This window comes from Vibrio mediterranei (assembly GCF_900088415.1).
Classification (GTDB): domain Bacteria; phylum Pseudomonadota; class Gammaproteobacteria; order Enterobacterales; family Vibrionaceae; genus Vibrio; species Vibrio mediterranei.
This window is the reverse complement of the sequence record NZ_FLLQ01000007.1, coordinates 230686-272148: the sequence shown is the minus strand read 5'-3', so window position 1 is coordinate 272148 and position 41463 is coordinate 230686. Positions and strand designations below refer to the sequence as shown.

34 protein-coding genes (1 of these 34 only partly in view) are annotated in these 41463 nt (G+C 43.8%); 15 read left to right on the top strand and 19 right to left on the bottom strand.

Annotated elements, in window-relative coordinates:
* Window positions 1-181: 181 nt before the first annotated feature.
* The 6 genes from VME0621_RS19910 to radD form a co-directional block, all read right to left on the bottom strand.
* A complete protein-coding gene (locus VME0621_RS19910; protein ID WP_062459357.1) occupies window positions 182-1054 on the bottom strand; it encodes a hypothetical protein in 873 nt (290 codons plus the stop codon).
* 445 nt (window positions 1055-1499) lie between these two features.
* Window positions 1500-1778, bottom strand: coding sequence for a 50S ribosomal protein L25 (rplY, locus tag VME0621_RS19905; RefSeq protein WP_006071740.1), 279 nt, complete (start codon window positions 1776-1778; stop codon window positions 1500-1502).
* A 167-nt stretch (window positions 1779-1945) separates the two neighbouring features.
* Window positions 1946-3307: an ATP-binding protein gene (locus tag VME0621_RS19900; protein WP_062459360.1), complete on the bottom strand. Its 1362-nt coding sequence runs from the start codon at window positions 3305-3307 to the stop codon at window positions 1946-1948.
* Entirely contained in the window at window positions 3300-3956 is a 657-nt protein-coding gene (locus VME0621_RS19895; RefSeq protein WP_062459364.1) for a response regulator transcription factor, read from the bottom strand. Before VME0621_RS19895 ends, VME0621_RS19900 begins: the two co-directional genes overlap by 8 nt.
* 14 nt (window positions 3957-3970) lie before the next feature.
* On the bottom strand, window positions 3971-4384 hold the full coding sequence (locus VME0621_RS19890) for a PepSY domain-containing protein (RefSeq protein WP_062459367.1): 414 nt from the start codon (window positions 4382-4384) through the stop codon (window positions 3971-3973).
* 70 nt (window positions 4385-4454) lie between these two features.
* The gene (gene radD, locus VME0621_RS19885) at window positions 4455-6191 is read right to left on the bottom strand and encodes a DNA repair helicase RadD (RefSeq protein WP_062459370.1); all 1737 of its coding nucleotides are present in this window, start codon (window positions 6189-6191) and stop codon (window positions 4455-4457) included.
* Between the two features lie 70 nt (window positions 6192-6261).
* On the opposite strand from radD, the gene rsuA reads away from it, so the two are divergent.
* The 3 genes from rsuA to VME0621_RS19870 all read left to right on the top strand — a co-directional run bounded on the left by rsuA (window position 6262) and on the right by VME0621_RS19870 (window position 9048).
* Window positions 6262-6960, top strand: a complete 699-nt coding sequence (gene rsuA / locus VME0621_RS19880; RefSeq protein WP_062459374.1) for a 16S rRNA pseudouridine(516) synthase RsuA — start codon at window positions 6262-6264, stop codon at window positions 6958-6960.
* 229 nt (window positions 6961-7189) lie between these two features.
* Window positions 7190-8395: a Bcr/CflA family multidrug efflux MFS transporter gene (locus VME0621_RS19875; RefSeq protein WP_062459378.1), complete on the top strand. Its 1206-nt coding sequence runs from the start codon at window positions 7190-7192 to the stop codon at window positions 8393-8395.
* Window positions 8395-9048, top strand: coding sequence for a DUF2913 family protein (locus VME0621_RS19870; RefSeq protein WP_062459382.1), 654 nt, complete (start codon window positions 8395-8397; stop codon window positions 9046-9048). The genes VME0621_RS19875 and VME0621_RS19870 overlap by 1 nt, the downstream gene beginning before the upstream one ends.
* Before the next feature lie 65 nt (window positions 9049-9113).
* Here VME0621_RS19870 and VME0621_RS19865 read toward each other — a convergent pair whose 3' ends face one another.
* Complete coding sequence (locus VME0621_RS19865) at window positions 9114-10535, bottom strand: DUF2867 domain-containing protein (RefSeq protein ID WP_062459385.1); 1422 nt, start codon at window positions 10533-10535, stop codon at window positions 9114-9116.
* A gap of 266 nt (window positions 10536-10801) precedes the next feature.
* On the opposite strand from VME0621_RS19865, the gene VME0621_RS19860 reads away from it, so the two are divergent.
* The 7 genes from VME0621_RS19860 to fabV all read left to right on the top strand — a co-directional run bounded on the left by VME0621_RS19860 (window position 10802) and on the right by fabV (window position 21281).
* On the top strand, window positions 10802-11473 hold the full coding sequence (locus tag VME0621_RS19860) for an ABC transporter ATP-binding protein (RefSeq protein WP_006074745.1): 672 nt from the start codon (window positions 10802-10804) through the stop codon (window positions 11471-11473).
* Complete coding sequence (locus VME0621_RS19855; RefSeq protein WP_038230215.1) at window positions 11454-13907, top strand: ABC transporter permease; 2454 nt, start codon at window positions 11454-11456, stop codon at window positions 13905-13907. The genes VME0621_RS19860 and VME0621_RS19855 overlap by 20 nt, the downstream gene beginning before the upstream one ends.
* A gap of 9 nt (window positions 13908-13916) precedes the next feature.
* Window positions 13917-15023, top strand: a complete 1107-nt coding sequence (locus VME0621_RS19850) for a lipocalin-like domain-containing protein (protein ID WP_231892974.1) — start codon at window positions 13917-13919, stop codon at window positions 15021-15023.
* A gap of 309 nt (window positions 15024-15332) precedes the next feature.
* Window positions 15333-16502, top strand: coding sequence for a Na+/H+ antiporter NhaA (nhaA, locus tag VME0621_RS19845; RefSeq protein ID WP_038230220.1), 1170 nt, complete (start codon window positions 15333-15335; stop codon window positions 16500-16502).
* A gap of 391 nt (window positions 16503-16893) precedes the next feature.
* Window positions 16894-17529, top strand: coding sequence for a TetR family transcriptional repressor PsrA (psrA, locus tag VME0621_RS19840; protein WP_081411584.1), 636 nt, complete (start codon window positions 16894-16896; stop codon window positions 17527-17529).
* A gap of 79 nt (window positions 17530-17608) precedes the next feature.
* Window positions 17609-19891: an acyl-CoA dehydrogenase gene (locus VME0621_RS19835; RefSeq protein ID WP_062459391.1), complete on the top strand. Its 2283-nt coding sequence runs from the start codon at window positions 17609-17611 to the stop codon at window positions 19889-19891.
* 187 nt (window positions 19892-20078) lie between these two features.
* Window positions 20079-21281: an enoyl-ACP reductase FabV gene (fabV, locus tag VME0621_RS19830; protein ID WP_006074739.1), complete on the top strand. Its 1203-nt coding sequence runs from the start codon at window positions 20079-20081 to the stop codon at window positions 21279-21281.
* 116 nt (window positions 21282-21397) lie between these two features.
* Here fabV and VME0621_RS19825 read toward each other — a convergent pair whose 3' ends face one another.
* Window positions 21398-23080 (bottom strand): aspartate:alanine antiporter, encoded by a 1683-nt coding sequence (locus VME0621_RS19825; protein WP_006074738.1) that lies wholly within the window; start codon window positions 23078-23080, stop codon window positions 21398-21400.
* Window positions 23081-23335: 255 nt separating this feature from the next.
* Window positions 23336-23602, bottom strand: coding sequence for a GrxA family glutaredoxin (locus VME0621_RS19820; protein WP_006074737.1), 267 nt, complete (start codon window positions 23600-23602; stop codon window positions 23336-23338).
* A gap of 409 nt (window positions 23603-24011) precedes the next feature.
* Between VME0621_RS19820 and VME0621_RS19815 the strand changes: the two genes are divergently transcribed.
* The gene (locus VME0621_RS19815; RefSeq protein ID WP_006074736.1) at window positions 24012-25238 is read left to right on the top strand and encodes an iron-containing alcohol dehydrogenase; all 1227 of its coding nucleotides are present in this window, start codon (window positions 24012-24014) and stop codon (window positions 25236-25238) included.
* 51 nt (window positions 25239-25289) lie between these two features.
* Here VME0621_RS19815 and VME0621_RS19810 read toward each other — a convergent pair whose 3' ends face one another.
* The 5 genes from VME0621_RS19810 to VME0621_RS19790 all read right to left on the bottom strand — a co-directional run bounded on the left by VME0621_RS19810 (window position 25290) and on the right by VME0621_RS19790 (window position 30848).
* Window positions 25290-26144 carry a MurR/RpiR family transcriptional regulator gene (locus VME0621_RS19810; RefSeq protein WP_006074735.1) on the bottom strand — a complete coding sequence of 285 codons (855 nt, stop codon included), beginning with the start codon at window positions 26142-26144 and terminating at the stop codon, window positions 25290-25292.
* 329 nt (window positions 26145-26473) lie between these two features.
* Window positions 26474-28132: a pyridoxal-dependent aspartate 1-decarboxylase PanP gene (gene panP, locus VME0621_RS19805; RefSeq protein ID WP_062459394.1), complete on the bottom strand. Its 1659-nt coding sequence runs from the start codon at window positions 28130-28132 to the stop codon at window positions 26474-26476.
* 185 nt (window positions 28133-28317) lie between these two features.
* Entirely contained in the window at window positions 28318-28830 is a 513-nt protein-coding gene (locus tag VME0621_RS19800) for a hypothetical protein (protein ID WP_006074733.1), read from the bottom strand.
* Window positions 28831-28928: 98 nt separating this feature from the next.
* Window positions 28929-29834 carry a LysO family transporter gene (locus VME0621_RS19795; protein WP_062459396.1) on the bottom strand — a complete coding sequence of 302 codons (906 nt, stop codon included), beginning with the start codon at window positions 29832-29834 and terminating at the stop codon, window positions 28929-28931.
* A gap of 90 nt (window positions 29835-29924) precedes the next feature.
* Window positions 29925-30848: an HDOD domain-containing protein gene (locus tag VME0621_RS19790; RefSeq protein WP_038230229.1), complete on the bottom strand. Its 924-nt coding sequence runs from the start codon at window positions 30846-30848 to the stop codon at window positions 29925-29927.
* A gap of 374 nt (window positions 30849-31222) precedes the next feature.
* Between VME0621_RS19790 and VME0621_RS19785 the strand changes: the two genes are divergently transcribed.
* Window positions 31223-31813, top strand: a complete 591-nt coding sequence (locus VME0621_RS19785) for a TfoX/Sxy family DNA transformation protein (RefSeq protein ID WP_038230231.1) — start codon at window positions 31223-31225, stop codon at window positions 31811-31813.
* 52 nt (window positions 31814-31865) lie between these two features.
* Here the strand turns inward: VME0621_RS19785 and VME0621_RS19780 are convergent, their stop codons facing one another.
* The 3 genes from VME0621_RS19780 to VME0621_RS19770 all read right to left on the bottom strand — a co-directional run bounded on the left by VME0621_RS19780 (window position 31866) and on the right by VME0621_RS19770 (window position 35183).
* Window positions 31866-32411, bottom strand: a complete 546-nt coding sequence (locus tag VME0621_RS19780) for a hypothetical protein (RefSeq protein WP_038230233.1) — start codon at window positions 32409-32411, stop codon at window positions 31866-31868.
* Between the two features lie 310 nt (window positions 32412-32721).
* Window positions 32722-33219 (bottom strand): response regulator, encoded by a 498-nt coding sequence (locus VME0621_RS19775; protein ID WP_062459398.1) that lies wholly within the window; start codon window positions 33217-33219, stop codon window positions 32722-32724.
* A gap of 11 nt (window positions 33220-33230) precedes the next feature.
* Window positions 33231-35183, bottom strand: coding sequence for an ATP-binding protein (locus VME0621_RS19770; protein WP_062459401.1), 1953 nt, complete (start codon window positions 35181-35183; stop codon window positions 33231-33233).
* 147 nt (window positions 35184-35330) lie between these two features.
* Here VME0621_RS19770 and VME0621_RS19765 point away from each other — a divergent pair, with 147 nt between their 5' ends.
* From VME0621_RS19765 to VME0621_RS19755, 3 genes are all read left to right on the top strand, one after another.
* A complete protein-coding gene (locus VME0621_RS19765) occupies window positions 35331-36611 on the top strand; it encodes a DUF945 family protein (protein WP_062459403.1) in 1281 nt (426 codons plus the stop codon).
* A gap of 131 nt (window positions 36612-36742) precedes the next feature.
* A complete protein-coding gene (serC, locus tag VME0621_RS19760; RefSeq protein WP_062459405.1) occupies window positions 36743-37837 on the top strand; it encodes a 3-phosphoserine/phosphohydroxythreonine transaminase in 1095 nt (364 codons plus the stop codon).
* Between the two features lie 202 nt (window positions 37838-38039).
* Window positions 38040-39335: a hemolysin family protein gene (locus VME0621_RS19755; RefSeq protein ID WP_062459406.1), complete on the top strand. Its 1296-nt coding sequence runs from the start codon at window positions 38040-38042 to the stop codon at window positions 39333-39335.
* Window positions 39336-39440: 105 nt separating this feature from the next.
* On the opposite strand, the gene cydC is transcribed toward VME0621_RS19755, so the two are convergent.
* Window positions 39441-41162: a heme ABC transporter ATP-binding protein/permease CydC gene (cydC, locus tag VME0621_RS19750; RefSeq protein ID WP_062459408.1), complete on the bottom strand. Its 1722-nt coding sequence runs from the start codon at window positions 41160-41162 to the stop codon at window positions 39441-39443.
* Window positions 41155-41463, bottom strand: partial view of a heme ABC transporter permease/ATP-binding protein CydD gene (cydD, locus tag VME0621_RS19745; protein WP_062459411.1) — the end only. 1479 nt of this gene lie beyond the right edge of the window; only the last 309 of its 1788 coding nucleotides appear in the window; its start codon lies beyond the right edge, outside the window; its stop codon occupies window positions 41155-41157. Before cydD ends, cydC begins: the two co-directional genes overlap by 8 nt.

The following is a 41463-nucleotide window of genomic DNA, read 5'->3' as shown; positions in this document are numbered from 1 at the left end:
GACTTACGCCATGATCAAAGCACTCAACAAGCTAACTGGGATAGGTATGCCCGAAACTCAGTATGTTGTTTAAAATGCGAGCTAATTAGCTAGCGTTCGCTCTTTAGCTGAATTCGGCAACAAAGCCTCCTCTAGCATGAAGATGCCTTGTATCATGTACCTAACGTTATTAGTAAGCATGTTATTTAATGCCTCTGTCGTCACATACAACGCCGAATCTGTTCATGTCTCGGCAGAATCGACCTTTTTCAGTATTGAAGGATGGCGAGGATTTTAAAGCAGAGAAATATTCGGAGACATCGAGGGGTTTACCAGCACTGTAGATATCTGCGCTGAGTTCTATTTGGCCATTACAGTCGGTAACCTCTCGGAACTTTTGTACATTGCCATTGATTGATGTGTACTGACAAGTAAAGGTTTGAGAGTTTTCATCAAAAAACTTGGATTTTAGCACGTCATTATCTCGTAGAACCACATAATGATCCGTAGAGTACGATAGAGCGGGGAAGTATTGCTCAAGGCTTGTGGTCGGAATGTTGTGCTTTGTTTTGTTATTTGCAATGGCTACTGGTGTCGCACCAGAAGGAGACCACTCTTTCCGTGTTACCCAGGCATTCCCGTCAACTTCTGTGCTCTTGGAAATGAATTCTTTTTGGTGACCATTACCTGAATTCTCAAATATACCTGTGATCGCTTCAAATCCGTTTGAAAAGCCGAAGTCTATCTTTTGGATATGCGTCCCATAACCTATAAGTGAATGATTATTCTGGCCAGAAAGGTGACCGTATTGATAAAACGCAAATGTTATAAGTCCATTGTCGTTAGAGTAGGTTGATGGTCCGCATTCGTTATGCTTGTAAAAGGAATTGTTGGCATCGAAGCCTATAACGGCACCTTGTTGATCATTAGTTAAATAGACAGTTGCGAGCTCTGATCTGCTAGTAACAGGTTTGGTCTGCGCATTGGTACAGGTGTAGATGGTGGGCTGTTCTTCGATGGTGCAAGCTGTTAAAGATAAGGTCAGTGATGCGATAGATGATAACTTAATATTCATTAGCGCTCCTTTCAGGTTTTGGTGTGTAGCCAAAACGTATCACTGTTGAAGAGTGGAGCAAGTTATTAAGACTGAATCTCGACTGGCTTTAGTTCTCAAGTGGGAGTTTCACAATGACATATTTGCCCTTACAAATCTCGGTTGAGGAGTTTACAGTTTTTACTTTGAAGCTGATTTACTGGAAGAATCAAAATACTGTATAACTACACACAAGCTACACACAAACTACACCCATAAAATATGTGGTTATTGCCTTTTGGTATTGAAGTTTTTTAAATCAATTAGTTAGATGGGTTTTGCGGATTTCAAATACCCCAGAAAAGGTGAAACCCCGATGTTGGTAGCATCGGGGTTTCGAATTTTTCAAGAATTCTTGGTTGGTAAAGCCGAGAATCTTTTTATGCAAAAGGTTTGGATTTGATCCGAATAATTCCTTGGTAGGGAATTAGATGCGGATGAAGTCCATGTGCTCAACTTTTGGCTTGAACGCGTGACGTTGAACGTCTTGTGGCTTAACCTTAACTTCTGCGCCGTCGATCACTAGAGTGATGCCTTCGTAGAATGCTGGCTTGTCCATTTGGTTGATCACGTCATCGTGGTTTAGAGCGATAGAAACAGGTGCTGCTTCACCACCGTAAACGATTGCTGGGAATTGGCCAGCGTGACGTAGGCGGCGGCTCGCACCCTTACCTAGTTCAGTACGTACTACTGCTTCGAATTTCATAGTATTTACTCTCAAAATAGTAAAATTAAAGTAACTGTTTTGACGTAGCGACCTAGTCAAAACTATAGCCGTTCCGAAGTATCGAATCGATACATTCAAAACGAGCGCGGATACTAACATTCAAATCTAGGCGGAGCAATAGCAAATCGCTTATAACGTTACAATTTTTACTCTTTTGCACGTTGCAGTTTAAGGACTGCTCGTAAACCGCCCAATTTGCTCGATTCCAAAGCTAAATCACCTCGATAGCTATGCGCCATCTCATTGACTATATTAAGCCCTAAACCGGTGCCGGGTATCGTTTCATCTAGGCGAACTCCACGTTTCAGCACTTCTTTTAGCTTCTCTTGAGGTATGCCGGGGCCATCATCTTCGACGATGATAGCGATCTCGTGATTATCGAGCAGTTCGGAATATACGCGGATGAAGCTGTTACCCCATTTGTAGGCATTTTCTAGTAGGTTGCCAAGCATCTCGTCGAGGTCCGCTTTTTCTACTGCTACGTATTGATCGGTATCCAGTTCGCTCACCAAAGCGATATCGCGCTGAGCGTAAACCTTATCGAAAGCCAATGAAATCGCATCGACGCGTTCACTCGGTGATGACTTAACAGAGAGAATATTCATTGCGCCTGCCATTCGAGTTCGACCCAAATGGTAATCGATATGTGCTTGAATCTGCTCTATCGAGGGTTGTAGCCTCTGTCGGTCTTGTTCTGAAAGTTGGTGTAACTCATTCTTTAACACCGAGAGCGGTGTTTTGAGTGCGTGCGAGAGGTTACCTGCGTGATTACGTGCGCGCGCTAATAACTCTTGATAGTGGAACAATAGGGCATTGAGGTCGCTTACGAGTGGGGCAATTTCTTTTGGATACTGTTCGTCCAGTGTTTGTTGCTCACCTGTTTTTAATAGTTTCAGTTCTTTCTGCATCTTCCCTAAAGGTCTGAGTGACCAGCTGACTTGAACCACCACTAAAGTCAGAATACCAATGGAAAGAACGCCTAAGATCAACCAAAGTTGGCCTGTCAGCAAATTTAGGGTGTCATCGATACGATCTTCATCTTGGCCAATAATTATTGTGACGCCGTCACTTATGTCAGGTAAGAAGACTGTTCGCTTTATGGCAATAAGTTTCTCGTCTTTGGCACCGAAGTAAGTCGCTTTGTGTTTCTCATTCTTTATTCGAATGGTGCGGTCCCATAAGGAGCGAGAGCGTAGTTTGTCTGAACCACTGTCGACGCTCCAGTACAGACCACTGTATGGCTGATTAAAGCGTGGGTCTGAAAGACGAGTTTGTAGAACCAGTTGTCCTTGTTTATTCACTTCTAGATTCGCGGCGATTTCATCCATAGTCAGTCCAAGTTTAGTTTCTAAGTCTTGACTAAGGTAATCACGGACTAGACCGGGAATGAGAATACCGGCGGCGATCATCATGGCTGACAACCACAAGGTGGCTGCCAGCAATAATCGCGTTTTTAGACTGAGTCGTTTGAACTCTGTTTTGAGCCGAGTCGCGCTAATATCAGGCATTAAGTTGATACCCTAAGCCACGTACGGTTTTGATAATTTTAGGAGCGATTTTTTTACGGATTCTACCGATGAACACTTCAATTGTGTTGGAGTCTCTATCAAAGTCTTGTTTGTAGATATGCTCGACTAACTCAGTACGAGAAATGACCTTGTCGGCATTATGCATAAAGTAAGCAACGACCTTATATTCCAGTGCGGTTAAGCTTACTGCGTTACCTTGCCACATGACTTTTGAAGTTCGTGTGTCTAGGCTTAAGTCACCGACTTGCATCAACGGAGAGGCGTTGCCAGAAGCGCGTCGTAGCTGCGCTCGGATACGTGCAATAAGCTCAATCATTTCAAATGGCTTGGTAAGGTAATCATCGGCACCAGCATTTAGGCCCTCAACGCGCTGACTTAAGGCGTCACGTGCGCTGAGAATGACGACTGGTGTGTTAATGTTTTCGTCTCGAATGCCTTTAAGTACCGTCAAACCATCAATCTTAGGAAGTCCTAAGTCCAAAACAATGGCATCCCACTCTTCTGAGGTAGCGCGGTAAAGCGCATCGATACCGTCTTGGGCAAGTTCTGGCACCCAACCTGCGCTTTCTAGAGTTTCTAATATTTGTTCACCCAGTCTTGGGTCATCTTCCACGACAAGAATTTTCATTATTGTTCTCTATTTTATTTTCTTATGACTCTTTGAAGATTATGGCCTTTGATTTCCATCATCTCCAGTGTGGTGGCGTTATATTCGACTTTAATAACATCTTGTTCATGAAGCAATTTTAGCTCGTAAATCCACTCATCGTCGTCTTCTTCTAGTTCGACTTTGATCACTCGACCATTGAGGTCGCGTTCTACCGTCGCAAACAGCTCAGAAAACGGTTTGATAAGCCCTTGCTGTACAGCGTCATAGACCTCGTCTTGGTCCTCTTCAAACTCAATGCGAGCACCATCCGGTTGCACATCCTGCACTAGGTCGTGACCACTTGGCTTGCTTGAGTCAGAGAAAAATTCGGCATGGGCGCTAAGCGGTACTGCCAATAATAGGGAGAGCGAGATGATAGATATTGTCTGTTTGGTTTTATTAAGCATGGCGGAGACCCAATATTTTCAACATAGTTAAAATATACATTTGTAAACATGAATGAAAGCTGAACAGTGATTAGTTCAGTTCGTCGTCAAAAACTTTGTCTCTCATTTTCCAAAATCGACCACTTTTTCTGGCTATGACGAACGCGGGCAATCGGAAACGATGTTGATTGTTCACGACTTTTGTTGGCGAAGTGGCATCAAACTCACGATGCTTGTCGGCCAAATGTGGGCGTACAAACTTAGCGAGAAACGATTCTTTCTGCTTTTTGGTATTTAATGACCAAAACTCGCTGACTTGGGCATCGTTTTCTCCAATATAGTTAACTCTTAGACTGTTTTTACCTTTTTCATCTTTATGAACGACAAGGTTCATGTCGGTGCATTCGAAGACGAGCGCATCTTTGAGATTAAGGGCTTCTTTGAGCTTTTTATCTGGGTCTACCAAAGTGGCGTCACATTCATGGCAGATTCGCGCGGCGATATCGTTATCCGCGCCACATTCAGAGCAGTACTTGGCTCTAAAGCGATAATCACAGTGTTCACGTTCTCCGGTTTCTTCGTCGGTGAAATAGCCCTGACATTTGCGACCAAAGTGCTCAATTAAAAAACCATTGGCATCGAGTTTGCCCCAGAAGTCATTATTGAACCCGCACGCAGGGCACGGGATGGTGATAATTTCGGAATCGGAATCAGGTTTAGGGTTACCGACTTCAGGTTGATACAAATCGTACGTGTTGCCCGCATAGTCTAAAACGAGACACTCTGACTTGCCCTCTGACAATCGTAAACCACGGCCAACGATTTGCTGATATAAACTGACGGATTCGGTTGGGCGAAGAATTGCAATCAGATCAACATGGGGCGCATCGAATCCAGTAGTTAAAACCGAAACGTTAACCAAGAACTTGATCTTACGGTTTTTGAAATCACTGATGATAGCGTCGCGTTCAGGTGTTGGTGTATCACCAATGACAATTTGGCTGTTTTCACTCGGTAGCAGCGACAGTATTTCCTGCGCGTGGCGAACCGTCGCAGCGAAAATCATGACACCTTGTTTGTCTTCACTATAGCGCTTGATTTGCTCCACAATTTGCGGTGTTGCACGTTTTGATTGCTCAATAACAAGATCCATTTCAGATTCTTTGTATTTACCCATACTGGTAGGTTTGAGCTGAGAAAAGTCGTAGCTAAGGACCGGAGCGTCGATCAGTTTCGCAGGTGTTAAAAAGCCCTCATCGAGTAAGTATTGGATAGGAAGCTCGAAGATACAATCTTTAAAGAAACGAGCTTCGTCGCTGCGAACCAGTCCTTTGGTGTGATATTGATAGATCCAGCCAACACCAAGACGATAGGGAGTTGCGGTTAAACCAAGGATCTTAATTCCAGGATTAATCTCGCATAGGTGGCTGATCACTTTTTGGTAGCTTGATGTTTTGGTCTCTGGTACGCGGTGACATTCGTCGATAACAAGCAGTGAAAATTGATTGGCAAATGCATCCAAGTTTCTCACTACTGATTGAACGGAGGCGAACACCACTTGCTCGGATGTCTCTTTTCTACCTAAGCCGGCAGAGAAAATAGAGCCTTTGAGTCCATAGCCTTCGTATTTTGCGTGATTTTGTTCTACGAGCTCTTTAACGTGCGCTAGAACCAAAACACGACCTCGCGCTAGCCTTGCAAGTTCGGCAATAACTAAGCTTTTTCCAGCCCCAGTGGGCAATACGATCACCGCTGGGGTGTCGTTTTTGCGGAAATAGTGGATAACAGCTTTAACAGAATCGGCTTGGTAGGGGCGAAGCGTGTACATACGGCTCAGTTTTACTCTACATTTCAAAAAACCGCTCTATAATACCTCACGAAATGAAAACGAGGTATTCATGCGTTTAGATAAGTTTTTGTGTGACGCTTTAGGCGCAACACGTAAAGAAGCAACAAAAATCATTAAATCCGGTGATGTTACCGTTGATGGCTTAGTACAAAAGAGCGGTGCATTTAAAGTCACTGAAGATAACAGTGTCGAATGGCAAGATAGAGAGGTCCGCATGCAGGGTCCGCGTTATATCATGTTATTCAAACCAGATGGCTTTGTTTGTTCTCATGAAGATGGCTTTAATCACACAGCGTTTGTGTTGCTCGATGAGGTCAAAATGGAGAACCTTCATTTTGCAGGTCGCTTAGATGTTGATACGACAGGTTTGGTGTTAATTACAGACGATGGTCAATGGTCTCATCGAATTACCTCACCGAAACATAAATGTGCAAAAACTTATCGTGTATGGTTAGCAGACCCTGTGCAAGATAATTACATCAAGGCATTCGACGAAGGCATTGAGCTGAGAAATGAGAAAGCGCCAACTCTGCCAGCACAACTTGAAATTATTGATGAAAAAGAAGTGTTATTAACCATTCACGAAGGCAAATATCACCAAGTCAAGCGTATGTTTGCGGCGCTAGGTAATAAAGTTGAAGGTCTACATCGTGAAAGCGTCGGTGACATTGTTCTTGATGAAATGCTTGAGCCAGGAGAGTATCGATATCTCACTCAAGAAGAAATTGACTCTGTCTGGAAAAAGTAATACTAATAAACTGTTTTGATAGATAAAACGTCTACTCGTCCAGAGTAAAAGTAATACCCGTAATGAGTCATTACTCTCGAACTCTGAGAGCCTTCCTTATATTACGGTTACCCCGAAGATAGCGCTCTGTTGTTGCGCTATCTCACATCACTCAATGGGATAAATTGAGTCTAGGTTGTTTATTTGTTGGCACGGATCGCACACAAATAAAGATTTCATTAGGAGCGATATGAGTTCTAAACCAGTATCGCAGCCCGACATACCTCAACTAGGTTTAGTTCTTTTCCTAGTTCTCGGAGCCATAGGCGCGTTAACGCCTCTGGCTATCGATATGTACTTGCCCGCGATGCCAACTATCGCACAAGATTTAGGGGTAACAGCCGGGGCTGTTCAGATTACATTAACGGTATACACTGCCGGATTTGCTATCGGCCAACTTTTACATGGTCCTCTCGCTGATAGTTTTGGTCGCCGGCCGATCCTGCTATTTGGTGTGTTCTTTTTTGGCGTTGCTTCAGCGATATCAGCCACCGCGACGACCATTGAATCTTTAACTTATATTCGTACTGCCCAAGGCTTTGCGGGTGCAGCGGCAGCGGTCATTATCCAAGCTGTGGTTCGCGACATGTTCGATAAGGAAGATTTCGCGCGTACCATGTCTTTTGTCACCTTAGTCATTACCTTGGCTCCGTTAGTGGCGCCTATGATAGGGGGCCATTTGGCGGTCTGGTTTGGATGGCGTTCGATATTTTGGGTGCTGACAGCATTTTCTGGAGTGGTAATAGCAGCGGTACTTTGGAAAATTCCGGAGACTCTAGCTCCAGAAAATCGACAACCACTTCGTTTTCGAACCACGATCAGAAATTACCTGAGGTTGTGCAAGAATCCGGTCGCGATGGGACTGATGTTCTCTGGAGCGTTTTCGTTTGCTGGTATGTTTGCCTTTCTTACCGCGGGCTCGTTTGTCTATATTGATATCTATGGTGTGACGCCAGATCAGTTTGGATATCTGTTTGGCCTGAACATTGTCACAATGATCATCATGACCAGCATTAATGGCCGTATGGTGAAGAAAGTTGGCTTACATGGCATGCTTCGTTTTGGGCTAAGCATTCAGCTGTTCGCAGGTCTAGGACTGTTAGCGAGTGGTATTCTAGATCTTGGGATTTGGGGTACGGTTCCTTTCGTTATGCTATTTATTGGTACGCTGTCGACCATCGGTAGTAATTCAATGGGCTTGTTGTTAAGCGGTTATCCAACGATGGCGGGCACGGCTTCCTCACTTGCAGGAACATTGCGATTTGGCACTGGCTCAGTCATTGGGGCGATTGTGGCAATGCTTCCGGGTGGAACAGTTTGGCCTATGATTGCATTAATGGCTATTTGTTCGGTATTATCCGCCGCCTTATATTGGACGTTTGGGAAAAAAGCATAATGTCTGACTACTATTCAGAGATCCAAAAAGTCGTAAACAGTGCACTAGAAGAATTGGCGAATGAGCATGCTTCAGGCAAGTTGATTAATTCTCCAGTGACTAACAATCACTTTCTTGTTCGATGGGTAACAAAAGCGATAAAAACTCAGCGTTTTGGGAAAACGACCAGTGCTAACCTAATTCAATGGCAGAAATCTGGGCGTTCCAAGGGTAATGATTCAATGCTTGAACCTTTGTTTAAGCGCATTTCTGCTTACTATGCTGAGTTTTTTTCTGGTGACGTACAGCCAGTAACTGATGCAAAGATTGAACAGTTTATTGAAGATATGGAAGCGGCGGGTTGGGGTGTCTGCACCTCAGAGATTCTGACTGATGGCAGTAAAGTTCAATTCTTCACCGATGGTCATAACTCTTTCGCACTGTGCGCGAATCAATGTGACGACTGCTTTGATGCAGAAAATCTGGTGAAGCCCATGAGTTGGTTTGTACGTGGTAATCATGCGGAGTTTGTGACTAAAGCGTACGAGGCTGGCTTTATGCTCCACAAACGCACTGATTACAAATCGAAAGTAAAGTATCACGGCGAATATCTTATTTATCCAATGAACAAAGGGACTCAGCTAGCTGAAATCCCTCTGTCATTTAAAGCTTAAGTTAAAGTTTAGTGGTATGAGAGCATAATTGTCGCAAAGCATAGAGGTTGAAGTATTTGTAACGACTAGGCTTTGCGACAGATCGCCCTTACCATTCCTTTAAAAATGAACAAGTGTGCAGGCATCATTGCAAACCAATAAAGCAGCCCTTTGAATCCTTGCGGGTGCCACCACGCAGTCACGTTGATTTCTCTTTTGTCGCCATGATCAGTAATGGTGAATTCCAGTCGCCCCAGTCCAGGGCCTTTCATTCCGAACAATAGTGACAGAAAATGCGGCTTGTCACATCGAATGACTTTCCATGAATCGATAAAGTCACCCACTTTTAATTCTGGTCCTTCAGGTGAGCGCCTTATTGGTCTTCCTGCACCAAACAGTACATCTAACCATTCTCGAGTGCGCCACAGTGTGTTAGCAAAGAAATAGCCTTCTTTCGGACTGCCGATTTGTTTGACGACCTCCCAAAGCTGCTCAGTGGATTTATCAGTGAAATAGCTGGCCCCAGTCTTCTTTGGGTAATAGCCAAATCCTGCTTGCCATCGCGTTAATGCCGCAGGGTCGTAGCCCCAAACATTGCTACGAACAAAGGTACCTTCTTTTTCTATGGTTTCTGAGACTGAGTCAGAGTAGGAAACCATATCTTGTGGGTAACGAGCTCTGATTGCTTGAGAATCGGCGATAAAGTCATGCTCTAGCCCCGCCAATAATGCTTTGCCAATGCTTGAAGGAACCGAAGTTACAACACCGAGCCAGTATGAGGCGAGTTTAGGTGTAAGAAATCGCGTTGACCAGAGTCGTAGTGGTTTGTTTATTTTGCTGCAAATAACGGCGAACTGCTCGCGGTAAGACAAGGTATCGGGGCCACCAACCTCATAAATAATTGAATCGGGTGATGTCTCTTTAGCCAGTTCGATTAGGTAATAATTGAGGTTTTGTAAAGCAATAGGATTCGCTTTGGAGTCCACCCATTTGGGGGCGATTAAGATAGGTAGGTTATAGACGAAATCCCTCATGATTTCGTAAGCGGCAGAGCCGGGGCCTATAATAACACCTGCACGCAGTTCGGTAATTGGCACTTTACTGGTACGAAGAAGCTTGCCGGTTGCTTTTCTGGCTGCAAGGTGCTCGGAATTACCAGTTTGAGGTTGAATTGCGCTGAGATAGATGACGTGTTCAACATGACTAATATCGAGCGCATCTTTGAAGTTTTGAGCAAGAGAGAGCTCGTAGTCCAAAAAGTCATGGCCATGAGCCATACCATGTACCAAGAAATAAACGATATCGAACTTAGGAATGAGTGCAATTGTGGCGTCTCGATTAGCGAGATCAAGATACTCAAACTTAAGCATCGAGTGGGGGACTACACGGCTTTTTAGGTAGTCTATTTGACGAGCCGCTGCTGTTACTTCGTAGCCTTGGTCCAGTAGGATAGGAATGAGCTGAGAACCGACATAACCCGACGCCCCTAATACCAATACGCGCTTCATATTCCGTTATCTCTCTTAATTGTTATCTCTATAAAATTTAACACATTTTTCTAGTTTATCTTCATTTGTTTACAATACATGATGGCTGATTAGGGTGTTTTCACGCGTATATGTTCCAAATTCCAATTCTATTAAAAAACGATATCTTGAATCGAAATTGAGCTAAACCGACTCAATGTAGGGGCTTTATGGCCAAATTTGCTTCCTAGAACTGCAAATTTAGTGTAGATTCACACTCCAAATTTACCAGTGATTGAAGAGATTGAATGCTTAAGTTGTCAGACCTTTGTAAAGGCTATATTGACGGTGGAGAATTCCATCCTGTATTGCAAAGTGCAGAGCTAACACTGTCGCAAGGTGAACAACTGGCATTGATGGGTGAAAGTGGCTCGGGTAAGAGTACACTACTTAACTTAATCGCTGGCATCGATAAGGTCGATTCTGGGGAAATCTGGTACCCCGATTTTGCTATGCATGACGCAAAAGAAAGTCTTAGAACGGCTTATCGAAGAAATAACATTGGTCATATCTTTCAGCAGTTCAATTTGCTACCAACTCTTAATATTGCCGACAATATTCGATTCTGCAGACAGATTAAAGGACTGCCAGAAGATCGAGGGCTTTGGCGTCAGATTTTATCCGCTTTAGATTTAATGGCGTTGCTTGGTCGTTATCCAGAAGAGCTTTCTGGGGGGCAACAGCAGCGTGCGGCTATTGCTCGCGCGCTCTACATGGAGCCAAAAATCCTGCTAGCCGATGAGCCAACGGGTAGCTTGGATGAGCGTAACGCTGAAGCGGTAATGCGACTTCTTACTTCACTCACAAGACATCTAGAGTGTACCTTGCTTGTCGTCACCCACAGTGAAAAAGTCGCTTCTCACATGGACGGTTCTATCCGCCTTCAAGGGGGGCAACTTCATGTTATGGCCCGTAGTTAAAGCACTACTTGGCCATTATCGTCGCCACCCGCTACAAATTCTTCTCGTCTGGCTTGGTTTAACGCTTGGTGTATCGCTACTAGTTGGCGTTACGGCTATAAACCACCACGCTAAACAGGCTTATGCAAGCGGTGAAAAACTTTTCGCTAATCCCGTTCCATATCGCATTCGCCCTAAGCACGCAGAAACCAAAATTCCGCAAGGCTTCTATATCCAACTGCGCCGCGAAGGGTTCAAACAATGTGTGCCTTTTGACATTCAAAAAGTAACCACAGCTGATGGTTTAGAGCTTAACCTAGTTGGCGTAGATCCAATTTCTTTATTGCAGCTTCGTAATGTCGTCACCATTGGCGATATCGCATCGCAAGATATGATAAAAGTCCCAACGACAATTATTGTGAGTCATGATCTTGCTGAGCTTAAGGGCTGGCAAAATGGCGATACGTTGACGCTCAATAATGGAATTCAGTTAGGCCCTATCAAGATTGATTCTAAGAAAGGTATTCGCGGAACGCGTATCTTAGCGGATATGTCTTTAGTCCGTGCGATGAAAAAATCGTCCGGGTTGTCTGTAATTGCTTGTGGTGAGATGAGTGCATCCAAACTTGAGAATCTTCGTAAGATGATTCCAAATGGTATGACGTTATCACGCAGTTCACAATCAGAACTGGAATCTCTCACTAAAGCATTCCATACCAATTTGTCTGCGATGAGTATGCTGTCTTTCGTTGTTGGCCTGTTTATCTTCTACCAAGCGATGTCGTTGTCTTTAGCTCAGCGTCAGCCTTTGGTTGGTAGTCTGCGCCAAGTCGGTGTCTCGGGGTGGCAGTTGACTCAAGCCTTGTGTCTTGAACTGGCGGCTTTAGTGTTCTTGAGCTGGCTTGGTGGCAACCTGTTTGGGTTAGCATTGGCAAATCAGTTGATTCCAGCAGTCTCACAGAGCTTGAATGATCTTTATGATGCGAACATTGGTTTGAGCATTGAGTGGAGCTGGCAATGGAGCCTTTATAGCTTCTTATTAGCGTTCACTGGGGCTGTGGTCTCGTGTGGCTGGCCGTTAGTCCGACTTTTGAAATCTCAACCTATTCGACTTTCTGCTCGTTTATCGTTAATGCGATTTACCGGGGCAGAGTTTACATGGCAAGCGTTTGTAGCGTGCGGATTTTGTGTGGCTGCAGTTGCTATTTATCAAGCACCTAAGTCACAGAACTCAGGTTATGCCATCATTGTTTTGATGCTGTTAAGTGTCGCATTGATTACGCCGTTTATTACTTGGAAAATCTTCACGTTATTCTCGTACTCTCTCCGTTGGGTAAAAGTCCGTTGGTTCTTTGCGGATGCAGCTGCCAGTATGAGCTACCGCGGTGTTGCCAATATGGCTTTCATGTTAGCTATGGCTGCTAATATGGGGGTTGAGACTATGGTTGGTAGTTTTAGAGATACTACTGACCGATGGTTAACCCAAAGGCTTGCGGCCGATATTTACGTCTATCCAACCAACAATAATGCGGTTCGCATGAGTAAATGGTTGGAGGCTCAGCCCGAGGTCGATCGCGTTTGGTGGCGCTGGGAAGAAGAGATCCCGACAGAGCATGGCATGATGCAAGTGGTAAGTACGGGTGATTCAGAAGGTGAGCGCGACGCGTTAACCGTTAAAATTGCTGTGCCTAACTATTGGTATAACCTTCATCATTCTCGCAGTGTCATGATCAGTGAATCTATGGCGCTTAAGTTAGATATTCGTCCGGGTGATTATGTCGATTTAGGCCCACCACTGGGTGGGAACTGGCACGTGATAGGTGTCTACTATGATTACGGAAACCCTTATCATCAAGTATTGTTATCGCAAAATCGTTGGCTAGCCAACTTAGAAGGTTCTGGTGATGTGGCGTTGGGCGCAGTGCTTAATGATAAGTCACAATCGCTGTTTGTCGAAAGACGTCTGCAATCGACATTTAGGCTAAACAGTGAACGGATTTACGACAACACGTCTATTCACGCGAAAGCGATGACAACCTTTGATCGTACTTTTGCGATTGCTGATACTCTGGGCAATATCACTTTGGTGATTGCTGTTTTTGGTATCTTCTTTGCAACGATAGCAGGGGAGATCTCTAGACAACGTCATACCTCATTGCTGCGCTGTCTGGGTATTTCCGCAAAAGAGCTAGTGTTAATGGGTGGCTTACAGTTGCTGGTATTTGGACTTATCTCTGCCATTATCGCTATGCCGCTTGGTATTGCACTGGCGCAACTGATTGTGGATATTGTGATCAAGCAGTCTTTCGGTTGGTCTTTACAACTGCAGATTGTCCCATGGCAGTATCTCACCACATGTTTGTGGTCTCTGTTGGCTTTGGTAGTTGCAGGAGCGCTACCAGTGCTGAAGTTGATACGTAATACACCGATTCATTCGTTAAGGGATGCGTTATAGATGAATCGTATGCAGAAGCTTATTTTCTCATGCTTGCTGGTAGTGGTGGTCGCCAGCACTTCAATTTGGCTAACGGAATCACGCGAGTCAAAGCCTAGTGTGACTAAAGCGAGCTATATCAACACCGTATTTGGTTCTCCAGGCCGCAAAGTATTTGAACCTGTTTTACCCGACCGAGAGGTTGAGCTACCAAGAGACTTCCGTTTCCATCCTGAGTTCCAACATGAATGGTGGCAGATGGTGGTGCAGCTTAAAGACGAATCTGGTCAGGCATACTGGCTAAGATGGCGCTTTTTTCGCTATGCCAGTGATGACCGTATTGCAACGGGTTGGCAAGATCCACAAATCTACATCGCAAATTTAGTGATGAATAGCCATTTAGGAATGTTTACCGATCAGCGCATTGCTCGTGGTGGTATCGGTCAGGCGGGAGGTCTTAGCCGCCCATTTCGCGTTTGGATTGATGAGTGGTCTTGGCGTTCACTGTCTAATCAGCCACTGCCTGGGAATCTGCGTTTATCCAGCGATAATTTCAGTGTGAATCTTAAGTTAAAACAAACCGGCCCATATGCTCTTATTGGCGAAAATGGCTACCACGCCAAACATGATCTACTCCCTCGCGCATCTTATACCTTTGAATCACCATTTGTTGCATCAACAGGAGAGTTGACCCTACCAGATGGTAAGGCGCTGAAAGTGACAGGCCGCGCTTGGCTAAGTAAAGAGTGGGGTAGTGAGCTTGTTGGTGCTAATTATGTCGGCGAAGACAACTTTCTTCTTTGGCTGAGCGATACAGAGGCGCTACAGGTGAGCCAATATCGTTACAAAGACAATATGCCCTATACCACTGCTTCTTTGATTGATATTAATGGTAACATCATAAACATCCCATCGGAGGACATCATACTTAAGGCGCTCAACTATACGGAATTTGCGTCAGGAACTCGTGTGCCTCTATCTTGGAATCTACAAATCCCCAGCCAAAATATTAACTTGGTTATTAATGCTCGTAAGCGAGATAACTGGGTGAATTTCGTCGTACCACAATGGCAAGGTTCAGTTACGGCCAAAGGTTCAAATTCTGCTATTGGCTTTATGCAACTTAGTGGTTATTAGGTAAGAAAAACCTTTTTGTTGTTATATAGTTACAAGTAACAATCTGTTACTAATTCTCCTCTGCCTTTAACTCTCAAATGATATTGACTACAGCTAAGTGATTGAATTTATCAATGACTAGCTGCGTATCTATGCACTATACTTCTATCTAACATGGCCATTACTTGTGAGGATATCTCGAACGGTTTAGTTTTATACTTCGGAAATTCCTTAGTATAAACTCCGTAGAATCGATTTTTTCTGAAAATTAACTAGATATACAATTTTTAACATTCTGACAAGATGAATAACTATTAAGGGCTTTACAACATGAATGACGTCATTCGTAATTTTTTCAAGATGGAGTCAGCTGGAGGTATCATCCTCGTTATCGCTGCTGCGATTGCTATGCTCGTCGCAAACTCTCCATTGAACGAAATGTATCAAGGCGTGCTTCATACCTACGTGTTTGGTCTGTCTATCTCACACTGGATCAACGATGGTTTGATGGCGATCTTCTTCTTCCTGATTGGTTTGGAAGTAAAACGTGAGCTACTCGAAGGTGCATTGAAGTCTAAAGAGACTGCTATCTTCCCTGCGATTGCCGCGGTCGGTGGCATGTTGGCTCCGGCACTTATTTATGTACTGTTTAACATGGGTGATCCTGAAGCGATGAGTGGCTGGGCTATCCCTGCAGCAACGGATATCGCGTTTGCTTTAGGTATCATGGCGTTGCTCGGTAAGCGTGTCCCTGTAGCTTTGAAAGTATTCCTACTTGCACTTGCTATCATTGATGACTTAGGCGTTATCGTTATTATTGCTTTGTTTTATAGCAGCGATCTGTCTACGTTGGCGTTAACTATTGGCTTTATCATGACTGCAGTGCTGTTCATGTTGAACGCGAAGAAGGTGACAAGCATACCTGTTTACCTTTTAGTTGGTGCGGTGCTCTGGGTGAGCGTATTGGCCTCTGGCGTGCACGCAACTTTGGCTGGTGTGGTATTAGGCTTTGCTATTCCTCTTAGAGGGAATGAAGGCGAGAAGTCACCGCTGAAACATATAGAGCATGCACTTCATCCATACGTCGCATTCTTGATTCTACCTATCTTCGCGTTTGCCAATGCTGGCATCTCGCTGGAAGGTGTGTCGATGTCGGGTCTAACGTCGATGTTGCCACTTGGTATTGCGTTAGGTCTGTTGGTCGGTAAACCACTAGGTATCTTCAGCTTTAGTTGGTTAGCAGTGAAACTTGGTGTGGCAAAATTGCCTGATGGTGTGGACTTTAAGCAGGTGTTTGCGGTGTCTGTTTTGTGTGGTATTGGCTTTACCATGTCGATATTCATCTCATCTCTGGCGTTTACTGGAGTGAGTCCTGAGTTTGATACATACGCTAGATTGGGCATTTTGATGGGCTCAACAACAGCAGCTGTTCTTGGCTACATACTGCTTAACTTCTCACTTCCTAAGGAAGAGGCACCAGAGCCTAAGGTTCAATACTAACTGCCAGAAACTATGATTAGACAAACCCAGCTTAGGCTGGGTTTTTTTTATGTTTGAAAAACGAATAAAAAAAGCCCAAACCAATGTTGGTTTGGGCGGATACAAAAAATAGGAGTTAATAAGAAAAAGCAGCATATGTCATCAACAATAACAATGGAAATCAGCGTCATGTCGGTAAAACAAGTTATTGTTGATAACACTTAAATAGACCTAGCCAAGATGAATTAGTTCACAAAAAAACACGTTTTTTTAAGAATATTTTCAAAGTTTAATGAAAACAGTTGGTTATAAATCTTGTCAGACCAGTCTTATGTATTTATTAAAAAGTTTGATGTTAATCACTTGTTATCTTGCTGTTGCGAGAGTATATTCAAACATGTGTTTGATACGGATGATTGAAATGACCAATAGAGTAACTACCAAGGATAAGATTCTCGATGTCGCAGAGATACTGTTCGCTGAGCATGGATTCAACGATACCTCTCTACGAACTATCACTAGCAAGGCTAACGTGAATTTAGCCTCCGTGAACTATCATTTTGGCGATAAAAAAACTCTGGTTCGAGCGGTACTTAATCGTTATCTGGAAGCGTTCATGCCAGCTGTAGAAGCGGCGCTCTACGAACTGAATGAGCGTGAGCACTACACAATGGCTGATGTATTTGGTGCGCTGAAGTCACCTTTGCTTAGCTTGAACCAAGTGAAGCCGGGAGGAGCGAGCAGGTTCATGTCGCTAGTTGGACGTGGCTATACTGATGTTCAAGGCCACTTGCGCTGGTTTATCACTACTCGGTACACCGAAGCGCTAGCGATGTTCACTCAATCTGTGATGAAAGCGAATCCAAAGTTAGATGCAGAAACCCTGTTTTGGCGTTTGCACCTAACACTGGGTACATGCGTATTCACTATGGCATCGAGTCAAGCATTATCAGAAATTGCTTTGAGTTCCTTTGATAAAGAAGTAGACGCAGAAGCAATCATCAACCAAATAATTCCCTATCTCGCTGCAGGTGTAGCGGCGGAATAATGACTACCAAGCTAAAACCTTAATCAAACTAATAACCCAAATAATAACAAGAAATAATCTGAACAAAAGGATAGGTATCATGAGCTCTCTGAGAAGAAAATGGATAAGTGACCCTGCATTCAAAATGTTTAAGAAGGTATTGCCACCACTATCGGCAACCGAGAAAGAAGCAATGGAAGCAGGGAGCGTATGGTGGGATGGCGAGTTATTCTCTGGAACGCCTAACTTTAAAACACTGCACCAGTACCCTAAGCCGACGCTGTCAGCAGAAGAACAGTCCTTTATGGACAATGAGCTTGAAACACTGCTAGAGATGCTAGATGACAACAAAATCGTGAAAGAAGACCGCGATTTACCGAAAGAAGTATGGGAATACTTGCGTAAAGAGCGTTTCTTTTCTCTCATTATCTCTAAAAAGTTTGGCGGTAGAGAGTTCTCGCCACTAGCGAACTCTACCATTGTAACTAAAATTGCGACTCGCAGTATTAGTGCTGCCGTATCGGTGATGGTTCCAAACTCACTAGGCCCGGGTGAGCTTCTGTCTCACTACGGAACGCAAGAGCAGAAAGATTATTGGTTGCCACGCTTGGCTGACGGTACTGATATCCCATGTTTCGCATTGACGGGCCCTGAAGCGGGTTCTGACGCTGGCGGTATCCCAGATAAAGGTATCGTGTGTTATGGCGAGCATGAAGGCAAAGAAGTATTAGGGATTCGCCTTAATTGGAATAAGCGTTATATCACGCTTGCACCAGTTGCGACTGTGTTGGGTCTCGCTTTCAAATTGCACGATCCCGACAAACTTATGGGTGACAAAGAAGATATCGGTATCACTTGTGCACTGATTCCAGCAGACCATAAAGGTGTTGAGATCGGTGAGCGTCATGACCCACTGCATTTGGCATTCATGAACGGTCCGACACGTGGTAAAGATGTATTTATCCCAATGGAATGGCTGATTGGTGGTCAAGAGTATGCAGGTCGCGGGTGGAGAATGTTGGTTGAATGTCTGTCTGCGGGTCGAGGTATCTCACTTCCAGCACTAGGCACCGCTATTGGGCACCTAACAACACGAACAACGGGTGCTTACGCTTATGTTCGTAAACAGTTTGGTATGTCTATCGGTAAGTTTGAGGGTGTAGCAGAAGCTATGGGTCGTATTGGTGGCCTAACTTATCTACTTGAAGCGACTCGAACGTTAACGACTACCTCGCTGGATATGGGTGAAAAACCAGGGATCGTTACCGCGATTGCCAAATACCATATGACTGAGATGGCGCGCACTATCCTCAATGACTCTATGGATATTCATGCTGGACGTGCCATCCAAGATGGTCCTATGAATTACCTTGCTTCGAGCTATTTGGGTATCCCGGTAGCCATCACAGTAGAAGGTGCAAACATCCTCACTCGTAACTTGATGATCTTTGGTCAGGGCGCAACACGTTGTCATCCATATGTCCTTAAAGAGATGGAAGCAGCAGCCAACCCAGATGAGAAACAGGCTGCTGAGGACTTTGATAAGCTACTGTTCAAACATATCGGTCATGCAACTAAAAACACCTTGGGTGCCTTTACTGCAGCATTAACAGGTTCTGCATTTGTCGGTGCTCATATGAGTGGTCCAACGAAACGCTACTACAAAGACCTAACTCGCCTAAGTAAAGCCTTGGCAGTGAGTGCAGACTTTGCCATGTTGACACTGGGTGGTGATCTGAAACGTAAAGAGATGATCTCAGCACGTTTAGGTGACGGTCTTGCTTACCTGTTCATGGCTTCTGCGGCGCTGAAGAAGTATGAAGATGATGGCCGTCAACAAGCTGACTTGGATTACGTTCATTACTCGGTTCAACATTGTTTCTACCATGCAGCGAAGTCACTGAACGAAGCTTACCGCAACTTCCCAGCACGATGGGCAGGGGTGACTTTGAAAGGTCTATTATTCCCGATTGGTAACCATTTTGAGAAACCATCAGACGACCTAGGGTTGAAACTAGCGAAAAGCATGATGGTACCGGGCGCGCATCGTGATCGCCTGACTCACCTATGTTACATCGGGCCGAAAGAGGACGATAATGTCGGTCTTATGGAAAACGCCTTTATCGCGATGTACAACATTCGTGACCTAGAGAAAAAGCTGTTTGTTGGTGTTAAAGAAGGCAAAGTAGCGAAGAAAGGCCTATTGGAAGATCGATTGAATCAAGCAATTGAAGCTAATGTTCTGACTGAAGAAGAAGTCGCTAGAATTCGTGAAGCGGATGCTCTTCGCTACAAAGCGATTCAAGTTGATCACTTTAGCCATGACATGTCTGAAGTAAGAACGCACTCAGAATCCAAGCCAAAGTTGAATAGTGTTGCCTAACTAGGACAAAAACTATTCTTGTGAACAGCAAAAAGCGCCTTTTTATAGGGCGCTTTTTTTATAGAAATCGAGGATTAGGCGCCGAAAGTGCTCCAACCACTTAGAAAATTCAAGGAAATTGACAGAAATAAGATGCGAACTGGGATTGAAACTCTTATCCTACTAGGGATTTTTTGAGGAACTGAATATGATCATCAAACCAAGAATTCGTGGATTTATTTGTACTACTACTCACCCAGTAGGTTGTGAAGCAAACGTAAAAGAACAAATCGCCTATACCAAAGCTCAAGGGCCAATTGCAAACGCGCCAAAGCGTGTACTTGTTGTCGGTTCTTCTAGTGGTTATGGCCTGTCTTCTCGTATCGCTGCGGCATTCGGTGGTGGTGCGGCGACAATCGGCGTATTTTTCGAAAAACCAGGTACAGAACGTAAGCCTGGTACAGCAGGTTTCTATAACTCTGCTGCTTTTGACAAGCTAGCAAAAGAAGAAGGCTTGTACTCGAAGAGCATCAACGGTGATGCTTTCTCTAACGAAGCAAAACAAAAAGTTATTGATTTAATCAAAGAAGATCTTGGTCAAATCGACATGGTGGTTTACTCATTGGCTTCTCCAGTACGTAAGCTTCCAGAAACGGGTGAGCTGATTCGTTCATCGCTAAAACCAATTGGTGAGACTTACACTTCTACAGCAGTAGACACAAACTCAGACACTATCATTGAAGCAAGTGTTGAGCCTGCGACAGAACAAGAGATTGAAGATACTGTTACTGTAATGGGCGGCCAAGATTGGGAGCTATGGATTAACGCGCTATCAGATGCTGGTGTACTTGCAGACGGTTGTAAGACGGTTGCGTATTCATACATTGGTACTGAACTGACATGGCCTATCTATTGGGAAGGCGCACTAGGTAAAGCAAAAATGGACCTAGATCGTGCCGCTACCGAGCTTAACGATAAGTTGGCTAAAACTGGTGGTAGTGCCAATGTAGCGGTTCTTAAGTCTGTTGTGACTCAAGCAAGTTCGGCGATTCCTGTTATGCCTCTTTATATCGCAATGGTATTTAAGAAGATGCGTGAAGAGGGTATCCACGAAGGTTGTATGGAGCAGATCTTCCGTATGTTCTCTCAGCGTCTTTACAAAGCCGACGGTAGCGCTGCAGAGGTCGATGAAAAGAATCGTCTACGTCTAGATGACTGGGAACTGCGTGATGATATCCAAAAGCACTGTGCAGAACTTTGGCCACAAATCACAACTGAAAATCTGAAAGAACTAACTGACTACGTTGAGTACAAAGAAGAGTTCTTGAAGCTATTTGGTTTCGGTGTTGACGGTGTGGACTATGATGCAGATGTATCACCACTGGTAGAGTTTGATGTTATCGACCTATAATCGAGACATTAGTTGATAATGAAAAGGGGCGCTTTATGCGCCCCTTTGTTATTTGCTGTATATAGAAATAACAAGTTTTAATAGAAGCGTTGCCCTAGAGCTTTCGTTATAAAAGACTAGGACAAGATGATAAGTATGGTACCTGCTAGTGTCATTAGTATGTTAGCAATAGCATAGGTGCCCGCATAACCAAGTGCCGGTATAGTTGAACGTGCGTGTTCATTAACAACATCCATAGCCGGTGCGCAAGTTCGTGCACCCACAATCGCACCTATCAACAACGCTCGGTTCATTTTCAGAATATACGCTCCAACAAGGTAAGCTAAAACAACAGGCACAACGCTAACCAAGAAAGCTATCGCTATGACTTGGGGACCGACTTGAGTTAAGTGCTCAAACATCTTGCCGCCTGCACTCAAGCCAATACCAACCATAAAGAACATCAAGCCAAGATCTTTGACCATGTTCAAGGCCCCCTGAGGAACGTAACCAAAGGTAGGGTGGTTGGCTCTTAAGAAACCGAGCGTGATCCCTGCAAGCAAAAGACCTACAGCGTTACCTAGACCAAACGAAACTTGACCAAAAGTCATGGTAATCAAACCAAACATAATGCCAAGAATAAAGAAGCTACAAAACGCGAGCAGGTCAGCCATTTGGCTGTGGATCGAAATGAAACCAATTTTCTCTGCAAGGCCATGTACACGACTCTTTTCACCACTGACCTGAAGAATATCCCCTTTTGCCAGCACGATATTGGCGTCCATTGGCATTTCAATTTGCGCTCGAACGACTCGGTTGAGGAAACAGCCATACTCGGATAGGTTTAGGCTCGATAAGCTCTTTCCTGCAATGTTGTCACTTTTTACTACGATCTCTTCTTCAACGATTCGCAGGTCGAGCAAGTTGCGGTCGAATACTTCTTTACCGTTGCGGAAGCTTGGGTCTAGTCGAGCGTGACTATCTGGGAAGCCAACTAAGGCAATCTCATCGCCTTCTTGCAAAATTGCATCGCCATCTGGGTGAGCCAAGATGCCATTACGGCGAATTCGTTCGATATAACAGCCTGTTTGGCGATAAATGCCAAGCTCTCTCAGATTTTTCCCGTCCGTCCAGTCGATGAGTTCTTGTCCGACACGGTAAGCGCGAATAATAGGCAGATAGACTTTTCTCTGGCCTGAGCCGCCCAACCCTCGTTCTTGCGCGATTTGCTGTGCAGAGTCATGCAGGTTTTGCTTTTGCAACTTAGGCAGTAACTTGGCAAGCATGATCATACTGATAAGGCCGATCAGGTAAGCCATTGCATAACCTACAGAAAGATTCTCTATGACCAAAGAGAAGTCCATTCCACGCGGAATCGTCGCAAGCCCTGAATTTAAGGCGTCTTGAGCACCTACTAACACTGGTGTAGCGGTCAAAGCACCGGCCATCACACCCGCGGAAAGACCGTAATCAAGTCCCAAGTAGTGGCTAGCAAAGTAGGTCACTGTCAGTGCGGTGACCAACACAACAAGACTGAGAATTAAATAATGTTTTCCGTCACGGAAAAAGATGCCAAAGAAGTTGGGACCAGCTTCAATACCCACACAGTAGATAAATAGCATAAAGCCGATGGTCAAGGCTTCCGCATTAAAACTGAAACCTAAATGTCCCATGACGAGAGAGGCAATTAAAACACCAATAGAGTTGCCGAGTTGAAGATTACCAAAGCGAATTTTGCCAAAAGCAAGGCCAATCGCTAAAGCGACAAAGATGAGAAGAATCGGGTTTTGATCTAGCAAATTTACTACGTCGATATTCACTGTATGTAGCTGCTCGAAGAGGCTTAAGTTGAGATTAATAAAGTGTGGCGATTGTAGCCGAAATAATCAAAAAGATAAGTGATTTTTTTTATGTTTTACTATTAGATTACGTATTTCTATCCTTATCCAGACAAAGCCTGACAATCGATGACAGTCTTGATGAAAACGGATGCAGCTCGCAAATAAAAAAAGCCAGCTTATATCAGCTGGCTATTGAGACTCTTTTTTCAACTATACTATTGATAGTGCAGACGATTATTCGTCAAAAAGGCCAAGGTTTTCTTTAGCGTAGGCTTCGAATTCAGTACAGCCGCCAATGTGCTCTTGGTCAATGAAGATTTGAGGTACTGTTTCAACAGGTTTACCTACAGTTTTCTCTAAATCTGCTTTTGAGATACCTTCTGCATGGATATCAACGTAACGGTAGTTAAAATCGTCACGTTTTTCTTTTAGCTTTTCAGCGTGCTCTTTTGCACGAACACAGAATGGACAACCAGGGCGACCAAAAATCACTACGAACATTGACTTTCTCCTTGAAGATTAAACTTTTTCTGAGCATCTAAAGAGACCAAGTCTCAGCTCTTTCATATTGTTGGAAACCACTATGCCTCAAGATGAAAAGGAAATAAAGTGGCAAATCCCACTTGCTCTAATAGGTGAAAACTATCAGAGCATAATTTACTCAGTTAGATGCAAAGTTGAACATAACGGAGTGTGATTTATGGCAAAGTTGTCGATATAAAATAGAGCAAAAACTAAGTAGCTTGGTTTAAATCAAGTTTTTGCAGCAAAGGAAACTGCATGCTTATCGAAGCTTTTCTTTTCTATGTTTGCACTACCAATAAGACTCACACTTAGAGTATTTGTATTGCTAGTTTCATAGGCAATGGTTTGATTAGTGAGTCGAATGGTATACCTAAAGGATATTGGTATGTTTCAGTTCATGACGTCTAGTCGTATTATCTTCGGAGAGGGCGCGCTTCAATCTTCCCTCTCAATCATCAATCAGTTTGGATACAGTGTGTTGCTGGTAACAGGGCAGGAGCGTCAAAGAGCCGACCCTGTGATTCATTATCTTCACAGCCAAAACATGCGTTATCAGCATGTCGCCATTCGTGGTGAGCCTAACATTACCATGGTCGAGGAAACGGCGATCATGGGTAGGCGTTTTAAGCCTGACATGGTGGTTGCTATTGGTGGTGGCAGTGTTTTAGATATGGGTAAGGCACTTGCTGCGATCATTCCCAATCAGGGTGATGTCTACGACTATGTTGAAGTTGTGGGTCGAAATGTGCCATTAAAAACCAAACCTATTCCCATGATCGCAATTCCAACTACAGCCAGTACCGGAGCTGAAGTGACCAAAAATGCGGTACTTAAATCTGGACAAGATAAGGTTAAAGTGAGTTTACGGAATCCGGATATGTTGCCTGATGTGGCGATTGTCGACCCTGTTCTAACCTACGGTACCGATGCTTACACTTCGGGGCGGGGTGCAATGGATGCATTTACTCACTTAATGGAAGCGTACGTTTGTGGTGAACCCAACCCATTGACTGATATGGTTTGTGAAGAAGGTTTGAGACGCCTCAGTTATTCCATTATCTCAGGTTGCAAACAAGATAATCCCAAATCACGTGCGGATCTGTCCTTTGCCGCGATGCTAGGCGGGATGGCGATAACTAATGCCAAATTGGGGGCTGCTCATGGCCTTGCCTCAGCGCTTGGTGGCAAAATTACCGCGCCACATAGCGTGATTACCGCACGACTCGCTCCACATGTTATGACTGAGAACATTAAAGCAGCGAAAAGAGCAGGACGCAGTGACGTGTTGAATCGATACCGTAATATGGCGCAAATTCTTACTGGACGAACCAATGCCAGTATTGAAGACAGCGTGCTATGGGTGAATATGATACTCGAAAGGCTTGAACTGCCACTACTATCCGAGTTTGGCGTTTGTAATACGTCTTTCGAGCAGGTTGCTGCTGATGCAATGAAGTCAGTAGCTATTAAAGGCAACCCTATACCATTAACTGAAGACAGACTAATTTTTATTCTGAATCAAGTGTGTCAATGTCAGTGCGATGGTCATCCGCAAACCCATGAGGACTCAAACCAAGTAGAGATTCGCAATAATCCAGTCGAGACAGATTAACGAGCAATATAAAAGAGGCCATTGGCCTCTTTTTTAAAGGATTTTCTATGACTAGTAGTTAGGCATTTTGTTGTAGCGAGAATCTTTTAATGCTTCTTTCACGCGTTTTAGGTTGTCTCTGAAGCCAGAGCCACGACGCAATGTAAAGCCTGTCGCTAAGACATCGATGATGGTCATCTGTACCACGCGGCTAGCCATCGGCATGTAAACGTCAGTGTCTTCTGGTACGTCGACAGTAATAGATAGTGAACTGGCCTTATCTAACGGCGAGTCTTTCGCGGTAACGGCAATAACTGTTGCACCGTTTTCCCTAGCAAGGTGAGCAATTTCAACTTGGCTCTTAGTACGACCTGTGTGAGAAATCAGTACGATAACATCGTTGTCTGAACAGTTGATGCAGCTCATACGTTGCATTACTACGTCTTCGTAACAAGAGATAGGAATGTTGAAACGGATAAACTTGTTCTGAGCATCTCGAGCAACCGATGAGGAAGCACCTAGACCAAAGAAAGAGATTCGCTTTGCTTGAGTCAGCAAGTCAACCGCACGATTGATTTGCATCGGGTCTAGGCTGTTCTTAGCAACGTCCAAGCATGCCATTGTCGACTCAAAAATCTTATGAGTATAGGCATCCGGACCGTCGTCTTCTTCGACGTTACGGTTCACATAAGGTGTACCATTCGCCAAACTTTGTGCGAGATGCAGTTTAAAGTCTGGGAAACCTTTGGTGTCTAAACGACGGCAGAAGCGGTTAACAGTTGGCTCACTAACATCCGCCATCTTAGCGAGTGTCGCGATACTTGAGTGTATGGCAGTCTGGGGGGATGCCATAATAACTTCAGCAACCTTACGTTCAGATTTACTGAAGTTCTCTAAATTTTTTTGGACTTTCTCTAGTGTATTCATAGTGTTCACAGGGTAAAGAGAACAACTTGCTGGCGATTCTATTAGTGAAGAGCAAAAGGTAATTTCGCAAATCTCAATCTAACATTGAGTTCTTATAGTACGTTAGAAATACGCCAACTCCATGTCCTCAGTATAAACGAAGCAGCATACGAGCTGTAATAAAAGCTCACATGAAATCTTTAGAATATGACAGGCATCAAACAAAAAAATGGAAGAAAAAAACAATTGAAGAAAAAACAGCCAGAAATCGCCAGTTTCTAGCTCGTTTTTACCGTATTACTCCCACAAAACAGAAAGAAATTTTCATAACTGCGAGAATGAAATTGATTTCACTTTTGGTCTTTTGTTTGGAGGATCTCGTGAGAGACTTGCTCAAGTCTTGCCATTAAGTTAGGCGCTGTTTTAGCAATATCTCTTTGTTCTTCAAGCACTGAACTTAATACATCCGTTGTAGTTAAAGGGTTGGCTAAAACGACCCTAAACACAATAGTGTCGCGCAGTGTCCATTGAATTGGATTAAGTTGTGTGCGAGATACAAAGGAGAGCCCGGTTTCTCGCTGTTTTTTCTGAATGACTTTAGTCAGTTCATTTAGCAAGTTATGGATCTCGGTTGTCTGCTCGGTTGAAGCAATAACCAGTGCATTACGGACATATTTTGGAACGTAGCGATAGGTCAGGAGACACAATTCTGGTTCACTTACCAGCTCGAAATCGTCTTGTTGTTTAATGAGGTCAGCAAAGTAACGAGCTTTCTCTATGCTTTGATTGATCAACAGCTCATAACCTGGACGGCTAATTATATGCATTGCGGCATAAACGAGCATTGCCATGCCTGAACGTGAACCTTCTAACGTGTGACTGCCTAAGTCTTTCGACCCTTTGCGCAAAATATACTGAGCGTGGTGCTCAATGCTCTTCATGGCATCTGGTTGCTTAAACAACACCATACCCGCACCCATAGGGATATAAAGCTGCTTATGCGCATCAATTGTCACCGAATCCGCCAGTTCCACACCATCTAGTAGAGAGCGATATTTAGCTGACATCAAAGTAGCGCCGCCCCATGCTGCGTCAACGTGAAAGTGACAAGACTCTTGTTGGCATATTTGAGCGATTTCTCTTAATGGATCAACGTTACCTGTTTCGGTTGTCCCGGCAACGCCAATGACCGCAAAAGGTTTAATTTTGTTTTCTTTGAGCTGAGCAAATTTGGCTTTTAGATCTTCAGGGCAGATTCGGTTGTGACTATCCGTTTTAACGGCAACTAGACCTTGTTGACCAATGCCAAGAACGTCTGCGGCTTTTTTTAGAGAATAATGCCCACGTTCAGAGACAAGCACGGCTAGACCTTCATAACCGTAATGCTTCATTGCCTTAAACAACCCTTCTTTTTCCACACCAAGGAAATCACCTTGCGCTTTTAAAGCGTTGTTGCGTGCTACCCAAAGCGCGGTGATGTTGGCAATGGTGCCTCCCGAGCAAAATGCACCAAGAGAATGGTTAGCACTATGCATCCATCGACTATAGAAAGGCTCGGACTCCCCATAAATCAGTTTATGAAGCATACCCAGAACTTGGCGTTCTAGCGGCGTGAATGCTTTGGAGGTTTCAATCTTTACCAAGTTCTGATTTAACGCGATCATAATTTTTGACAACGGCATCAAGAAATAAGGCAAGGCCGAGGTCATATGACCGATAAAGCTTGGTGAAGAGGTGTGTACCGAGTGCGATACTAGCGTATCAAGAAGGTGTTCAGTATGGTCCGAAACAAATGCTGGTTGTTCTGGAATAACAGCACTAGAAAAGTCCTTTTCAATTTCATGTAAAGGCTTTTCTTCTGCCACTATATGTTCGCGCAAAAACTGGTTTAAGTTCTTGGACAATCCTTCTTCGATTTGGGTCAGAGTTGAATCTGGTCCTTCAGGGATAGTGAAGATTCGAAGAAGGCTTTCGAAGCTGACATCAGCAATTTTCTGCTCAGATACCATACCGTGATCTACTATTATTCCGTTACTGCAAGCGGCACAATCTAAACCAATTAGCGGTGAAAGTCTCGCAAAAATTGGAATGGGAACTTAATTTTCATGGAGTTGCGTGCGTAGCATTGTGTGAATGGTCAAATAAAACGCAAAAAGCTGGCAATTTGCCAGCTTTTTTAAATGTTGTTACTGCACTATTTACACTCGGTTTTTTCTACCTTTTGGATAGCCGAGTTGTATTTATTAAGTGCAGTGTCGATCTTCTTTGGATGGCTGAGTAAATCAGCAAACGCGCTACGTAGATCGTAGTTCTGTTCATGAGGTTTAGCTTGACGATCAGCGAAGCTCTTAGCAGCAGCTTTACCTAACATGTCGTTACGCTGTGCTAGCGCTTTTACATCTTGTTGCTCTAGTTGCAGCCAACTTTCGATTGAGCGCTCGGTTGCCACTTTGGTTGGTTCGTTCTTTAAGTAGTAATGAACGGCTTCGCGATTAAGTTCAAAATGGTTTTTACGACCATCTAGAAACCATTGTCCAACGCTTTCAAGTTCTGGATATTGCTGGGTCGTTAATTGAACAAGATCATCATACCATTGGATAGATGCATCGATATAAGCATCGTATTTCTTCTCTAAGCATTGCGTGTCAGCTGAAAATGAGGAAAAAGAAGTTCCGACGAGCATTGCTGCGATAAGCCATTTTTTCATTATATTGTCCTTTGAATTGGGCTAACTAAATTATTAATACGTCTTTATTGTTGTTTTGATAGCGAAGCATATCTGAAAAATTGCTGTTTTCCTGCGATCTAACCAGCAAGTGATACAAAAAATAACATCATGACTGGTACCAATAGACTCAAAATAAAACCACTAACGATGGCGACAGGGACGCATCTTACGCCACCAGTGCTTTGAATGACGGGTAGGGTAAAGTCCATTGCTGTTGCTCCAGCATAGCCTATAGCGGTACAGGGCTTTCTGGTGATTAATAATGGGATAAAGACAAGTGCAACCAGCTCTCGTAACAGTTCAATCATAAAAGATGCACCACCGTAAACTGGTCCAAATGCATCGCCCATTAGAATTCCTGCTAGTGAATACCACCCAAAGCCTGACGCCATAGCAAGACCTTTGTAGACCGAGATATCAAGCACCATTGCAGCAATTGCACCACCTATGAGAGAACTCACGACAATAATGAGTGCGATCGCCATACCTTGTTTATTTACCAGAATCTGTTTTAGCGTGAGTCCGCTGTTTCTTAATTGAATACCGATAAAAAATAGCAGAGCGAGCAGAATCCACTCACTGGCAGTTTCTACCCAGCCTAAACCTATTGGCAACAATAGACCGGCTACTAAGCCTGAACCGACCACTAATATAAGCTTTAGGGACTCTAATGCCATAGCTGAAAGGGGGAGGTTACTTGTCAGATTTTCGGTCTTTAGTGGCAGAATACGGTCGACCAGGGGTAAAGACAGCAAATTGCAGGCACCGATTGACACAAAGAACACCAATGTCATGGTAACAATGGTCTTGAGGTTGCTTCCGAAGTTATCTAATGCGGCTAGGCTCAGTCCCATAAGGAACAAGATGATGTAAATCAGCCATGAGGTCGCTTTATTTAATGCCTCAAGCAATGATTTATTATTAATAGAGAAAAAATAACCGATGACTAGCGGCGTAAAAATATACAACATCCCTGAAAACATTGACGCGACGATCCTTCGTTACTATTAGCGTATGCGGTATTGTGAGAGGTTTACTTCACAAAAACAAGAGTGAGATAGGAGATTGCTCTCCTACATTCCTGCTGAGCGGATAATTTCTGATGTCTTGGTTTTGAATTCCTGATCAGACATCGTCGTTAACTTATACAGCACTTCTGCACCATCTACGTTTATTTCGACTTCATGTTCTTCTAATGCTTCGTGGTCTTGCTTTCGATACAACAGCACGTGATTGGCGATTCGTGCTATATCGAGATAGGACACTTCCGGTCGCTCTAGAGACTTCGGTTGATTCGACGCTACTTCGATAAAATCATTGTCAAAGCCCCAAGTTTTTAATACTTGCTCACTGGTAATAGGGCAGCGCGAGTGGAATATTTGCATCGCGAGATTGGAGTCGAGATAGTTACCTTTCTCTAAGTAAAGGTGATATTCGTTAACTAGGCAGAAAAGTCCGATGTCGGCCAGGAAGCCAACAAGTAGCGCTTTTTCTTGCTCAAGATATTGATAGCTTGTCGGCGCTTGATCTTGGAAAGCTTGAGTGACCATCACCATGGTCGCAGCCAGTTCTCTTGATACTGCTGCACTTTGTACCAAAACATCCTTACATTCTTCAGTCAGATTGACAGAGTGCTTAAGAAGTTCGATTGATTGGGCAGTCACAATGTCTCGGACACGAAGGATACCTAGGCGAGAGACCGCTGTATTCAGGTCCTTACAGGTCACATTGCCACGATTAAAGATGACAGAGTTGGCGACTTTGAGCACTATGGCTGCTAGCCCAGGATCTTCCAATAGGCAATTCGCGATGTCCGAAATCCCGGTGGACTCTAAGGAGCACAGTTTTTGAATCTTGAGAACAACTTCGGAAATTGGAGGAAGGGATATTTTTCCGGTATTAATTGATTGTTCTACGAGCTCAGCAAATTCAGTTTCTAAGCTTTCTATAAATAATTGTTGGTTGTCTGGTAGCCAGTAAAAAGATAAGTGGTTCATAAGATTTCGACAGCTGGAGATAGAAGGTCAGTTTACCTGTCAGGCTTTACAATTGACAATAACCTAAATGCCAAAATGTAGTCTTAGGTCAATTGTTTGACGTTTGAAACACCATTCAATTAGAAAATTGTTAATGAAATTGGTTGTATAATAGAGAACATGTGAAGTGACTCGCAAAGCTTTTGCTTTTAAGTCGCACATTTGTGACGTTGAGCCAGACTTATTTTGCATTGTGAACTATTATAATTACATATAAAACAAACAGAGCAGTTGCTGCTTATATTGACTGACTCTAAATAATATTTTTTCGCATTTATCCGCTGCTATTTCTGGTGATCGTATTAATCGGGGTAAAAGATTAAGGATCAAAGGAAATGATAGAGCAATCTTTTTACAACTACACAATTCAATTCGGTATCTCTCAAAAGCGTTCCATGTTTGGTGGTACAGGGCTGTTTAAAGACGGTGCTATGTATGCACTTATCAGTAACGATAGAGTCTTTATTCGCGGTGGCTGTGCTTTAGACGAGACGCTACAAAACCTAAACTGTGAAAAGTTTAGGCATGTTAAAAAGCAATCTACGGCAACTGTTAATTACTACGACATTACAGCGTTGTTTAATGAAAGCGCACCAATGTTAAGTGACTTAGTGCAGCGTTCTATTACTAATTCTGTTGAACAACACTCAAGTAAGAAGTCTGTCGAAAATAGAAGACTTCGAGACCTACCGAATATGCAGCTCACGCTCGAGCGTATGGTGAAGAAGTCCGGCATTGAAGATGTAAAAACATTCTTGGAGTTGGGTGCGCCGCAAGTGTTCAATAAAGTAAAAAGAACCTATGGCAATGATGTGGATGTAAAATTGCTTTGGAAATTCGCAGGTGCGGTTGAAGGAATACACTGGAAGTTGATTCAAGACCCCCGTAAACAGCAGCTGTTACAGTACTGCTCAGAAATCGATTAAATAAAAAAGGTCGTGCTTAGCACGACCTTTTTCGATCCGTTCGCTAATAGCCTTAGAATGCAAAGCGAGCAGTAAACATAAGTTGATCACCATAGATATGGTTGATACGGCCCTCTAAGCCTAGTGAGAATAGTTCAGTTGAGTGGAAGCGACCATATACGCTACCCATCCAACGATCTTTATCACCAACGTTCAGGTAACCGGCTTTACCACCAATCTCAAGTTGTGGACCTAACCATTGGCGCACACCTAGATTAACTTCCATACCTGTATCTGTTTTGTGATGCTCACCGCTGTCGTGAATGTGAGCAAGCATTTCACCAGTAAAGTCCGCCCAGTTATTTACCGGAGCGTGGAAGCCAACACCACCAGAAAAATCGTAATCACCTTCAAACTTAGAATCAATGCTACCAACGATATGAGCGTTAGGGTGGATTGACTTGCTAATTGCAGCACCGAATGTCATCGGACTTGCACCAATTCGAGCTTCAGCGTAATCATAGTTGAAGTTGCTCATTGTAGCTCGTTGTTCTTCTTGGTTTGCAAACGCCTGCTGAGAAGTGATCACCATCAGAGCGGCTAATAGAGTTTTGCGCATAGTGTCTCTAAACCTTTTTGTTGAAATTAATTCCTTGCCCATAAGAAGCACGCGCGTCGCATCAAGCTTATGGCGACAATCATTATCGGGGTATGATAATCCAATTTGTGATTGATTCACCAATAAAAAGTGTCTTTAACGGGGGCAAATTCCCAAAAATTTACATTGTCATACAGATTTCAATCAAAACGTCCGCATTCTGTAAGGAATTAGTAACAGAAAACCTGAGAGTAGCCACTCTATAATTCCCACAACTACAGTCTGTTATGAAGCTATAGTTCACAGAAATGGTATTTGGGATGAAACTCGGTTATTCGCCAAAGCTCATTCGATTATCTGATAGGGCCTTAAAAATCCGTTCTGTATCTAAGATTCGTCCCCAAGGGGCGAGGTTTTTATCGTGTTCTATCACAAAATCAGTAAGCTGCTGTTTAACGACTTCTCTCAGGTGATCGCCTTTCCATGGTTTACTAATGTAGAAGTCGAGACAGGCGTGATTGACCGCCTCTATTGTATCTTCGTGACCAGCTTGCCCTGTGAGTAGTACCTTACGGCAGTGCTTGAACTCTTCATTTTCACTAAGCTCGATAAGGAAGCTGACGCCTGTTTGTTCTGGCATGATGTGGTCGCAGAGAATCAGTGCCAGTCTTGTTCCATCTTTAGCGTGTTCTTGAATCACTTCTCTCGCTTCATCAACTGATTCAGCACCTTCGACAACAAAATGCTCTTCATAATCATCGAGGTCCTGTAGAACACTGTCCAACACTTCTCGTTCATCATCTACACATAGGATTAGGTATTCGCTCATCGTAATACTCCTTATAATTTGTCATCGTTGTCGACAGGGATGAGTACAGACATATTGGTATAAACACCAACTTCAGAGTCGACTTCTATCCAGCCTTTATGTTGGTTCAAAATTTGTTGGCAAACGGAAAGACCGATACCCAGCCCGAAGTTGCCTTCTTTCTTGGTAGTGAAATTAAGTTCGAATATCGACTCAAGTTGATCGCGAGGAATGCCAGCACCATTGTCGATAAACTGATACATGTTATATAACGAACCTTCCCGAGCGATGCAGTCAGTCCGAATCGTCAGCTGCCCTTTTTCAGGGAGTGCGTCTAGCGCGTTAGAAATAAGGTTGGTCCATACTTGCTGCAAGGCAATGGGTTTGCAAAGTACCGGTTGGAGCTTTCCATACTCTTTAATGAGAGAGTGCCGTTTTAGTCGGTTCTCAAAAATGACTAACGTATCTTCGATGCCCTCATGCAAGTCGACACATTCGTAAGATTCATTATCTGGTCTCGCATAGCCTTTTAGGCTCTTGACCATGTCGGCAATTCGTTGGGCACACACTTGAATAGAGCGCAGGGTGGCACCGGTTACTTGAAAGTTCTCAAGTTTATCTAGCTCACTCGTTAGCTTATCTGGTGACTGTGTTGCTTGCGCTAAAAGCTGTTCATTACCTTGTAAGTTGAGATTGACCAGTCGTTTGGCTAGTCGGCGTTCTTTGAGCGTCTCTTGAAGCTTTTTAGTTCTTGCTCTTATTTCCGAGGTGGAGAGTGGTGTGGAGTGTCTAGCTTGCTCAAGGACATTCAATCCGAGTTCAAAAGTGGATGCGTCATGGTTTTGTTTAAGTATAGAATCAATTTTCTCTGAAACGGTCTCTGCACCTCTCAAAATCGCAGAAACTGGGTTGTTTAGCTCATGAGCAACACCTGCAACAAGCTGCCCTAACATCGCCATTTTTTCTTGTTCTATAAGCTGTTGATGGGCCGATTCCAACGATTCCAATGTCTTCTGCAACTCTAGCTTAGTATCAATGCTACGTTGTAATCGTCGGTTAAAATGTCGCAGTAACAGGTTAGTAAAGAGTGGCAGTAAGTCGGTATTAGAATGCATTACTTGAGTGAATACTTTTCTATCTAATTTAATAACTTGCGTGCCGGTCAATGTCATGGCAGTTGAGAACGAGCATTCGCCAGTCACAAAAGACATGCCGCCGACAATACCGCCTCGACTGTGTCGTACTACTTCACGCTGTTGACCCAACTCATCTTTTTTATACAGCGTCACCTGACCTTCGACGATAAACCACAGAAATTCGTTAGGCTGGCCTTCAACGGTTAGCAGGTGTTCGGGTGAATACTCTCTTACCGCACGAGTTTCGTCTTTTTCGGCAAAAAATCCCAAAAGAGATTCAATGACTTGGGCGGCGAGTTCTTTGTCTGATAGTTCATGGAAATCGTGAATAAAACTGGCCCGGTAGGAGTGCATTTTTTGGTCGATGTGGGCGCGGAGAATCTTCTGTTGATCGAGTACTTTGCCATAATGAAGTAGGTTGTCTTTCTCGTGAGTGATAACGAATTGAGTGAGCTCTTTGACGACCGTTTTGTGTAACTCTTTTTGTTCTAAGGGTAGAGTAAGGCAGTGGTCTAGTCGTCCTTCGTTGACGGCATTTAAAATCGCTTGAACGTCTTGGAAGTTAGTTCGGCTCACCAGTATCTTTCGCGCTGATTGAGCATGAAGAGTTTGTTCTAGCTGAATAAGAAACTCTCCACCATCGAAAAGACGACTATGTCTGGCAATTACCATCGCCAGCTGTTGCCCTTGAGCACCGATATATTGCAACAGTTCGTGTCCTTCACTGATGGACGTCACCAGATGAATATCAAAGTGTGACTGATAGAGAGACAGCTCAGTATCCAGAGTGTCCAAATTAATCAGATCATTGTCTAAACAGAGTACGGCGTATTGATTTCGCTTTGTCATGAACCTGCGCTATTCGATTCTCTCAACAGTAATTTTAATATATCAATAAAAAGCATGGGGTTATGAGAACTAGGTATGAGATTGGAGATCCTAGCGACTTGAGTTAGACTGAATGAAATATACTTCACAAAATGTCTTAAATACTCTATGAATCAATTGAAAAAATATGGCGCAATCGGCGGTGCAGTAGCGCTTGTTTTATGTTGGCCACTGGCTGTTGGACATATCGGGCAACAAGTTGTTGAGGATGGTGTAGAGCAACTAAACAACGAAGGTGTTACAGCAGAGATTGTAACCTACGATCGCGGTTACCTTTCTTCTAACGTAGAAACACGCTACCAAGTTAACGATCCTGTTCTGAAAGAACAGTTAGAAGTGGATGGTTTGCCCACAGAAATTGTGGTTCAAAGTGAAATTAGTCACGGTTTATTCAGCTTAACAGCGAACTCGCATATCCAGAATTATCCTGATTTCCCTCTCGCGTTAAAAACAGTGACGCAGCTGAATGGTAATACTGAATTTGAATTGTCACTCGATAGTTGGAGTTATCAAGGAGATGATGCACAGAAAGTTAGCATGTCTATTTCTCCGTCAGTGGCAACAGGTACTGCAACCGTTCTAGGTCAGTTGACGTTCAATGCTAATATCCCTTCGATTCAATTGGATTTTGAAAACGGTGAACAACTGACATTAACAGACTTGTCTGCAAATGGTGTTGGGAAAAAAGAGCAAGGTTTTTGGCTTGGTGATCAGAGTGTGATGTTAAAAAACTTCACCATTCTCGATGAAATGCATACTAGCATTTTGAATATTGATGATCTTGGCTACACCTTCAAATCGTCTTTTGATTCTGAAGCGGATCGCATTGATACCCAACACATATTCAGTATGAGCAATATGACCTATCCGGATGGTGGTCAACTGAGCGACCTCAAGGTCGACTTTGCGCTAACCTCGCTAGATAGAAAATCATTCGAAGGGCTGGTCGACTTGTATCAAACTAATCCAACTATCGCGCAAGCAGATATTACTACTTTAGCCCCTTTGATTGAGACGTTGTTTGCGCGTGGCTTTAACGTTGCGATGAACGACATGCACTTCAAAGTAGCGGACGATGAGTTCAAATCTAACTGGCTACTAAAAGTGCCTGAAGGGACTGAAAATGTATCACGTGATCCAAGTGTGGTGATGCCAGCGCTGACTGGTAACATGAACGCGTATATGTCAGAAGGCATGGTGAATGTTAACCCGATGCTTGCTCAAGGTATTGATGAATTGGTAGTGATGGAGATGGTGACGCAACAAGATGCAGGCTATCAAATGAAGGCTGATATTGAAGGCGGTCAACTGGTATTTGCCAATGGCCAGAAAATTCCACTAGTTGCACTTTTCTTGCCGCTCTTGATGGGGCAATCAATGGGGCAATAATCGCTAAGTGAGTACAAATTACACTCGTGATTAGAAAAGAGGTCTGATGGCCTCTTTTCTTGCTTTTTATCTCCGTAAAAACGTGATATTACTGGCACTTCTTTATGTATTTAGTCAGGAGTATAAAGGTCATGGAGCCGATTTCACATAACGTATTCAATTTCAGTGCTGGTCCTGCTGGGTTACCTCGAGCTGTACTACAAAAGGCACAATCTGAGTTGCTTGATTGGAATGATTTGGGTACGTCGGTGATGGAAATCAGCCATAGAAGTAAACCTTTCATCAAGGTTGCAGATGAGGCTGAACAAGATTTAAGAGACCTGCTAAATATTCCTTCCAACTATAAAGTACTTTTCTGCCAAGGTGGTGCGAGAGCACAATTCTCTGCTGTACCACTTAACTTATTAGGTTCAAAGACCAAAGCAACTTACATTGACGCTGGTTACTGGGCCGAAAGTGCGATTGATGAAGCTGAAAAATACTGTACACCTGTTGTGCATAAAGCGAAGACAGAAATAGATGGAAAAGTTGCGGTTCAACCTGTGAGTGAATGGACCATTGATGCCGACTCGGCATACGTTCACTTCTGTCCAAATGAAACCATCGACGGTATTGAAATCAATGAACTACCGCAGACTGAGCTACCAATTGTAGCGGATATGTCTTCGACGATTCTTTCACGTCAAATCGATGTGTCTAAGTACGGCGTTATTTATGCGGGCGCGCAAAAGAACATTGGACCTGCCGGTATCTGTATTGCGATTGTACGCGATGATTTGCTAGATCTAGCCAACGATGTCCTACCGACATTTTTAAATTATAAAGTGCTTGCTGAAAAAGACTCTATGTACAACACGCCGCCAACTTTCGCGTGGTATTTGTCTGGTTTAGTGTTTAAGTGGCTGAAAGAGCAGGGTGGTGTTGCTGCAATTGAGAAGATTAACCGAGACAAAGCAGCGATTCTTTACAATCACATTGATGCTTCTGACTTCTACCACAACAACGTATACGAGAACAATCGTTCGCTAATGAACGTGCCGTTCCAGCTATCAAAGCCTGAACTAGATGCTAAATTCTTGGAACTGGCAGATGAACGTGGTTTGCGCGCACTGAAAGGCCACCGCGCCGTAGGTGGTATGCGCGCATCGATCTACAATGCGATGCCGATCGAAGGTGTACAGGCGTTAGTGGATTTCATGAAAGAGTTTGAAGAGCAATTCGCTTAAACGGTACTGACCATTTCTGATAGAGCCGAGCAGTTAAGCTCGGCTTTTCTTTTGGGTAAATTACAATTTTCTCTCGTATTAATATTATCTATTGTGTCCATAAATAACCCAATAAACAGAACTCGTTAATTATGCACTGATTCACAGCTTCATCGCTGACAACTCGTTTATGCTTGCTATGTGTGCATCACTGGATTGGTTTATGGACATTATCTTATTAGCAGGTTTAATTGGGCTGAATGGTTTATTTGCCATGTCAGAAATCGCATTAGTGGCAGCGAAAAGTGGTCGACTGCGAAAAATGGCAGAACGACAGAAATCTGCGCAACTTGCGTTAAAGCTTAAAAATAACCCCACATTATTCCTCTCTACTATTCAAATCGGTATTACTGCAATCGGTATCCTCAGCGGGATATTTGGTGAGGCAGTTTTATCTGCACCGTTTTCAGTCTGGTTGCACTCAAAAGGCATAGACCCGGAACTTGCGAATATCTTAGCTACGGCGAGCGTAGTTATATCTATTACCTACTTCGCGATCGTAGTAGGAGAGCTGGTACCCAAGCGGCTCGCCCAAAACAACGCAGAGCGAATTGCCACTCTCGTTGCCTATCCAATACATTGGCTATCATTGTTAACCAGCCCTTTTGTTAAGCTGTTGTCGGTATCCACTGATGCGGTACTTCGTCTCCTTGGTCAAAAGGAGGGACAAAGCGATTGTGTGACCGAAGAAGACATCATTTCTTTAGTGCGAGAAGGTTCAGAAACAGGCGCTATAGAACAGCAAGAGTTAGTGATGATCCGTAATTTATTGCATCTAAATGATAGAGCGGTAACGTCACTTATGACGCCCCGTAGCGATATACATCATCTTGATATAGATAAACCAATTGAACAAGCGCTCAAAGAACTTAGGCAAACTAAGCACTCTGTATGGCCTGTGTGTCGTGGTGGTCTTGATAACATCATTGGTACGGTATCTTCAAAGAATCTATTGGATGAGTATGAAGTGCTTTCGGCGGGTAAACTCGCGAAAATGTTACGTAAGCCAAGGTTTGTTCCTGAATCAATGAAAGGGTTAGCTCTTCTCAACCACATGCAGCAAACCAGCTCTGAGATGGCGTTTTTAGTTGATGAGTATGGTGACGTCCAAGGGTTAGTTACTCATTATGACTTGCTTAAGTCTATTGCTGGGGAGTTGGGGATGGCTCCGCAACAAGTTTGGGCTAAGTTGCTTGCTGATGGAAGTTGGATTATTGATGGATTAATTCCAATCAACGAGCTGAAACATAAGCTGGATATTCAAGAACTAGAGGGTGAGTTTGATGAGGGCTTCCAAACCTTGAACGGTTTTTTGTCCTGGCAGCTAGGGAGTGTGGCAAAAGCCGGGACACACATTTGCTATCAACAATGGGACTTTGAAGTACTGAAGGTCAAAAATAATCGCATCACCCAAGTAAGAGCACGTAGAGAGTGTGGAACTCAAGATACAGAGAAGTAGGATAAATAGAAAACTATTGCTACTACAATTAATTGGATGTAAAAGCCCGCTTCAATATGTTAGTGACATAGGGAAGCGGGCTTTTAGTATGGTGAATATTAGCCGTTAAAGCGTTTGATGCAGTTCGTAGTATCGACCTTTCTCGTCAAGAAGCACTTGGTGGTGGCCGTACTCCAACACTTCACCGTCTTCGAGTAAGCAGATGGCGTCAAATGTTTCTAAATGCACTAAGCGGTGAGTGATGAAAATAACCGTTTTACCGTTAAAGTGTTGGTCAAACAACTGCATGATTTGTTGCTCAGTCTTTTTGTCTAAGCCTTCAGTAGGCTCATCAAGTAATAAGATCGGCGCATCATGTAGCAGTGCTCGTGCGATACCAATACGGCGCTTTTCGCCACCGGAAAGTTGACGTCCGCCATCACCCAACCATGCGTCCAAGCCATTGTCTTCAGCCAAATGTGCCAGGTCTACTTTATCTAGAGCAGCGATAAGCTCCTCATCAGAAGCGGACGGCTTCGCCATAGACAAGTTATCACGTAGTGTGCCATTCAAGATGTCGACTTTCTGGCTAACAATGCTAGTTGCTTCGCGAAGTTGACCTTCACTCCAGTTTTGAATCTGAGCACCGGCAAGGGTAATCGTCCCTTGGTCGACATCCCAGTAACGTGAAATGAGCTGCAACAGCGTTGACTTACCTGAACCAGTTTGACCAACAATGGCCAAACGATGCCCACTCTTCACTGAAAGTGACACGTCGCGAAGTGCTTTTTCGTTAGCGTCTGGGTAGCTAAAGCAAACGTGATCGATATCGATGGAGTACTCATTCGAATGCGTTACAGGCTCGTCAGGGAAGGTGACTTCCGGCGTTGCTAGAATCACCTCATTTAGTCTCTTGGCGGAGGTCAGCGTCTGACCTAGATACTGGAATGCACCTGCAATAGGCATCAGTAGTTCAAAGCTTGCCATAGTCGCAAAGGCCATTAACGCGATTAGTGGGTCAGGCTGATTTCCACCCACGCCATCCGCTGCTAGCCACAGCATCAGTATGAGCAGCCAACCATTAGCAAGAATCAGCAGACCCTGAGCCATACCAGATATTTTTGCGTGAACCAACTGGTTAGTAATCAACTTGTCTTGCGCAGTCACAATAGCTTTTCGGTAGCGAGATTCAGCGCCAAAAAGCGTCAGTTCACTATAACCTTGTAACCAGTCTAAGGTACGAATGCGAAGCTCAGCTTTATTTAGTGTTAACGCTTCCCCATTCTTGCTTCCCAAGCGGTAGAAAACGATAGGCCACGTGATAAGCAGCAGCATTAGAATTGCGCCAAGCGTGAGGCCTAGCGTCATGTCAAACCAACAAAGAATAGCGGTCAGACATAAGATGCCAAATACACCGACGATAATTGGGCTAACAAGACGCAAATAGACGTGGTCCATGGCATCAACATCTGCCACAAGACGGTTGAGCATATCCGCATCGCGAATGTTGACGGCTTTACCGGGAATAAGCGGTGCTAGCTTGGTGAAAAAGAAGATTCGAAGATCGGTGAGTAATTTGAAGGTAGCGTTGTGGCTGACTACACGTTCACCCCAACGTCCAGCGGTGCGCGCCATTGCCGCACCACGTACACCGGCACCTGGCAACATATAGTTAAAAGTTTCGCGAGCAATGGTTAAGCCTGCGACCGCAGCAGCAGAAATAAACCAGCCTGAAAGAGTGAGTAGACCAATGGACGCAAAAAGTGTTGCAAAGGAGAGGAGCATACCCAAAGACAGGCCAAACCAATGCTTTTTATACAATTTTAAGTAAGGGAGTAAATCACGCATCTAAATTCCCCTTATCTTGAGCAACGGATGATTGATGGGCAGACAACATGGTGCTGAATAAGCCATCTGAGTCTGAAAGTGAATCATAACTGCCTTGTTGTTCCAGACGGCCTTGATTCATCACTAAGATGGTATCTACGTTCTTTAGTTGAGAGAGCTGGTGGGTGACCATCAATGTCGTTTTACCTGCGGTACTGGTGTGTATACCTTGAGTAACAAGACGTTCACTTTTGGCGTCCAGACTTGCAGTCGGTTCATCTAGTAACCAGAAGTTACCGTTTTGTACCATTGCTCTTGCTAA

What these genes read in the sequence shown, in the direction of transcription:
- serC (WP_062459405.1), top strand. Translation starts at nt 36,743, where the DNA reads ATGGAGCCGATTTCACATAACGTATTCAATTTCAGTGCTGGTCCTGCT.
- VME0621_RS19910 (WP_062459357.1), bottom strand. Translation starts at nt 1,054, where the DNA reads ATGAATATTAAGTTATCATCTATCGCATCACTGACCTTATCTTTAACA.
- radD (WP_062459370.1), bottom strand. Translation starts at nt 6,191, where the DNA reads ATGTACACGCTTCGCCCCTACCAAGCCGATTCTGTTAAAGCTGTTATC.
- panP (WP_062459394.1), bottom strand. Translation starts at nt 28,132, where the DNA reads ATGGTATCTGAGCAGAAAATTGCTGATGTCAGCTTCGAAAGCCTTCTT.
- rplY (WP_006071740.1), bottom strand. Translation starts at nt 1,778, where the DNA reads ATGAAATTCGAAGCAGTAGTACGTACTGAACTAGGTAAGGGTGCGAGC.
- VME0621_RS19810 (WP_006074735.1), bottom strand. Translation starts at nt 26,144, where the DNA reads ATGAATACACTAGAGAAAGTCCAAAAAAATTTAGAGAACTTCAGTAAA.
- VME0621_RS19865 (WP_062459385.1), bottom strand. Translation starts at nt 10,535, where the DNA reads ATGAAGCGCGTATTGGTATTAGGGGCGTCGGGTTATGTCGGTTCTCAG.
- VME0621_RS19780 (WP_038230233.1), bottom strand. Translation starts at nt 32,411, where the DNA reads ATGCGCAAAACTCTATTAGCCGCTCTGATGGTGATCACTTCTCAGCAG.
- VME0621_RS19775 (WP_062459398.1), bottom strand. Translation starts at nt 33,219, where the DNA reads ATGAGCGAATACCTAATCCTATGTGTAGATGATGAACGAGAAGTGTTG.
- VME0621_RS19870 (WP_062459382.1), top strand. Translation starts at nt 8,395, where the DNA reads ATGTCTGACTACTATTCAGAGATCCAAAAAGTCGTAAACAGTGCACTA.
- rsuA (WP_062459374.1), top strand. Translation starts at nt 6,262, where the DNA reads ATGCGTTTAGATAAGTTTTTGTGTGACGCTTTAGGCGCAACACGTAAA.
- VME0621_RS19890 (WP_062459367.1), bottom strand. Translation starts at nt 4,384, where the DNA reads ATGCTTAATAAAACCAAACAGACAATATCTATCATCTCGCTCTCCCTA.
- fabV (WP_006074739.1), top strand. Translation starts at nt 20,079, where the DNA reads ATGATCATCAAACCAAGAATTCGTGGATTTATTTGTACTACTACTCAC.
- VME0621_RS19820 (WP_006074737.1), bottom strand. Translation starts at nt 23,602, where the DNA reads ATGTTCGTAGTGATTTTTGGTCGCCCTGGTTGTCCATTCTGTGTTCGT.
- psrA (WP_081411584.1), top strand. Translation starts at nt 16,894, where the DNA reads ATGATTGAAATGACCAATAGAGTAACTACCAAGGATAAGATTCTCGAT.
- VME0621_RS19795 (WP_062459396.1), bottom strand. Translation starts at nt 29,834, where the DNA reads ATGTTTTCAGGGATGTTGTATATTTTTACGCCGCTAGTCATCGGTTAT.
- VME0621_RS19835 (WP_062459391.1), top strand. Translation starts at nt 17,609, where the DNA reads ATGAGCTCTCTGAGAAGAAAATGGATAAGTGACCCTGCATTCAAAATG.
- VME0621_RS19790 (WP_038230229.1), bottom strand. Translation starts at nt 30,848, where the DNA reads ATGAACCACTTATCTTTTTACTGGCTACCAGACAACCAACAATTATTT.
- VME0621_RS19755 (WP_062459406.1), top strand. Translation starts at nt 38,040, where the DNA reads ATGGACATTATCTTATTAGCAGGTTTAATTGGGCTGAATGGTTTATTT.
- VME0621_RS19765 (WP_062459403.1), top strand. Translation starts at nt 35,331, where the DNA reads ATGAATCAATTGAAAAAATATGGCGCAATCGGCGGTGCAGTAGCGCTT.
- VME0621_RS19855 (WP_038230215.1), top strand. Translation starts at nt 11,454, where the DNA reads ATGTTATGGCCCGTAGTTAAAGCACTACTTGGCCATTATCGTCGCCAC.
- VME0621_RS19860 (WP_006074745.1), top strand. Translation starts at nt 10,802, where the DNA reads ATGCTTAAGTTGTCAGACCTTTGTAAAGGCTATATTGACGGTGGAGAA.
- VME0621_RS19815 (WP_006074736.1), top strand. Translation starts at nt 24,012, where the DNA reads ATGTTTCAGTTCATGACGTCTAGTCGTATTATCTTCGGAGAGGGCGCG.
- VME0621_RS19850 (WP_231892974.1), top strand. Translation starts at nt 13,917, where the DNA reads ATGCAGAAGCTTATTTTCTCATGCTTGCTGGTAGTGGTGGTCGCCAGC.
- VME0621_RS19895 (WP_062459364.1), bottom strand. Translation starts at nt 3,956, where the DNA reads ATGAAAATTCTTGTCGTGGAAGATGACCCAAGACTGGGTGAACAAATA.
- VME0621_RS19900 (WP_062459360.1), bottom strand. Translation starts at nt 3,307, where the DNA reads ATGCCTGATATTAGCGCGACTCGGCTCAAAACAGAGTTCAAACGACTC.
- VME0621_RS19800 (WP_006074733.1), bottom strand. Translation starts at nt 28,830, where the DNA reads ATGAAAAAATGGCTTATCGCAGCAATGCTCGTCGGAACTTCTTTTTCC.
- VME0621_RS19875 (WP_062459378.1), top strand. Translation starts at nt 7,190, where the DNA reads ATGAGTTCTAAACCAGTATCGCAGCCCGACATACCTCAACTAGGTTTA.
- VME0621_RS19785 (WP_038230231.1), top strand. Translation starts at nt 31,223, where the DNA reads ATGATAGAGCAATCTTTTTACAACTACACAATTCAATTCGGTATCTCT.
- cydC (WP_062459408.1), bottom strand. Translation starts at nt 41,162, where the DNA reads ATGCGTGATTTACTCCCTTACTTAAAATTGTATAAAAAGCATTGGTTT.
- nhaA (WP_038230220.1), top strand. Translation starts at nt 15,333, where the DNA reads ATGAATGACGTCATTCGTAATTTTTTCAAGATGGAGTCAGCTGGAGGT.
- VME0621_RS19770 (WP_062459401.1), bottom strand. Translation starts at nt 35,183, where the DNA reads ATGACAAAGCGAAATCAATACGCCGTACTCTGTTTAGACAATGATCTG.